The sequence below is a fragment of the Anthropogastromicrobium sp. genome, assembly GCF_037349415.1.
In the GTDB taxonomy this organism is placed as follows: domain Bacteria; phylum Bacillota; class Clostridia; order Lachnospirales; family Lachnospiraceae; genus Anthropogastromicrobium; species Anthropogastromicrobium aceti.
On record NZ_JAXWCK010000038.1, the window covers coordinates 57,672 to 104,425 of the forward strand.

The window sequence follows — 46,754 nt, forward strand, 5'->3', positions numbered from 1 at the left end:
TATCATAAAAATTTGCATGAAATAATAACTTAAACGTGTATTCACGTAACTGTCTGCGGTTCAAATTCTACCTCGTTTCCTGCCTGTTCTTTTTATTTGTTTTAACTATAAGCGCAAAAAGGGTGCCGGTACGACACCCTGATCTTACATATTTACTCCGGCAACAGTAATTTTTACTTCTGTAACTTCAAGTCCAGTCATATTTTCAATTGCGGACTTAACGCGCTCCTGTACCTTTGCTGTTACAACCGGTACGCTGCATCCATACTCGATAATAAGTGAAATCTGTACAGACACATTTTTTCCTTCGACTGTGACCATAACACCCTTGGAAAGATTCTTGCTTGAATGCTTTGCAATGACATCATGTGTCAGTGAGCCAGACAGATATGCAACACCTTTTGTCTCAGTTGCTGCAAGTGCGGCAATAGTTGCCACAACATCGTTTGCAATCTTGATTTCTCCGGTGCTTTCTTCAACAGGAATAGTAACTTCTCCAGATTCTGATTCCAATCCCACAACGGTACCTCCTCTACTTCTATCTATCGTTTTACCTTTTTGTATTATATCAAATCAAAAGACTTTTGTAAAGAAGTTATTCTGTCTTTGCTGTTCCCATCAGTGTAACGCAGATTTGAGATGCACTTACGGAAGTCTTGCGTTTTACAATATCTTCGATCTGAGCAAGCTCTGCATCTGTTAGATTATCCTTGCAGATTACTACATCAACGGCATCCTGTGTGATGCTGACAATTGAATGATCAAACCCTTTCGCGCTAAGAAGTGTCTCTACAGCATTTTCCTTATCACTATAGTCTGTCAGACGAACAACTGCATCAATTGCGGCTTGTTTATCTAACTCTGTCTGCGCATCACTATCAATAATTGCCAAGAGATCTTCCTTATTTTTCCCTCTTGTCTGCTCTCTTGCAAGCTTTGTCTGTGCCATATAATCAGATACTGTTAGCCCGTTTGCCAGCACCATTTTTCCTGGATCATCAATATCCTGATCTAAGCTTTCGATATCAGTGAGTGCAGCATCTGTGGCATCTTCTTTAGCAGTATCGATCGTATCATACTCTGCAATTGCCTCTTTAGCATCACTTGTGTTTTCCATGCTGATATCCCTACTGTCAGCAACTTCCACTCTTCCGGCATATGTAAGATACCCAGCAATCGCAATCATCACTGCAAGTACTGTGATAATTACCTGATTTTTTCTCATGATCCGCTTCACTTTGCTTCCTCCGCCTGAGATTTCTTTTCAATTACCTTAATTTTATGCGCCTCTATACCAAATAATGCCTGCACCGCCTCACTGATCTCACGAATTTTTGTCTGCGTGATATTTCCCCTAGCAGCTACCACCACACCCTGAATTGATGGGCTCATTTCCTTTATGATATATGGCATACTGCCTGAGGTGTTTCCTGTCAGCAAAGCCTCATTTTTTTTGCTAAGACTGCTTGTTACACTTTTTTCTAACGATTCTCCACTTCCTTTTTCTATCTCCTGCTTATTTTCCTCAAGTTGAATTGATTTTTCAAGCACTTTTTCTGACGTTGCAGAAAGAGTGATCATCACATCAACAGATGTGATGCCTTCCATTCCTCCAAGGATTTGTTCCAGACGTTTTTCAAGCTCATGCTCATAAGAAAATAAAGATGTATCACCATCTGTATCTAAACTGCTGCCCATGCTTTGCGCCTGATTAGAATAAGTACCTGCCTGATTTAAGTTTGATAATTGATTTTGTGGAAGGGAACAGATGATAAGAATAATTGCTGCAACTGCTAAAAGACCAAGCCGCAAAAAACCAATCTTTTTTAATTCAGAAAGCCATTTGGATTTCATAACCTTGCTCCTTATTTTATCTGTCTTTAAAAATAACTATGATCTTGCATGTGGATGAAAGCTGCTCTTCCAAATATTTTTTCAATTCATCTTGTCCTATCTGCATATGATCCTTTTCATTCGTTTTTATTTCACTTACTGTCACCTCAATCTGTATGATCGTTCCACTAGAATCAGTCTCTAGCGACAGATCTTCTAAAAAACACTCACGTTTTTTTAGAAGATCTCTTATCTGCTGCTCAAGGATCTTTTTCTGGGCAGACACTTCAAGCGTAGTCTGCTTATCATTTAATTTTTGCAAATCTGCTTCTAAATAAGTTCCTTCTGAGAAAAAAGCTCCAGCCTCTAACCAAGTCTGACCAACCCGCTCAGCTGAAATGGACAAAATCGGAGAAACAAACAGCAATACTAAAAGAAGATTTAAAAACAAGCGAATATATGGACCATATTCTTTTTTTGCAACAAGATTTTCTACTAACACTGATAAAATAAGATAACCCGCGATCTGACGCAGATAATCACGAATTGCGGTCATAATAATCCTCCTCTGATAAGCTTTTCTTACAGCACACGATTCGTAAATGCGCATATTACTGCAATTGTAATCAGGAATAGAAAAATCGCCATACAAAGCGTTTTTAACAGCATACGATTCGTAAATGAGACTGCTTGAAGTGCTGTGATCATACGCTTATCTGAGATAGGACTGGCAACTGCTGCAATCCCATAATAAATCAGAACAATAGCTGCCATCTGCAAAATCGGATATATGCTTACAAGTATTAAAACAATACACCCTGCCATACCAATTCCATTTTTAATCAGCGTACCTGTTCCTATTATTATTTCAGCTGTACTCTTTATACCACTTCCAATTCCAGGTATGGAGCCAATCAGCTTCTGAGCAAATGCCGGTCCTGCACTAGAGGCAAGCGGTACAATCAATCCCTGAATCACCTGCAGACCAACAATTACAGCACAAAGTGTTTTCATTGACCACTCATAGATCATCTTTATCAGCTCCTCCATCCCGGCAAAACGATCTTCCCCTGTAAGCCCGTTTAAAATTGATACGCCAAAATACAGCTTAATAATAGGTATCATTGCATAAACAAGAACTGCATCTATCAGTCCAATCATGCCAAATGTTGCCTGATAATACAAACTTGATGATGCCGCACCTGTTATACAAACCATTGACAAGCAAAAGGCAGGCAAAAGCATTTTCATAAATGTAATCATAAGATTAAGACAATTCGTCACAAGACTACAACTCTGAACAAATCCTGCAAGTGCAGAGGCTGTAATCATCAAAAATACAACAAACCATGCTTGTCCCGCGATCTGATCACTGTCAAAAACAGATGCTATGCTGCTAAGAACTGCAGAGCAAACCACAAGCAGCAAAATAGAAACTGCCTGTTTACGATTTTCCTGCACCTCTCCAATTAAAACTGACGCGATATCTGATAAAAGCTTTGAAAATGATATTGGCCTGTCTGCATGAATCAAATTCCTAACAAGCTCACCAAAACCTATATGTGTCTTTGAAAGATTATCAGATACAAACTGCTCCAAATCAGATAAATCAAGCTCTGACAGTGCCTCATCCATGTCTTCTGCAAAGTCGCTTTCTTCTGATTTCTCCTGCAATAACTCTGCATGCACCAACTTGCAAAAACTGCCTTCTGCTATAATAAACCACAATGTCACAAATAATACGATACAAAGCTGCCTGCATCTTTTTGCCATATGCTCCCTTCTATCCACAACACATTTTTGTTATGTTCACATCAGCTTAGAAACATTTTTTAAAACAGCCAGCACAATCGGCATGCTAAAACCAAGAATTGTAAGTCGTGCCGCCATTGAAATCTGACGTCCAAGTGCCTCTTGTCCGCAGTCTTTACAAAAATCACATGTAAATTCGCCCAAACATGTAATTCCTATCATTTTAAGAATGCTTTCCATATAAATGTTGTCAATTGAAAGATACTGGCGAAGCTGATTCATGCTCTGAATTAAATAGCGAATCTGTTCAAGAAGATAATAGCCAAAAAACAATCCTGCAGCTAACATCAGATAAGTACGATACTCTTCTTTTATCTGTTTCAGGCAAACCGCTAACAATGTAAACGCAATACCTGCTGCCGCAATCTTCCACATGCGCCCTCCTACAGTGCAAATAGATTTCGAATACTGTCAAACAATTCACTGATATAAGGAATCAGCCAAAACAGTACAAGAATCAAACCAGACAAGGATACCAAAAATGCCTGCTCGTCACGGCCGCTTTGCTTTAATACCTGCTGTATGATTGTTACCAGGATTCCGACAGCCGCGATCTTAAAAATCAGATTGACATCCATTCTGGTATCCCCCTTTTACCATAGCAAAATAAGAAGAAAAGCTGCCGCGCAAAAGCTAAGCACGCGGCATAGCTTACACTCATTTCCAAGCTTCGTTATCCGCTTTTCATACAGCTGTGAAAGCTGATTTGCATCAAAGAAAAGCTGCTCTTTTACCATTTTTCTTTCAAATAAGAGAAAATCAGATGCACAATGAAGAATCAATTCCTCTTCCTGCTCATTCCAACCCATTTTCCTATATACTTCGTTTACGGCATGGCTCCACTCCTGCAAAAAATCGCCGCCTTCTGCCATACGTTTCGCCATCCTGCTTACTAGTTCTTTTGTCGCCCCTTGCGTTATTGATGATGCTTTTGTAAAAACATCCTCCAATATGCTGCCTCTTATTTCAATCTCCTGTCCGGCAAAGAGAAGGAAACGAATCAATTCCTGCAGCTGTTTTGCCGTCTCCTTTCGTGATGTTTCCATACAAAATCCAATGGACAACAAAGTTCCAGCTATTATAACAGCTGCTGCAAGTTTCATTCATAACTCCTTTCAATTTCTACAGTCGTCATAAGTTGCCTATTCTGATCATAAATCAAAACATTTCTGGAACAGTCATTGTCTATTTGAATTTCTATGTACCGCGAAAATAATCCAGAAATCTTTTGATCAAAAAGATGCTGCTTTATTGTTCCGTGCGCTGTCGTTAAAAGCGCTGTTCCCCACTTTTTTGCCTGTGCGAATATCTTTATGTCTTCTTCTCCTCCAGCCTCATCTGCAGCTAACACCTGCGGTGCCATTGTACGAAGAAGCATTATCATCGTATCTGTCTTACTTCCGCCATCCATAACATCTGTGTTTTGTCCAACATCATTTTGCGGAATACCGCTTATACAGGCGGCCACTTCTCCTCTCTCATCTGCCAAACTAGTGGTAAGAGGACGATGAATGCCTGTTCCATCTGAAATCAAACGAACAAGGTCGCGAAGAAGAGTTGTCTTTCCAAGCCCTGGCGGTGATACTATCAGCGTATCTAAAAATCGCTCTTTCTCCCACAGCCATGGATAGATTTCTCTGGCACAGCCGCGTACTTCCCTAGCCATTCGAATATTATACGAGCTGATCTTACGTATTCCCTGGAGCTTTCCATCACAAAGTATTACCTCTCCACAAATTCCAATGCGGTGTCCTCCCTGAATAGTCAAATAGCCCTGACGAATCTGCTCTTCTTCTGCATATACAGAAAAACGGCTTGCATTTAATAAAATCTGCTCCATCTCTGCCTTTGACATAATAACGAGTGACATTTCTGGTAACAGCGTTTTTGTAAGGCTCCCGTTTTGATTCAAATAAAAAAGATTCATTTTTCTTCGCACCGATACAGGTCTCTGTGTACGGATGCGTATTTCTTCAAATGAATCAAGTGAAATGCCTCCCTTTTTTAATGCCTCTTTTATAGATTCCGGCAGAATTTGCCAGATGGCATCTGTCTGCATTGACATCACCTCTAACACAACTATATGCAAGTCCATAATCTTTATGCAAAAAGTCGCTAATTTACAAATTATCTCTCTGTGTTCCATTCTCTTTTTTATCTGTTGATTTATAATAACAGTAAATGCATACTTAAAAATCGGGAAGGAGCAATTAAAATGTTGTTTTCTTATGACAAAACTCTTGGAACTGTTGAAACCTCTCAGGGTACCATGACACTTACGAAGGTATTCATTCCGTTTTTTCTTGAAATGTTTTTGATGAATTTCATGCAGACGGTCAATACCTTTATGCTCTCTTATTTTTCGGATAATGCTGTTGCCGCCGTGGGTGCTGCCGGTCAGTTTTCCAGCATGATCTATACTTTTTACTCCGTCATTGGAACGGGTGTCTCCATTGTTTTATGCCATCATCTTGGCGCAGGAAAAAAAGAACAGACCTCAGAAGCTGTATTTTCAGCGCTTGTCTTTGGTGCTGCCCTAAGTGCAGTTATTAGTATTTTAATGTCTATATTTGCTCGTCCATGTATGACACTTCTTAATATAAAGGGAGATGTTTTAGATGATGCTGCAAAATATTTTTCGATCTGCATGCAGTTTTCATTTCTGCCAGCACTTTTTGTAATTATATCCTCAATCTTTAAAAGCTACGGTTTTCCTCAGATTTCCGTTGGCATTTCTCTTGGTATGAATATCTTAAATGCTGCACTGAATTATCTCGTTATTTTCCAACCATTCCCATTCTTTCTTAAAGGCGTATCGGGAATTGCATGGTGCAGCAATATAAGCCGTGGTGTTGCTCTTATCTGCATTATAATTTGTCTGTTTCGTCTTCCGCTGCAGCTTGATTTTCACAAGATGAGGCCAAAGAGCTTGTTAAAGATTAAGGAAATTCTGCGTGTTGGTCTTCCAGGCGGAATCAGCTCACTCTCCTACAATGTATCGCAGACTGTAACTACATCTGTTATTGCACTAGTTGGCGTCTCCGCGATTTCAACTAAAATATATGTCTCCAATCTTGTTTTTTATGTTTATGTGCTTGGCCTTTCCCTTGGAATGTCAACATCACTTTTGATTGGATGGCTATGCGGTGCCAAGAAATACGATCAAGCATATCGGCTGAATCTGCAAAATTTAAAGGTCACGATTTTACTAAATGCTACGCTGTCGATTTTACTGTTTCTATTTGGCCGTCCGCTTCTTTCTCTTTTTACAAAAGACCCTGATATTCTTAAGGTTGGCTGTGCGCTTTTGTTTTGGGATATTTTCGTTGAGATTTTCCGCGGTTTTAACCATATCGAAGAGAACTCTCTGCGCGGTGCCGGTGATGTAGTCTTTCCAATGATTGTCTCTATCTGTTCTTGTTGGACAATGAGCGTACTATTTTCTTACATACTAGGCGTAAAGCTCGGACTTGGACTGACAGGCTGTTGGATCGCCTTTGCAATGGATGAAGCCTTCCGCGGAATTAACTACTTCTTCCGTTGGAAGTCAAAAAAATGGATGAAGAAGACAGTTGTTTAATTGTGTTGTGCTATTTCCTGTGTTTTGGCATAATCTGCAGGTGAAACGCCTGTCTGCTTCTTAAAAACTTTACTGAAATAGCTTTCATCAGCAAAGCCAACACACTCACTGACCTCCATTATCCTCATTGATGTGGTTGTTAGCAGCTGCTTAGCATGCGCGATGCGAATGTCACGCAAATACTGAAATACCGTTTTTTTCATATTCTTTCTAAATAGACGGTTCAGATAATCAAAATTGATATCAAATTTTTCTTCCAGATAATCGCCCGTGAGCGGTTCCTTGTAGGCTTCATGCAAAAAACTTTGCACCTCAAGAACTTTCTTATAGCCACGGGCGGTTATCATTTTATTTTCCTGCAGCGCAAATGTCAAACTGGCACGTGAAAGCTGAATTAAAAATGCTAGAAATTGCGCGCCGCTCAAATCCTTATAATATTCCAGATGGTCTGAATTTGCCGATACCACTTGCTGAATTTGCTGAATCAGCGCTCCCCAAACTGTCTCATCCTGAATATGGCAATACTTAGGAATCATAAGCTGATGGCTCTTTTCATTAGGTGCTTCGCTTGAATCACTCTGCATTGCTGCACAACGAAGCTGAAGCATTTGTTCGTGCATTTTGGACTCGTCTATTTCATTATTTTCGCTTTCTTCCAACATTGGATGAGTCATCAGATGAATCATATCATGCTGAAAATGAATGTAATAATATTCGCAGTAAGTAATCTGCTTTCCCTCATGATATTTATCAGGATCCAAAAGAATAAAATCGCCTGGGTGCAGATGATATGTAATTCCATCCTCTGCCAAATAAAGCTCTCCCTTTTGAATCAAGTACGCTATATATTCATGCGGTACACGCTTTTTATGCGCACACGGCGGTTTTAATATCCAATAATCAGCCAGATGTATCTGCGGTACGATTCTGCTGTCCATCACATAATACATATTTTCACTCCATTCTGAATGATAATTCATTATAATGCCAAAATAGAGGAAATGTCAATATTAGCACAGCTTACTTCCATTTACGACAAGCTTAAAGCGCCAGCCAAGTACCTCTGCCGCACGCCTGCACATCATCATTCGCTCTAAAAATTTTCTTGTAAAAAATGAGTAAAAAAATTTTGAAGAGAAATTTTGCCAATGAAAGAAATCTCCATTTTCTTAACAAAAAATCTCCATTTTCTTAACAAGACAATATGGTATTATATTATCAATCTATACATAGCAACTTTTTTAATGGAGGTAACGATATGTCTGATTTTGATTTATGCAAAGAAACAATTGACATCTCAAGTTTTGTTGAGAAAGCTAAGACTCTTGGTGTTCTTGGTGTAAAGGTTACTCAGCATAATGAGTTAAAAGCAGAGTGGTTAAGTGAAGGTGAATGCCGCAGAAATATTTATTCGGCGACAAAAAGTTTTACGTCTTGTGCGATGGGATTTGCCGTACAGGAAGGACTCATTTCGCTTGATGAAAAGCTTACCGATGCATTCGCAGACGATATTCCGGAAAATCCAGATGAGAATCTGAAAAAAGCAACAGTCCGTGATCTTTTGACGATGTGTCTTGGACAGGAATCTGGTCATTTGATGGGAGAACAGAGGCCGCTCTATAAGGAAGATGATTGGGTTAAGATGGTTCTTTCTATTCCATTTGTATATGAGCCTGGAACACATTTTGTCTACAATAATGTAGGTCCATATCTGGCAGGCATCCTTGTTCAGAGACGCTCTGGAACCGATCTTGTATCTTATCTTATGCCGCGACTTTTTAAACATCTTGAAATTAAACGGCCAACCTGGGAAATTGATCCTCTTGGCAATACATTTGGTGCGGGCGGACTGTTCCTTACTCTTTCTGAGCTTCACAAATTTGGTCTGTTCTATTTGAATAAAGGAAAATGGAATGGAAAACAGCTGTTAAATGCTGCATGGATTGAGGAAAGCACAAAGCCATCAGACACAGAACAGTATGGTTATCTGTTCTGGCGTGGAAAATATAATTCCTACCGTGCCGATGGCAAATATTCTCAGCTTTCCATTGTACTGCCTGACGCAGATGCCGTCGTATCACTTGTCGCAGAATGCCGCAACGGAGAAGAACTGACGCAGGCAATAAATGACCTTATCTGCGCACAGTTATAATTCTGTTACTTGTGATACGGCTCATTTTTCTGAATGCGAAAACAGCGATATATCTGCTCAAGTAAAATCACACGCATCATTTGATGTGGAAATGTCAGTGCCGAGAAGCTTAGCTTCTCATCGGCACGGACAAGTACCTTTTTACTAAGGCCAAGGGAGCCTCCGATCACAAAAACAAGATGTGACCGCCCTGCCACTGTAAGTTTTTCTAAATGCTTTGATAATGCAACTGAATCATACTGTTTTCCATCAATAGCTAACGCGATCACATATCCATCCTTCGGACAGCGGGCAAGCAGACGATCTCCTTCTTTATCTTTGATTTGCTCACAGAGAAGATCGCTTGCCTGATCCAAAGTTTTTTCATCCTCGACCTCAACAAGCTCAAGCTTCGTATACAGTCCGAGTCGCTTTGAATATTCCGCAATGGCCTGCTTCCAGTAGCTTTCCTTTAATTTTCCAACGGTTAATATCGTAATTTTCAACTTCTGTACCTTTCTTTCTGTCATGTTTTAATTGATGACCATGTTTTTGATTTGGTCTACATTCTGCTGTACTCTGCTTCATAGCAATCTTTCTGCGTCACAACAAAATCAAGCCGTCTGTCATGTGCTTCGCTTGGAATTGCATCGAAAAGCTGTTCCTCAAATGCATAGCCAACTGTAACTGCTTCCTTATACATTTGCAGGTAGCGGTCATAGTAACCGCCGCCGTAACCCATGCGCAGCCCATCTCGTGTGAATGCACATCCTGGTACAAGAATCAAGCTATTCTCGTCTGCCCGAACTACCTGGCAGTCTTTTTTTGGCTCTAAAATGCCATATGTCCCTTTTACACAATCATCTAATGACATAATACGACAAAACACCATCTTGCCGCTTCCCTGCTCTCCATCCAAAAGGACTACCCTTGGAACAGCAACACATTTTTGTTCAGCAAGTGCATGCTCAATGACAGGCATTGTATCTGCCTCGCTGCGATATGACATATAGGCAAAGATCATGCTGGCATTTTTGTAAGCTTTTATGTCAAATAAATTTTTCGCAATCTGCGCGGATTTTTCCTGTCTATTCGTAATCTTTGCACGCCTTTTTAACGCCGATTTGCGAAATAAGCGTTTCTCTTCTTCTATCATCATATGAAGCTCCCTTTTCACGGACAGAAACGCGCCGCAATCCACTCTGCTGCACGAATGCCATCCATCGCTGCTGATGTGATGCCGCCTGCATAGCCTGCGCCTTCACCGCACGGATATAGTCCACGCACATTGCTCTCTCCATTTTCATCACGTACCATACGAAGCGGTGATGAGGTACGACTCTCCACACCAAGCAAAAGCGCATCCTCTCTTGCAAAGCCATGAATTTTGCGGTCAAATGCTGGAATAGCTTCGCAAAGTGCCTCAGTAAGCGGCTTTGGAAGCACCTGATTTAAATCGGCATATGCATATGCACCCTTTGTGCATGGCTTGACTTCTCCGAGGCCAGTTGAGATACGTCCTTCTTTAAAATCACCAAACAGCTGAAGCGGAATTTTGCTGTTTCCTGCGCGGTATGCTGCCTGCTCAAGTCTTCGCTGGAAGGCTACGCCGCCCATATAAGACGCATCAGGAAAATCCTGCGGTGTAACAGTGACAATAAGTGCTGAATTTGCATTCTTACTGTCACGCGCATGGTAGCTCATTCCGTTTACGGCAAGACCGCCCTTCTCACTTGATGCATTGACCACAAAGCCTCCTGGACACATGCAAAAACTGTACACACCACGACCGTTTTCTGCCTGATGCGTCAGCTTATAGCTGGCTGCGCCAAGTGACAAAACATGTGCGGCTCCATATTGTGAGAAATTGATCATCTCCTGCGGATGCTCAATACGCACACCGACAGCAAATGATTTAGGTTCCATATGAATATGCTTTCCAAGCATGGCAAATGTATCGCGCGCACTATGTCCTGTTGCAAGGACGAGTGTCTCACATGCAATATACTCAGTCTGATTGACCCATATTCCAGCTAGTGCGCCATCTCTTACATCAAGATCTGTCATACAGCTGTCAAAACGTACTTCTCCGCCATACTCTAGGATACTCTTTCTCATACTTACAATTACATTCTTTAACACATCAGTTCCAATGTGAGGCTTTTGCTGATATAAAATTTCTTCCGGTGCACCATGCTCAACAAAAATTTCTAACACCTTGCGATTTCTCATAAGCTTATCTTTGACAAGTGTGTTTAATTTTCCATCTGAGAATGTACCTGCGCCACCTTCTCCAAATGAAACATTTGTCTTCTCATCAAGCTCTCCTGTTTCCCAGAAATGCTCAACTTTTTTAGAACGATTATCTACATCAGAGCCCCGCTCCAAAAGAATAGGACGATATCCGTGCTGCGCGAGCAGATAGCCACAGAAAAGTCCTGCCGGTCCTGTTCCTATTATTACAGGGCGATGTTTTTGCTGCAGTACTCCTTCCTTTGGAAATGTATAGGTCTGCCCAGAGGCAATCACAATTGACGGATTATGCAGTTTTTTTACAATTGTCCGTTCATTGTCCACCTCTGCCTCGATAAGATAGACAAAGAAAAGCTCTGGCTTTTTTCTTGCATCAATAGACTGGCGCAGAATCTTCCAGCTCTTTAAATGACTGCGTGATATTTTAAGCTGCTTACATATTTTTTCTTCCAGCTCTTCTTTGCTGTGACCGCATGGAAGCTTTAATGAATTGATCTGTATCATCTATTTTTCCTCTGTTTTCCAATTTTATTTGCCGCTGCTTTTCCGGCAAGTGTGCCTGTCGCCCATGCCCAGTGCAAATTGTAACCGCCGCAGATTCCATCCACATCAAGAACTTCTCCTGTCAAATATAACCCCGGCACATTCACACATTCCATTGTTGACGGATCAATTTCTCTAAGGTCAACGCCGCCAGCACATACCTGTGACTGACTTACTGGGTTAGTTTTCGTAATTGTAATGCGATATTCTTTTGCAAGCGCTGCCAGGTTATCGCAGTCTGCCAGCCTCATTGGTCTGTCAATTGCAATTCTTGCCTTTTTGCAAAGTGCATGTACAAGCTTTGAGTTCCATAATCCACAAAGCTGTCCCTGTGCACTTCGCTCTGTAAAGCCTGCACGCACACGAAGCTCCTCTAACAGCTCATTTCTTGTCATGGATGGCATAAAATCAATAACCGCTTCTGTCTTTTTCCTTTTTAACAATGAATATGATGCATAGCGGCTAACCTGAAAGACCGGGATTCCTGAAATACCATAATCCGTCAGTTGTACTTCTCCCTTATCCTTACTCATACACTTTCCATCAGAAATAAGTGACACAGCTGCCTGCACGCGCACACCGCTCCAAATCTTCCCAATCGGATCTTTTTCCTGAACAAGTGCCGTGAGCGCCGGAACTGTCGGCTGTACTTTTAAGCCAAGTGTGCGGCAAAAACCTTGGGGATCGACAAGCTTTCCTTCCTTCATTCCGGCAAGACTTCCTGCCGCAATTATCAATAAACAGCTCTCAAAATGCTCTCCCTGTGACGTAGCGGCTATAAATTCGTTATTTTTATTTTTTACCTGCGTAACAGATGAATCTGTATGTATCACAATACCAAGCCGCTTTGCTTCCATCAAAAGACATTCTGCAACTGATGCTGCCTGTCCAGATGATGGATAATAATAGCCATCGCGTTCACTTGGCCAAATGCCAAGCTCCTTCAAATAGGTAATCGCAGCAGACGGCGGATACTGTGAAAGCACCTCTTCTGCCTGACTGATAAAGGCACTTCTATAACAGGAAAGTGCCATTTTTTCATTTGTATAATTACATTTTCCATTTCCTGTCGCCAAGATTTTTTTTGCCGGGCGATCCTGTGCCTCAAGAATATGCACCTTGCATCCGCCGCGAGCGGCATATATCGCAGCCGTCAATCCTGACGCGCCCGCTCCAATGACAAGCACCTGTGTTTTCATTAAAGTTTTCCTTTCCATGTACAAATGTATTTTGACTAGTTACATATTTCCTAATCCTAAGTGTACACCAGTCCATCTCAATAAGCTCACACCTAATACATCCTCGTATATCATCTTTTTCTTCCATTTGAGACGGATCTGATAAAAAAAGACGAAGTTCCTCTTCATTCATCCCTGCCAAACGTATATCCCAATATGGTTCTACAAAAAGCAGCTGCCCTGTATCGACACTGTACTCTTCCAGAAAAATATCCATCTGTGCATTCACGCGCACCTCACTCTCTGATTTTGGAGGCAAACGCATTAAAATTTCTTTTTGTTCTTTATCTGCCAACATATTTTTTGCTGCATGCCTTGTTATAAAAAAGCTTGTCTGCTCAATCATTAGAAAGAATGCCGCAACAGAAAGAAAACGAATTGCATACTTCACACAAATACTCCTTTTGCCAAGTTTTATTTTTATGTAAAGTATGGATTCGTTTTCATTCATTTATTCCTATAAACTTACATCAGCCTGCATTTTTTTGCAATGCGAATCAACATGCTTCCCTTTGGCAGATCTCTCATGACGCTCTCGGTAAGAAGCTTACATTTAACTGCAACTGCAAAATACACAACGACTGCTACTACTACAGATATCAGCATCGGAATTGCTTTTCCTAAAAACTGATACAGCAGCTGATAACATCCAAAGCATACAATGCCCATAATTCCAGAGGCAGCTGCCGGCTTTACAAATAATGTAATCACATCTGGGCGATATTCCAAAATCTTGCTGATAGAATAGAAATTCAGGATTGTAATCACAAGTGCATAGATCACATAGCTGATAATAACGCCGTAAATACCCATGTTAAAGCCAAGACAAAGAATTAATAATACCACAACATGAACTGCCATCGCAATCAGAGAGTGGCAGACTGGAAGATTCATTCTGTCAATTCCCTGAAGAATTGAGTTTGTGATGGTAGAAAATGAGAATGTGATAACGGCTGGGCAGACAACCTGAAGATAAGTGCTTGCTGCGCTTGTGTCACCAGAAAATAAAGTCTTGATAATTGGATTTGCTAGTACAAGCAAACCAACGGCAGACGGAAATGCCAGTATCGAAATAAACCTAAGAATTGCATGAACTTTTGACTTTGCAGTCTGCTCATCTCCAAGAGCATATGCAGCTGTCAGTGTTGGAACAAGCGATACTGCCATTGCTGAGGAGATAGATACCGGAATATGAACTAAAAGCAAAGCCTTTGCATTATAGGCTCCCCACATGCTGTCCTTTACATCCTCCATGCCCTTTGAAGCCATGATATTGTTAAACAAGCTTCCATCTACCAGCTCAATCAAGTTATAAAGTGCAGTGCTTAAGATAACTGGAAGTGCAATAGAAAGCATAAGACGAAAAATATCGCCATACTCCTGCTGTGTTCCTGTCTTATCACGGCTAATATTAACTGCAAGAATTTTTCTGTATGCCACAAACAAAATAAAGCAAAAGATCAAGCCTGCCAGTGCACCGGCACCAGTTCCTATTGCGCCGCCTGCTGCACCCCATGCGTAGCCTAAATCAGTCGTACCGCTTGCTACATCCATTCCGTGACCAAAATCAAACAGAAAATATGCAAACACAACTGACATGATCGCATTGATCAATCCCTCTACAATCTGTGAAACTGCTGTTGGAAGTGTATTTTGAAGTCCCTGGAAGAAACCACGAAATACACCAAGAAGCGCCATAATCAAAATGGTCGGTGCCATAAAACGAAGCGCAATAGCCGCCAGCTCACTGTGGAAAAATACCCTTGTAAAAAACTGCGCACCAATTAATACAGTCAAACCAAATGTAGTACCAATACCGATTGCAAATGCAATTGCACATATAAATACTCTCTTTACATTGCGCCACTGACCCAATTGTGCCTTTGCAGAAACCATCTTTGACACGGCAAGCGGAAGACTGTATGAGGACAGCAGCAGTAAAATTGTGTAAACGCTGTACGCATACGAATAAAATCCGTTTCCCTTGTCTCCAATAATCGCCGTCATAGGAATACGATAAATCATTCCCATTACACGCACCAATATTGACGCAATCGCCAGAATACTTCCTTGTGCGATAAAATCATTTTTCTTTTTTTCCATTACAAAATCTTCCCTTTCCTGCCGCCAATCTTTCTTTTAGGCTTATCTGAGAATTGATAATCCGTTCAATATTTCTCTTTGGCGAGCCTCCATCTGCTCGCGTTCTTCTTCTTCCATATGGTCATAGCCAAACAGATGAAGCATACTATGTGCCACTAAAAAGCCCAATTCACGCTCTAATGAATGGCCATAGCTTTCAGCCTGCTCATATACCTTGTCCACTGATATGATAATATCACCAAGTACAAGCTCTCCCGTTTCGAAATTAAAATAGTCCTCTGACGCATTTTCCAACGGATCAAAATTCGCCGGCTTATCGTAATCGACCATCGGAAATGATAAGACATCTGTTGGACGGTCAATTCCGCGGTATTCCTTATTGATCTTATGAATTTCCTCATTATTTGTCAATAATACATTGACCTCTGCCTCATACGGGCACTTCTCATAATCCATGCAACCCATAACAACACGTTCAATTAACGCCTTGTAATCAAATGGTAGCTCCTTTGAAGCTTCATTCTCAATTGTAATTGTCATACTCTCTCCATCAGCCTCTTGGCTTTCTCGTTTTTTCTTCATGCTCTTTCGCACGCATTTTGCTGTTTTGCTTATTTTCGTAATCCTCATAAGCTTTTACGATTTTCTGAACAAGCGGATGACGAACAACATCGCGGTTATCAAGATAGACAAATCCGATATCATCCACATTCTTTAAAACCTTAATTGCCACATCAAGACCAGACGGCGTACCTGCCGGAAGGTCTTTTTGCGTCATATCTCCTGTGATAATAACTTTTGACCCAAAACCAATACGTGTCAAAAACATCTTCATCTGAGCAGGTGTCGTATTCTGTGCCTCATCCAGTATAATATAAGAGTTATCTAGTGTACGTCCTCTCATGTAAGCAAGCGGTGCCACTTCTATAAGGCCCTTCTCCTGATTGTTTATAAAGCTTTCTGCACCCATAATCTGATACAATGCGTCATATAATGGACGCAGGTAAGGATCTATTTTACTCTGAAGATCACCAGGCAAAAATCCCAGCTTCTCACCAGCCTCAATTGCCGGACGCGTCAGAATAATACGGCTGACCTCCTGCTTTTTAAATGCATCAATTGCCATCGCCATTGCCAGATATGTTTTTCCAGTTCCTGCTGGACCAACACCAAACACAATCATTTTGCTTCGTATTTCGTCAACATACTTCTTTTGTCCAACGGTCTTTGGCTTTACTGGCTTTCCAGAGATCGTACGGCAGATGATTTCCTTATCAATCTCAAGTACATCACTGCTTTTCTCGGAAAAAGACATTGAAATCGTATAATCAACATTCTGCTCAGTCACAGTGTTTCCTCTTCGTGACAATTCAAGCAGCGTATCCACAACGCTTCGCGCCTTACCAACTGCCTCTTCTGTTCCTGAAAGACGAATCGTTTCACCCCGGTTTACAAACGTTACACCAAAGGCACGTTCAATCTTTTTTATATTACAGTCAAACTGTCCAAATACATTCAGCTGATGGGCAGCCGGTATTTCCATAACTGCTTGCGCAACACTCATACATTAACCTCACTTGTTACTCTTGTTTTTGCAGTTCCTGCACTTGCGATTCCAGAGTACATTTCTCTGATGCGTTTGCTTCAAGAAGAAACTGCACATTCATTCGATAGTCTTTCGGACCACTTTCTATTGTAACATTATTTTCAATTATTTCCACCCCTAATTTTTCCAATTGAATAATAAATTCAAGATATTTTTGGTCTGCCTGTTTTTTAAGGCTCTCATCATCGTAGCAAACCGTCGCGTTTTCGTACTTCATAAGACAATATTCTTCATTATAAAAGGGCAAGTAGAAATGTTCAAAAAGCTTCCATTGATGCTGCTCAATATACAATTCTTCCTGATCTGACGCCATAAGACTTTGCGGCAGACAAAAACGATGACCGAACAAAACAAGCCCCGAATGCACCTGCTTTGATGTATAATGTCTTACAGTCTGACTTCGGGGTATTGTAATTTCAATATTCTCCTCGTATTTAATCCACACATCAGCTGAGGCATTTGTCTTCTCATATCCAACAATTTCCTGTGAATCATTGTAAATAGGAAGCAGTCCAGACACCAAAAGATCTCCTTTTTCGACTTGATCTCCCTTTTTGACAAGCGGCGTTCCCCGCCTTGTGATCATCCTCGCAATAATTCCACTTTTTGATGCCTTAAGACTGCATGGTGTTTGCTCCTTTTCTTTTGCTGAAGCAGTATTATTTTCTTCTATCTCTACAACAAGTCTCGTGCCTTCTAAACGAGCCGATACCCATGTAATATCATCAAACTCATTGCGAAGCTGCTTTTCCAGTCTGTCACAAGCCACACTTGAAATCTTCATACCTGGTTTGTAGCCCTCATTTTTGACAAACTGCAAAAGATAGCTGTCTGTGTAGCGCATATTTCCTGCAAAATCAATATCCCATACAAACAAGGACATAACATATAAAGCGGCAAATGCCAGTATGCCACAGCAAATTCCCACACGGTTTTTTCTTGTTTTCTTCCATAAAAAATATGGGCCTCGCTTTTCAAGAATACGGATAGAAACATCCGCCTTTGTACGCAGACAGCACAGTTTCAAGAAATCTTTCGCCTTCACATCTGCCTCTATACCTGATGGTTTTCTGCGTACCTGATACAAAACTAAACCATGAAACGATACTATATTTAAAAAGCGTTCTGTTTCTGATCCGCTTATGCTGATCAAAACATGATTTGACCATCCATTTCTCAACTTCTCACCGCCATTTCAGCCCTGCTTTTAAATGCTCATTCCTCGTAGCAGATTGATGTAATGCACCCCGTCACCTTAACCTCCTCTGATGCAAAGTAGGCCATTGCCAGGCAGCGCCCTGTTATTCTAATTCGATGTCTTCCTGTCTGGATACATATCTCATTTTCCTGACATGAAATAAGCTTTTTAAAATTTCTCACCTGCATTTCACTATTTCCTGACAACTGCGTCAGTTCTGCCCCCATCACTACATCTTTAGGCAAATGAAGGCAATCCACCACATGCTCCGCTCTTTGTTTTTTCACATCACGTCTTATCTGATACTTTTTCTGCTTTCGCATCCTTTTTTTCGTGTTTCGTTTCATGGCAATGACCTGTTTATTTGTTCTTACGCCAATCTATGCGCCCCACACATAATTTATGCCAGACTTGAACGGACAATATTTCCGAACCAAGCCTGGCATATTCATTATTTTAACTTACAGTTCTCTTATATAATCTGCTAACCAAAAAATCAATTCACCAATACGGTACAGCTCACTCTCACGGCTAATTTTGTGCCACTGTCTGCGATACTCATAGTACCAGATCTCAAAAGCCTCAGCAAGTGCTCTTTTATCTGTACACGGATTTTGCTGTCCATCATGCACATTCTTAATCACGCCAAACATAGTATTGATCAGAATCTGACCTTCTGCCATATGAAGAATTGGAGCTATATACTTGCGTTTTCCTTCCTCAATTCCAACAAGAAGTGCAGATACCTTCGCCATGTCATTTCTAATTGCTTCGTTGCAAAATTCAATCTGCTTCTGTGAATTTTCGGTCTGTTCGTCATATTTCTCCCAAAAAGCAGTTACTTCTCTTTCTGCGACCTGATAACGACAATTTTCCAGAATACGTACAAACTCTCCCCAATTCACAACTGCCTGATTGCTCATATGACTTATCACTTCAACAAGTGACGCAGAACAATCACCATATTCAATTATTGATATATCAGCATTTATCGCTGACTTTTCCATAATATCGCTGTTCCAGCTAAATGCAGCTCCATAAATGATACCTACCATAGAAAGTTCTGGATGCTGGAAATGACCAAAATCACCCCAGTCAGTATTTAAAAGACCTTCACCATCATACTTATGCGCAAATATTGTCATCTGCTTGATATTTTCATAAGCATTATCTAACAGGTGAATTGCCTGATTCCATCCCTGAACACCTGGACACAGATATTGATGCGCACCATTCTCCCAAAGCTTTTTCACATTGATTTCTCGTGGTGTCGGACTATAATCCCAAGTCATGCAGATTACATCCTCTGGCAGTTCTTTAATAGCTTCAGGATGTGCAGCAATGATATCTCCCCAGAACATCGGACGCTTTCCAAGCGCCTTCACATGCTCACATACGCGGTTAACCCACTGAACATACATTACATGAGAGCCAATTTCATCTGCTCTTTCTTTTCCTCTTCCTCTTCCAAGGTCAAAGGTTTCATCGCAGTTGATATTAAAAAGGTTAGAACGAAACAGTGGACTATACTCATCAATTAAACGGCATACTAACTCATATGCTCTGTCATCTGTGCTGTTTAACGTATGATGGCACATGCGCTCATAAAATGAAAATGCTGTACCCTCTGCTTCTTCCACTTCTGAAAGCTCATGGAATGTTTTTGTACGAAGTACCTTATACAAATGACCAAATGTAGCAACAGAAGGAACAAGTTCAATATTTCTCTCTGCACAATATGCATCAAATTCAAGAATATCCTGCGCTGTAAGCGGTGTATCGTCTCTCCAAACCTCACTCAAACCATCAAATAAAAAGGTGTGCTCAATATAAAGATGCAGCTGATTAATCTTATAAAGACTGCATCGATCTGCCAGTTCCTTTAAATAGGTCATCTTTGGAATACGGCCTCTTGTTACATCCATAAACCAGCCACGCACGGAAAGTTCCGGATAATCCTCGATATACAAACATGGCAAAGAACTTCCATATTGAATAATAAGCTGGCGAAGCGTCTGAACACTATTAAAAAGACCTTCTTTTTCTGCTGCGCATACAGTTACACCCTCTGGTGTGATTTCCAGACGATATGCTTCTTTTTCCTTTTTATTTTCTCTTGTAATTCCTGCTTCCTCACTCATGCAAAGCACAATGCCCTTATGCGCACCTGATGTACGTCTGTCAATCAACAGTTCAATACCTGATGATTTTTTAAGCTGCTCTGCAAGCTGTGATGCATAAAAAAATACTTCTGATGGGCAGCTGCTGTCCATTGTAATTCTGCAATGGTAATCAAGAAGCAGTCTTCCCTCTCTTTCTTCGATATGCTGCGGTCTAGGCAGTATGCGTATCATTTCTTCTTCCTCCTTTTATGTCCATTACTATTATGATGACGATTTCCTTTCTGATTTCATTTTCATATACAGAGAATCTACAAACGATAAAAAAATAATAGGCAGGCTGCCCTTGCAGCCCGCCTCTTGTTTTTACTTTCCTGCTCGATTTCTCTCACGAAGCTTGATAATCTCCAAAATTGCATCTACGGTACCCTCTGGTCCAAGTACGCTGCTGTTTAAACAGACATCATAGCTTCTGGCATCGCCCCACTTCTTACTTGTATAATAATTGTAATAGTTGGAACGCTTCTTATCTGTCTTAATAATGATATCCTTTGCCTTTTCTGGTGTTTTATCATACAGCTTAGAAATGTACTTGATCTTCTCATCCATGTTGCCGGAGATAAATACGCTTAACACATTTGGATACTCTGCCAGTGCATAATCTGCACAGCGTCCTACAATTACACAGCTCTCTGTGTCAGCTAAATGCTTGATTGTATCAAACTGTGCCAGAAAAACCTTGTGATTTAACGGCATATCAATGAAGGATGATGTAGAATATCCCATTGAATAGCTGTCCATTACAAGAGAATAAAGAAAACTGCTTGTTGGCTTCTCATCGTGACTCTCAAAAATTTCCTCGCACAGTCCGCTCTTCTTCGCCGCCAGTGTCAGCAATTCCTTATCGTAACACTTAATATTCAATTTTTCTGCAAGACGATTTCCGATCAATCTTCCGCCGCTTCCGCACTCTCTGCCTATTGTGATCACTAAATTACCTGTCATAATGCTCACTCCTTTCAACTTTCAAAATCTTATGATGGTATTATACAATATTTCAGATTAAAATGCAACTTTTTTCGTACAATTCTTTTAAGTGCGTATCACTCTGCAAAAAAGCCATTCAGATAATCAAATGTTTTCTCAAAGCATCTCCATATGTTTGTCTTCTGCGCAATCAAGTAGCAGATTTGAGCAAGTACTACACCTCCAACAACATCCACAATCACATGTTGTCTTGTAGTAAGTGTTGATACAAATACTGCCAGGGCAATCAAAAAAGACATCACCTTATACCATTTTGGAATTTTTATGTCACTTATAATACCTATAAAGCAAAACCAGCTGACAAGGCAGTGAATGGATGGAAAAAGATTTGTTGGCGCATCGATTTTGTAGAGAAAACGAATGGCATCATAAAAAATCCCCTCCCCTTCTACAGCGGGACGTACCAGCGTAGTCGGATAACATAAAAAAAACACAAGACACACAATTCGTGATAAAAAATCTGCAACAAAAAAACGGTAGGCATATTCTCTGCTTCTTCTGTAAATCAAAATATAATTGATAATCCAAAAAATATAGCAGCCAAAGTAAATCACTATCGTCCACGGGATCAATGGAATCTGCTTATCAAGTGGAATTGCAAGACTATGAAGATTCCAGTTTCGTGTAAGCGCATTGCAGCCGCTATATACAACAAAATTGCACAGCAATGCCATAATAAGCGGTACAAGTCCCCACGGTGAAAAGATTTTTGCAATTATTTTCTTCATACTTTTTTATCCTTTTATTTTTATCCTGCGGATGATTGGCGAAGCTTTTTCAGAAGATCTTCAAAATAATCAGGAAGCGGTGCCTGAAACTCCATATATTCCCCTGTAGACGGATGAATAAAACCTAACACATACGCATGCAGTGTCTGACCCTGAAGCTGATATGGGCATTTTGCAGGCCCGTAAAGAGCATCTCCCAACAATGGGTGACCAATAGATGCCATATGGACTCTAATCTGATGTGTACGGCCAGTCTCAAGGCGGCACTCTATCCATGTAAAGCGCCCAAATCTCTCCAGTACCTTATAGTGCGTTACTGCATTTTTTCCATTTTTATGATTGATTGCCATGCGCTTTCTATTATTTGGATCACGGCCAATCGGTGCGTCAATCACTCCCTCGTCTTCTTTTAAATTGCCGTGGACAATGGCATAGTAACGTCTTGTGATTGAATGCTCCTTTAGCTGCGCTGCAATGCAGTTGTGCGATGCATCGTTTTTACAGGCAATTATAACACCTGTCGTATCCATATCAATTCTGTGAACGATTCCAGGACGAATCACTCCATTGATTCCTGAAAGACTGTCTTTACAGTGATACAGAAGTGCATTCACTATTGTACCAGATGTATGACCCGCCGCTGGATGCACCACCATACCCTTCGGCTTATTAATTAAAATGACATCGTCATCTTCATACAAAATATCAAGAGGTATATCCTCTGCAACTACCTCAAGCGGCTGCGGCTCTGGAAGCGTAACTGCAATTTCATCATTCTCCTTCAGCTTTATTCCACTTTTTTTAACAGAAATACCATTTATTGATACATTTCCCTGGTCAATCAGCTTTTGCAGAAAAGAACGTGTATATTCCTCATACTGATCTGCCAGGAAACGATCCAGGCGAGTATTGTCCTGCTCACTTCCTACAATCAGAAGTTCACTCATGTTTTTTTCCTGCCTTTCCTGATGGTTTTAAAAATGAAAAGTCATCATCCTGATAGCAGAAAAAGAGCGCGATTAAGAGAATGACTGTTGACACAGTAATATAGCAGTCTGCCACATTAAATACTGGGAAATTGATTGGCACAAAATAAATCATATCAACTACATAGCCTCTGAATATGCGGTCAATCAGATTTCCAAGTGCTCCTGCCGTGTACGTAACACAAAGCATTCTAAGAATACGATATGACTTTTGATTAAGCAGCCGTACATAGCAGTATGCAAATACAGCAATCATCACAGCTGTGATCAAAAAGAAAAAAATCTTTTTATTTTGGAAAATGCCAAATGCTGCACCTCTGTTCTCTACATAGGTCAATGTAAGCACGCCTGGAATTACCACAATGTCATGTACCTTAAGCACAGACACGGTTAATGCCTTTGTGATCTGATCTAATACAATAAGCAGCGTACATAAAAGGGCTGCAAAACCAGCTCGTTTCTTTTTCATGTACTCACCTCACGCATCCTGACACACAAAGTCAAGTGCCTCGCGCATCTCATCCATTGTAACAGTCTTATCAGCAACGGCCTCTCCAAGAGACTTTAACAAAATAAAACGTATCTGATTGCCCTGCATCTTTTTGTCACTTTTTGTTGCTGCAAGTGCTGCCTCTTTATCCACACCAGTCACTGTTATTGGAAGCTTAAATGATGTGAACGCATCAAGTACAGTCTGAAGATCATCTTTTGTAAGATAACCTCGCTTCATACTAATATAAGCTGCGGCTGCTGCACCAATCGAAACGCACTCACCATGATACAATTCTCCTGCCTTTTGCTTTTCAATTGCATGACCAAGTGTATGACCAAAATTTAAAAGACTGCGGATTCCCTGCTCGGTTGGATCTTTCTCTACTACCTCTCTTTTAATACTACAGTTGTGGTAATCCATTTCAATCAATGTCTCATTATCCTGGCTGCAGATTTTTTCATGGTTTATTTTCAGCCAGTCAAAAAACTTTTTATCGCGAATCAGACCATGCTTTACAACTTCACCCATTCCAGAAAGATAATCTCTTTCATCCATCGTAGATAATGTGGAAACATTCATATATACAAGCTTTGGCATGCAGAATGCACCAACCATATTTTTATAACCATCAAAATCAACGCCTGTCTTTCCTCCGACACTGCTGTCTGACTGAGAAAGAAGTGTTGTTGGAATCTGTATAAATGAGATTCCTCTTAAATATGTTGCCGCTGCAAATCCGGTAATATCACCTACAACACCGCCGCCAAGCGCTGCCAAATAATCCTTACGGTCAAAATGAGCTTCTATCAGCTCTTTATAAATATCGCGAACTACATCAAGTGTCTTATGAAGCTCTCCTGCCGGAAACTGGAAGGAAATCACCTTCGCAGATACAGGCTCTAACACCTTTCGTACCATTTCCCCATATAAATGGCTAGTGTTGGAATCCATTACGATGCAGACCTTTCTCCCCTCAAGACCGATCTGCTTTACCTTTTCTGCCAGTTTTTCAAACGCCGTCTCAAAGACGATCTCGTAAATCGGCTCATGTGCCTGATTATTGATCATTAAACTTTTTGACATTGTACTCCTCTCTTTCTTATACAAAAACTTCTACTGATGCCATAAGTCTTCCTTTTTTGGTAACGGCAGAGGTTCCCTTATAGCGAAACTTTCCAAGACCACGCACAGAGATCAGATCATTTTCCTTTAAATTATAAGCATTTGATGTAATCACTTTTCCGTTTACCTGCACCTTCTCCTCACTTATATAACCAGTCAGCTTACTTCTTGACTGAGAAAATGCCAGTCCAATCACTGCATCGAGACGTACAGATGCGATGCTTCCCATGACCTCCTTCACCTGCGGCTTATAGTCAAACTCCTGCCAGTCAATCTGCCTGCACATAACACTTGTATGACGGATTCTGGTCAAATTTTCACAAATGTAATCTGCAATCGACTCTGATACAATAAGATATGCCTGCTTATCCTGCACGATTATATCGCCTGTTTTTGTTCTTGAAATGCCAAGATTCATAAGTGCACCCAGATAGTCTCTGTGTGTCAGTTCTTCTGAAAACTTCTTCATTAAAGGCTGAACCGATAATAAAGAGATAGGAGCCGGGTATTCCTCCCCAACTCCTACTGGCTTGTAAAATATAATCTTTCGTTCTGCAAGTTCATAGCCACCACACATCTCCATAGAAACAGGCGGAAGCTTATCCTTTGAGAAAGCCAAAAACAGATTCTGCTCATTGAGCGTCAGAAAGTCGCTGCCCATAGGGTATCCTCTTCTGTCGCATGCCTCTGCCAAATCCAGCAGATGACTGCAAATCATCTGTTCTTCTTTGTTCATCTCATCACACCTTCAGACTATAAGAGCTGATATCGGTTGAATCATCGTCACCAAGAAGCTCAGTGAAATCACCAGAAAGCTCTACATTGCTTGGTGTTGCAATGATGATCTTTTTGGAAATCTTCTGCAGATTGCCGCCCATTGTAAAGCATGCACCAGATGTAAAGTCAATTACACGCTGTGCGGTATCAAAGTTCATTGCTTCCATATTAAGCACTACGGTCTTTCCTGAAAGCAGGATCTCAGCGATATCCTTAGTATCGTTGTACTCCTTTGGAATGATCATACATACTTCTGACTGTTTCATAACACCATTCATAGAAACCACCTTGCTTGAGGTATTTTTTGCTGACTTCTTGCGGAAGGTTGCTGTAGAAGAAGCTGGTGCAGACTCTGTCTTTGGAGTCTCCTGATCAGCCTTCTTTTCCTCAGCTGCGCTAGCTGCGGTTTCTTCCTCCTCTTCTTCGTTTTCTTCTGTCATATCCATATCGTCATAATCTCCATCGTACTCGTCGGTGGTAGAAAAATTCATCTTATTTAAAAAACCGTCTAAAAAACCCATTACTGTTCTCCTTCTTGTGTTATCGTGAACCAAATATGCCAGTTCCTACCCGGACAATCGTTGCACCCTCTTCAACAGCTACAACATAATCTCCAGTCATACCCATAGATAGCTCTCTCATTGATATATTATCAATGTTTTTACTCTGAATGTCAACTGCTAATTCATATAATTTTTTAAAATATTTACGATTATCCTCCGCGTTCTCTACAAAAGGAGCACTTGTCATTAAACCTTTCACACGGATTCCAGGCATCTTGGAAATTTCTCTGCAGGCATCCTCTGTTTCTTCTGTAAAAAAGCCAAACTTGCTTTCCTCTCTTGCTACATTAACCTCTAAAAGCACTGGAATCTCAATTGATTGTTTTTGTGCCTCATCTGAGATTTGCTTTGCCAGACGAATACTGTCCACAGAATGAATCAATTCAACCTTTCCTGCGATATATTTTACCTTGTTTCGCTGCAGATGACCAATCATATGCCATTTTATATTGTCTGGAAGCACTTCCATTTTATCACACATTTCCTGAACCTTGTTTTCCCCGAAGGTATCCTGACCAGCTTCGATTGCCTCCTCAATTAAAGAAATCGGCTTTGTCTTGCTGACAGCAACAAGACGCACATCTTTGGGATCTCTTCCAACTCTTTTACATGCTGCTTCTATATTAGCTTTTACCTGCTCTAGGTTTTCACTTACCATTTTCAATTTCTCCTTTTAATAGATGATCTGATTTTCGGTTACAAGACCTGCATTTAAAATAATGCGATCGTAGGCGGACAATCCGTAGTAGGTACCCGTATTAATAATATAGTAGTTATGATCGCTCGTCTCACTTAAAATATCAATCTGGCGGAAAATACAATATCCTCTGTTTACACTGTACACACCAGTAAGCGGTGCTGACACAGCAATCAAATGGCGATTTGTTGGATCAGTTGTAATTGTTTCAGATGTGCCATCCTCACTTTTTTCTACACTAGCACCAATCAGATAATCCTCTGTCGTAAGTCCAGATGCAGAAATATAATAGCTGTTTCCCTGCTTTGCATAAATAGAAACTTTTGTAAATACAGCCTTTGCACTGCCGTCAGACTGAATTACTTCCTTATATACACCTACACCTTTTTCTTCTGAATTGATAACATATTGTTCTGGCACAACAAGAAAATCCTTGCTAAGCACTGCTGACTTTGGAATCTTGTAGCCTTTAATATCATCCTCTGCAATCTTAAAATCAAGATAACGCTCCGTCAGATAGCTTGAACCATATTTATTTAATGAAACTGTTGCCATTGAAGTGCCATCAGATGCAGTGTGAAGATAAAAGCTTCCATTTACTGTTACACCAATTGATGTTAATTTAATAGAAAGATATTTTTTATTTCTATAACGTGCAGCATCAGTGTCGCTTATTGGAAATGTAATACAAAAAGAATCATCTGAAACAAGCTTATAGGCAAAATCGCCTTTCTTTCGCTGTTCTCCATTTGCGTACACCTTCATAGAATATGACTCTTCATCGAAACATGAACGCGTCACATCTTCTGGTGTATATCCATCATATGTATCTGTTCTAAATAACACATAACCACTTTGATCGCTCTTGACACAGTATGCATCTTCTGATGAAAAGCTGTCAAGTGCATCAGATGCTACCATCAAATACGCATCCAGAACGGAAACTTCCAAATCATTTTTGTCCTGATAAGCTAGTGAAAAATTAGAATCAAGATCATGCCGCGCTGCCTTTTCAAGCTTTGTTTTTAACGTACTGATACTTGAGGTGCTTAGTATCTGCGCACTGCTGTATTCCTTTAAAAGTGCATCAGTAATTGCACTGATATCCTGAGTCGTGTAAATTGTGCTTCCAAGCGCTGTCTTTAGTCCTTCGCGAACAGAATAGTTTACATAAGCATCATTTTTCAGTGTAACAATCTGCTCATCTCTTGTGATAAAGCCTTTGTAGTCAGTTGCTATTGAGTAGAGTGCTTTTTCCTGAACCTCAAAAATACTTATTTTTTCTTTTGTAAAGAAAAAATAAAGCTGAACTGCCAAATAGATGAAAATAAAAAGGAAAAGGAATCCTATTACACTGCCATGCCACCGGTTTTTGTAATGGATCACCTTATTGTTTTTGTCTGCCATCCAGTTTCCTGCCTTTCTCTTCCGGTACACCTGTGCCGGACATAGCTATTATTATAGCATTTTTCTTAAAAAAAGAAATAGTTTTTTTAAAGATGTATAAAATACTTCTGCTATGAAAAAATAATAGCGTATAACAAAGCCATTTTTGGCAGAATGAGAGGTTGCTATGAGCTCAAAAGTATGGGATTATATTGTACTGACTGTTGTCGTAATCGGTGCTATAAACTGGGGATTGATTGGCTTTTTTAAGTTTGATCTGGTTTCGTGGCTTTTTGGCAGTATGTCACTGTTAACTCGGATCATTTATGCCATCGTAGGTCTTGGCGGACTTTATCTTCTTTCCTTTTATGGCCGCATCCGCGACTTTTCCCAAGAATAAAAAAGTTTGTAAAAAGGAGTCGGGTCAACCGGCTCCTTTTAATCTGTACTATGTACTTTTTGTTAAAAACTGATACACTCTGGCAAGAATATCATCTTTACAGAGATACGATGATGTGAGATTTTACTTCATCGGACAACTCTGTAGCATCTGCTGAAACACTCAAAACAAAATCAACTCCAAATTTTGCAGAAATCGCTTCAAGCGCCTTGATTGCCTCTGTAATATCACTTCCCTCAAGACAGGAAATCTTTAAGAAGCTATCAAAATACATTTTCTCAAGATCATGATCCTGAGAAATGATTCCGCTGACAAATCCGATAAATGCATCATAGGAATTGATTCCATAATCAGAAACATTAATCAAACGAACTTTATTGCTCAGTTCGTACATGTGCTTTGCTGTCTTATCCAAATATACTACACTTCCCTGTGCAGACGCAACAGCACCGTTTACACTGTCTAACAGATACTTTGTTTTTCCTTTGCCCTTCTTGCCTGAAATAATCTGAACCATATGCTCGATCCTCCTTATATGAATTAGTCTTTTACACTTAAGACCAATGGTAGTTCTTGCGTATAGTATAGTATATTTTACCGAATAAAGCAAGTCATAAATAGAAATTTTTATAAAATTATCAAATTTTCGACAGTAATGTATTCATCTGGTTGTATAGTTCGTCTTTTGTTGCTGCACCAAGAATAACAGCCACATACTCCTTGTGATGGCTGTCCTGGACGAGCACTACCAGGTTATATCCGGCTGTATTTGTATGACCTGTTTTTCCGCCAATGACAGTAATGCCGTCTGGCGGCGTATAAGCACCTACCAGATACTGATTAGTACTGTTAAAGTTCTTCGTCACATTCTCTCCTGCTGCATTCGTGTAATAGCACAGAAAAGATCCACGCGCTATAATATCGCGAAACGTCGGATACTTTAAGCATTCCTGAAACATCAAATAAACATCATATACTGAAGAATAATGTTTAGACTGTGTCAGTCCTGTCGGATTGGCAAAATGTGTATGACTAGTCATCAGTTCCTTGCTTTCCTGATTCATCATATCTACAAATGCTTCCTGTGATCCTGCAACAGCAATAGCAATATCAATAGCAGCATCGTTTCCAGAATAGATAAGTGCTGCACTCAGCAAACTTGAAAGCATCATCTTATCGCCTTGCTCAAAACCACAAAGAACAGCACTGCTCTCAAGTCCCTCCGGAGTATACGAAATAGTTACTTCCTGACTTAAATCAGCATATTTCATGGCAAGAAGAGCCGTCATAATTTTTGTGATACTTGCAATTTCGCGCTCATCATTTGCATTTTTGCTGTACAATGTTTTCTGATCTGTAATATTAAATAATGCACCAGCCGGCGCTTCTATGTCATTTTCAGAAAATTCATCTTCATTTTCTATTACACACAAATCTGCTGCAGCTCCATCCATTTTCGACAGCTTATCTTTTGATGTCATAAGAGTATCTAAATGAGTACCAAAGCTATCAAGAAGGGCTGGAGAGGATTTGCCGCAGCCTGCTCCCACACCAGCGGCACTGCACATTAAAAGCACTGCCGCCAGCGTGTAAATGAACCGTTTTTTTCTCATGAACGGTATGCCTCTCTCCACTCTAAGTCACCAGAGTCAAGTGAACGAATCAAAAGCTCTGCCGTTGCCAAATTAGTTGCCAGCGGAATGCTGTAAATATCACAAAGATGAAGCACTGTCTGTACTCTCCTTGTATTGGTTGGGCTCACTTCGTTTGGATCACGGAAGTAAAATACCAGATCCATGCTATTATTTTCTATCTGAGATGCAAACTGCTGTGCACCGCCTAACGATCCCTCAAGAAACTTATTGACAGTCAGTGTCGTTGCCTCCTCTATCAGTCTTCCTGTTGTTCCTGTTGCATAAAGGCTGTGCTTATTCAGAATGCCTCTGTATGCGATGCAGAAATTCTGCATCAGTTTCTTTTTGGAATCATCTGCTATAAAACCGATATTCATTTTGATACCTCCACTATAATAGTTACTTTGTAAAACTTATCAGAACACTTTCATTTTTCTGTGCATACTTATGTTCAGCATAATTCCCATCATAATATACGTGCTTATCAGTGAACTCATTCCTGCGCTGATAAATGGAAGCGGTGTTCCCGTATTCGGAAGAAGCAGCATGGCTACTCCCATATTGATAAAACACTGGATTAACAAAATTGTGACAAATCCGCTTGCAAGAAGTTTTCCTTCAAGATCAGGACTTCGTCCTGCAACCCTTAGGCCTTCAATAAATAAAAGCAGATATATCAATATAATAAATGCACTTCCTGCAAAACCCAGTTCTTCTCCTACAACAGCAAAAATGAAGTCACACTGTTCCTCTGAAAGAAAATTTCCATTCTTAACAGATTCATAAGTAGAATTATTTAATCCTTTTCCCAAAAGCTGACCGCCGCCAATAGCCATAACTGAGTTTAACTGCTGACGCGTCTGATCAGGGTAATCCTCTGGAAAGAAATATGAGTTAATACGGTTTACCTGATATTGTTGAAGGATATCCTTCTCGATAAACCAGTTGAGTGTCTTTTGCTCAGGCTCATAAATACAAAACAAAAGTGCGCCCACAAAAACAGCTACTACACCAAGAACACCGCCTACCCACTTCCAACTTATTCCCGTCACAAAAACCATTGCAACAAGCGCAAAAACGATAATCATTGACGTAGATAAATCTGGCTCTACATAAATCAGATACACTGTTATGCCCGTCAAGGCAAAATATCCAATAAGATACAGCACATTGTTTATATGTTTTTGGATACGTATAAGCACAAAGACTGCCATCAAAACGACTGCAACCTTCGAAAACTCAGACGGCTGAATCGTACCAAACCCCGGTAGATGCATCCATCGGTTTGCATTACTGATATTTAACGGATTGATGTATTTTACATAGATTAAAAGTGCCATGCTGATCACGTAAAATACAATTGAATATTTAATCAGCTTATGGTAATCAATACATGTCAGAATCATCATAAGAACAAGTCCTATGACCATTCCAAGGATCTGCTTTTGTGTTGTTGTAATCATACCTGTCACAGCTTCATTCTGTGTTGCACTGTGCACCATAAAAATACCAATGATACTCAGTATCAGCGCATATATGATGATTTTAAAATTAAGATTGCTCAGATGCAGGTTTTGTCCTGTTTTTCTCTTGCGCATGCTGACAGACCATTCCTTTCTTTATCTCTATCTGCTTTTTTTGACTGCTGAAAGCTCCGTCACGGTAAATAAAAGAATTTTACCGGCATTTCGCTTCAGATACAGACAGATGTTTTTTTCAGATACCGGCAGATATTTTGAAATAGTTTTTGTAATATCATGCTCCATACAGCTTAATGTCTCTGGAGTGCACTGCGTATGCTCCTCAAGCATCATTTGTATCAGCCGCTCCTTCGCTGTCTTTCCAGAGCGAACTGCCTGACTTGGTAATGAATGCCTGACCATATTACTTTATTTTCCTTTCTTTTCCAAAATACTTTTCAGCCTTTTTATCAATCCCTTCGATACAGACGGCTGTGCAACCGGAATATCTTCACCCATAATTCTTCGACAGATATCAACAAATATCTGCCCTAACGGTGAATCCTTTCCGGCAACCGGCTCTCCGTTATTACTGGAAATGACAATCTCTTCCTCATCCGTCACCGCACCAATAATAGGAACGGTCAATATTTCCTGAATGTCTGAAAGTGACATCATGTCGCCTCTTGCTACCAGATCTGGACGAATGCGGTTAATAATCATCTCAATCTTTTCCATCCCATCCGCTTCAAGAAGTCCCATTACGCGATCTGCATCGCGAATCGCAGATACTTCTGGCGTTGTGACAACAATAGCTCTTAATGCTCCTGCCACGGCATTTTTAAAGCCTTGCTCAATGCCAGCCGGACAGTCCAGAATCACATAATCAAACTCCTCTGTCAATTCCTGCGTCAGCTTTTTCATCTGCTGCGGCGTCACACTCGATTTGTCTCTCGTCTGTGCCGACGGCATCAGATACAGGCCCTGATGATTTTTATCTTTGATCAGCGCCTGCTTTATCCGACAGCCTCCCTCTACTACATCCACAAGATTATATACAATGCGGTTTTCCAGTCCCATCACAACATCAAGATTTCGAAGACCAATATCGGTATCAATCAAAACAACTTTATTTCCAAGAAGGGCAAGGCCACAGCCAAGATTTGCAGCCACTGTCGTTTTTCCTACACCGCCTTTTCCTGATGTCACAACAATCACTTCACTCATGATATTCCCAAACCTTTCTGATCCTCTCTCTTATCCCTGTCTTCTGTAGCTTACATCAGTCACTGTACGTAGCTGACTCTCCAAGTGTATTGTAGGATTTATCCAGAATGTCTTCCATATCAATGTAGCCAAAGTAATACTGATAAATGTAACGACAAACTACTGCGGCATTGTATGCCATGTAACCATGCGGGATAGCAACCGTTACGGAAATCTTTGGATCGTTGTACGGACCATATGAAATGAAGGTTGCGTGGTTCGCACGTGAAAGATTCTCCTGTACGGAACCAGATTTTCCAGCAATGTCGATCTGCAAACCGGTAAACGCACCTGCCGCTGTACCAGCCGCATGGACAACTCGGTACATACCTTCCCTCATGACATCGTAGGTTGACTGTGAGATGCCCTCGATCTGCTCTCCCTCTGGGGTGAGTTCTTCAATCACATTTCCGTTTGCGTCACAGATTTTGCTTAACAGACGGAATGTATAAAGTTTACCGTCCGTTGCAAGTGCGGTCACATAGCGCGCCAGACTGATCGCAGTCATGTTGTTTGTACCCTGTCCAATTGCAGATGTCGCCGGGTATTCCGTTGAAATCTGTGACAGATTTTCTGCGACTTCCACACCGCTCTTCTCACCAAAACCGTACTTTTCGGCGTATTTGCGAAGCATTGCAAGACCACGCTCCGCGTCATATTCTCCGTTTTCATTTAAGCTTAAACGGTAGCCAACTTCATAAAAATAGAAGTTGCACGACTGCTCAATAGCCCCCGCTGTGTTTAACGGACCATGCTCACCGCCAGTCTCTCGAGCGATCCAGCATCGCGGATGATCCAACTTGTCGAAAGTACCAATACAGTTAATATACTCTGAGCTGTCAATTACGCCCTCCTCGAGTCCTGCACTTGTCGTAACAAGCTTGTAAACAGAACCTGGCGCAATTCGTACCTGCGTCGCCTTATCATACAGCGGCTCTGACTGATCATTAATAAGCTTATTCCAATATTCAGCATCAACTGTTCCAGAAAGCTTGTTCAAATCATAGCCTGGGTAAGATACCATTGCTAACAGCTCTCCTGTCGTCGTATCAGTTACAATCGCAGAACCACTGCATGGATCAAGCGCGATCTGCGCCGGTGTCAGCTCAGTATTTCCAATTTTCTCACGAATAAAGGTAAATGCAGTCTGCGCATCTCCATTTTGAAGTTCTTCATAGGATGAATTGTCGACATCTAAGATGCCCTGATCAATCAACGCCAGGCAAACCAGATTACCAGAAAGCTGCTCATTATGAATCAGCTTTTTATATACAAGTTTACGAAAACCACTGTCAGCTGAAAGATTTTCTTCACAGAAGGATAGGATCTGGCTCATAACCTGGCTGGAATCCGAGTATGCAGACTCCGCACCAAGCTTTGAGGAATCAATCCATCCCTTTGAAATCACATATGACAGGAAATCATAAAATGAAATCTCTGTATTTTTCCATGCGAGGAAGGTCTCATCTGAGGTATCAATCTCACTTGCGGTAATAACCCCCTTTTCTCGTAAAAAGGTATAGACATATTCCATGTAGTCCTGCATATCTTCTGTCAACTCAGACTGTATCGTTGCACCCGGTACCATTTCCTCCAAAATATGACGAATAGCAAGTGTGGACTCTCCCTCATACAAGGAAAGAATCTGTTTTTCGGCCTCGGAAGCACCATCATCTGAAAAATGCTTTTCATCTAAAATATTGTTGTTAAACATCTGATAGTAAACATCTTTTACCGAAATCTGGAACTCGCTTGCAAGTGTTGAATCATCTGCCTCGAAATCCTCGATTGTAAGCTTTCCGACAAGGACATCCGCAAGACGCTGCTCCACAATATTATACACAGCAACCTGCAGATCATGGTCAATAGTCAGGTATACATCATTTCCGCGAACCGATGGCTCACTGTCGATTGTATCAAGAATCTGACCAACATTGTTTAAATATACAGTATCGTTGCCCTTTGTTCCTGCAAGTTCACTCTCGTAATACTGCTCGAGTCCATCCTTTCCGACCATATCCGTTGCCTCATAGGTGGAATCGCTCTCCTGAAGTGTCTCAAGCTCCTGCGTACTCGGCTTTCCTGTATAACCAAGAATATTTGAAAAATACACGCCATCCGGATAAACACGGCGCTCTGACTGCTCCACCTCGACGCCAAGCAGCTGATCCTGATTCTCAAGAATCGCCGACTGAAGCTCTGGTGAAATATCCGAGCAGATCGTCGTGGACTTGTACTTTGCATAAGCTGTCAGACGCATAGCATATCGTATATTGCAGATTGCCAGTGCATCTTCCTTGCTGATCGTTTCGGCATTCTCCCATCTTGTTGTAAAATTATAGGAAACCTTCATAAGACGCTTCATCACAGTCTCTGCGTCATAAGTATAGACATCCTCACCTTCCTTACTTTTTTCTTCAATGTAGGAAGTTCCATATACATCGCGAATAAGCTGACGGATCGCACTATCCTTTCCACTGTAAGCAAACTGCCCGTCATCATCAATAATCACAGGAAGTTCTGTCACAATGGTTCCATCATATTTTTTCACAATTTCAATCAGGCGAAGAAGCATCTCATTGAAATCACCGTTTGCCTTTGTATATTCGCTAGTATCTTTTACAGTCAGGTTATAGACTGCCTCATTTCCGGCAAGGACGACTCCATTTCTGTCGTAGATAGTACCTCTTGTAGCAGTTGTCGTAATCTCCTTTTTGGTGCGGGAAACGTATGAATCATAATAAGCTGCTCCATCCAGAATCTGGAGCTGGAACAGCCTCACCACCAGGACTGCCAGAAAAAGCGTACACACAATACCAAGCCAGAAAATTCTGGATCTTAATGTATTTTTTACCCATTCCCTGAATAAATCCCAATATTCCTTAAGCAAATCTCTTTTCTCCTTTTTTCTCTGCCTCTGTCAGATGTCTGTCAACCGTCATGATCACACCATATACTATAATCGTAGCGATTGCTGTCATCAACAGCTCCGGAAGTGCCAGATTTTTAATATAGTCTGCAATATTTACCCGTCCGAATAATAGGAAGCTGAATACATAAATATAAACACTGTAAATCAGCTCATTGGCACTGCATAACAAAACAGGCATCACAACCATATCATGCGCCAGCACCCTTGTAAAAATGCCATTGAAATAGCCAATATAAATAAAGATAAGCGTATAATACCCCAGTACACCTCCGCTGAATGAATCCAGCAAAAGACCGCACCCAAGTCCTGTAAGCATTCCCCACATCCTGCCCTTTAAAAAGCCAACTGAAAATGTGACAATTAACAACAGATTGGGCGCTGCAGTCAAAATTGGAATAATCCTTGTAAAATTTGACTGCAGCATAAAACAACTGACGGCAAGTACTATACATAAAACAACTCTGAGTATCTTAATCTTCATCTGTTTTTTTCTCCATCCTTTGTTTACTCTGCAGACTGCTTCTGTGTCGTAACTACAAGCACGTTGCGTATGTGTTTGAAATCCGCTGCCGGCTTCAAATAACCAGATGCAGCCAGCCCATTTTCATCCACAGTAACATCCTGCGCATAGCCAATAACAAGTCCTGGAAGATAGCGGTCTGAAATATTGGATGTAACAATTACATTGTCTCTGCTGATATTAAAATCGGTATCCATATACTGAAGCTTCAAAAGACCATGCTCCTTCATATAAGGAAGATCACCGGTAACAACACAGGCATCTCCTGTTGTAGACTGCATTGCACTGACATTTACATTATCATTGATAATCGAAGTCACAACTGCATGACCCTTTGCTATATCCGATATGTAACCGACAAGTCCGCCGCCTGAAAGTACATTCATGCCTACTTCAAGGCCATCATCTGTACCTTTGTCTATCGTAAAGGTAGAGAACCAGTTTCCTGTCATATCAGAAAAGATCACAGTTGCCCCAACAGTATCATAATCGGCATACTCACTTTTGAGTTCAAGAAGTTCTCTCATATCCTGATATTCCTGAATCTTCTGATCATAAGAAACCATCTGCTCTTTGAGTTCTTTATTTTCATCTTCAAGCGACTCAATCTTTGCCATCGCCTCCTCTTTGCTCAGTCGTTCCTGATCAAAATTAAAGAAAATACTGCCAAGCTTGTTAACACCCTTCTGCACCGGAACAGTGATTGCCCCTGCTACCTGTCCGACTGACACGATGTTTTCTTTTTTGATGTAATAATACCCCATAGAAATCACACAGCACGCCGTCAATATAAAAAGGATCAGCTGCGGTCTTCTTGTAAAAGGCATTTTTACATTGCTGTTTTGATTGCTGCTTTTCATGAAATATATCCTCGTTCTTTTAAACTGATAAATCTGCCGTCACCAATGATGATATGATCAAGCAAAGGGATGGCGGTAAGCTCTCCCGCCTTTTGAATCTGCCGCGTCACCGCAACATCTTCCGCGCTCGGGGTTGGATCTCCGCTGGGATGATTGTGAATCAATATAATTTTGACTGCCTGATAACGAAAGGCCTCAATAAAAACCTCTCTCGGTGACAAAATTGTCTGATTCACTGTACCTTTAGTCAGCACCAGATCGCGAATCAGTGCTCCCTTATTATTTAAGAACACAAGAAGTACCTGTTCCTGACGCTCATCTTTGAGACGGTTCATATAATAGTTTCCGACTGCCTGAGGACTGTCCAACACAATCCCCTGCTGTCTTGACGCACTAAGACGCCTTGACAGCTCACCAATACACTGAAGCTGTATTGCCTTTACCTTTCCGATTCCGCGTATCTTAGTCAACTGAGCTACAGTCATAGACACAAGCCCTGAAAGACTTTCTATCGCAAGAAGCCTTGAGGCAAGCTCAAGAGAATTTTCGCCAACGCTTCCTGTTCTTAAAATCACGGCAAGCAGTTCGGCATTGTTCAATGCACCAGCGCCCTGCTCCATACACCTTTCGTACGGTTGGATATCTTTGGGCAGCTGCTTTGAAATATCATGTTTCATAATCGTTCCTTACTTCCAGGTATCGAAACCATTATGAATTTATTTTATCACAATTCTTTTTTAAAGTATAGAAGAAATTTTCGAATATTAACAAATCCGTATGTCAAAAGCCGACAGTTCCTGCTCTGACATACGGAAATTTCTTATAAAGTGACAATACCTGCCTGAACCAGTTTTTCAAGTGCCATCATAATTCCATACTTTGCATGATACCAGGTAAGACCTCCCTGGAAATAAACTGCATATGGCTCCTTTAGAGGACCATCTGCACTCAGCTCAATCGAAGAACCCTGGATAAATGCACCGGCTGCCATAATAACCTGTGAATCATAGCCCGGCATATCCCATGGTTCTGGTGTTACATAGCTGTCAACCGGAGCTGCTGCCTGAATACCCTGACAAAATGCGATCAACGCCTCAGGCTTTTTAAGTGTAACAGCCTGAATAATATCGTATCTAGGCTCTGTACCGTTTGGAATTACATCATAACCTAATTTTTCAAATACGTTTGCTGCAAAAACTGCTCCCTTAAGCGCACCTGCCGCTACTGTCGGTGCCAGGAAAAATCCCTGATAGAATGACGGAAGAACGCCCAAAGATGCACCAACCTCCTGACCAAGTCCCGGAGCACTAAGACGATATGCACACTGCTCAATACATGCTGCTGTTCCGCAGATATAACCGCCAATCGGTGCTAATCCGCCGCCTGGATTTTTAATAAGAGAACCAACTGTCATATCTGCCCCAACATCAGATGGCTCAATTTCTTCGATAAATTCACCATAACAATTATCTACCATACAGATCACGTCTGGCTTAATTGACTTGATGAATGAAATCAGCTCACCGATACGCTCAACTGAAAGTGTCGGTCTTGTCTGATATCCCTTAGAACGCTGAATAGTTGCTACTTTTGTCTTCTCATTGATTGCAGCGCGAATACCTTCCCAGTCAAAGCTGCCATCACTAAGCAGATCTACCTGGCGATATGAAATATTATATTCTCTAAGAGAACCAACAGACTGACGGATTCCAATTACCTCTTCAAGCGTATCATATGGCTTTCCCACAGGTGAAAGCAGCTCATCACCTGGACGAAGATTTGCAGATAGTGCAAGCGCAAGCGCATGTGTTCCGCATGTGATCTGTGGACGCACCAATGCAGCCTCTGTATGGAATGTATCAGCATATACCTGCTCTAACGTTTCTCTTCCCATATCATTGTATCCATATCCAGTTGTTGCTGCAAAGCAAGCTTCACTTACATGATTTTTTTGCATTGCACCAAGCACCTTCATCTGATTCTGCTCTGCAACTTTATCAATCTCGCAGAAACGTTCTTTAAGATCCTGCTCGATTTTCTCACAAAATTCATACGTCTTTTCACCAATCCCCATGGACAGGTAAGTTTCTTTCATTGTCATTTTTCTTTCTCTCTTTTCTATTTTTGCTGTATTTTTACTGCGGCATGTAAGTTTTTTACACACTGCTCTGTCAATATGCTTATAACATCTTCGTTTTTTGCTCCGTCAATATCAAGCCATGTTACATCGCGTTCTCTGCGAAACCAGGTAAGCTGACGTTTTGCAAAATGTCTCGTTGACTGCTTAATCTGACTTACCGCATCATCTAATGTACACTCGCCGTCAAGATATGATAAAAGCTCCTTATAGCCAAGTCCCTGCATTGAGACATAACTTCTGTCATAGCCCATCGCCTTTAATGCTTCCACTTCCTTAAGCAGTCCCTGCTCCATCATCTGATCCACGCGCAGATCAATGCGACGATACAACTCTGCGCGATCTCTGTTCAGGACAAAATAGCAGAAATTGTATGGTGATTCTTTCTGGCGCTGTTTCTCATTATGTTCTGAGATTGGACGACCTGTCAATTTAAAATATTCCAATGCGCGAATTAGACGCTTCGTATTATTTGCATGAATTGCCTCTGCCGATGCAGGATCAACGCTTCGCACTTGCTCTAACAGCCATTCATTTCCAAGCTTTTTTGTCTTATCTTCAAGCTGTGTACGGTACGCAGTATCCTCGCATGTATCTTCAAAATCAATATCATACAAAAGTGCCTGAATATAAAATCCAGTTCCGCCTACCACAAGCGGAATATGACCATTAGCATAAATTTTTTCCATTGCCGCCTTTGCCATCTGCTGAAAGCGCACTACGGAAAATTCATCACCTGGCAACAGCTCATCCACAAGATAATGAGGAACGCCCTGCATCTCATCAGGCATAATTTTTGCAGAACCAATGTCCATATATTTATAAACCTGCATAGAATCTGCACTGATTATCTCACAGCCAAGCGATTTTGCCAGTCCAATTGAAGCGCTTGTTTTTCCCACAGCTGTTGGACCGGTCAATATAATAAGTGGTTTCTTATTTTCTATCATATTTATTCCTACCTATTGCTCGTTACAGTTCATTGTTTTCCATTTAAAACTGTGTAATCACACAATTCTCTTAAACTTCTTTTCAAGCTCATATTTAGTCATCGTGATAATTGTTGGTCTTCCATGAGGACACGCATACGGATTTTCAAGTGTAAGTAGCTGTGACACAAGTGCATCTGCCTCCTGAAACGAAATCTTCTGACCACCCTTAATGGCTGCCTTACACGACATCGACGCAAGCTTTGATGCAATCAGCTCAGATGGCTGCATGCTTCCTCTGTCCTCAAGATCAGACAGCATCTCCAAAAACAGCTCCTTTTCATTGATTCCATAAAGATTTGCCGGAATCTCACTGATTGCATACTCGCGCCCACCATATGGTTCAATCGTAAAGCCAATGCGTTCAAATTCACTTTTAAATTCTTCTAAAATCGCTTCCTCTGCCCTTGTCAGTGAAATAACCATCGGCGGACTCACAAACTGAGTAATACGCTCCTTTTTGCGGTATGCCTCCATAAGCCGCTCATAATTTACCTTTTCATGTGCAGCATGCTGATCCATTATATAAAGCTGATTTCCATACTGAATCAGCCAGTACGTATCAAACAGCTGTCCTATCAGACGATGATGGATTCTTGCCTTCTCTGACAATAACGGCTCCGTGAACAACGTTTGCTGTTCTGGTTTTTCTAATTTTTGTTCTGGCTGAGGAGGCATCTGATTAACAGTTTGAGATACATCCTGTCCAATACGTTTGTGTATTCCAGAGGCAAGCTCCCACTTCGAATCAGAATCCTTTATTGTCTGCTTTTTTTCTATCTTATATTCACCAGAAGGATCAGAAAGCTTTGACGGCACTTTCGGCTGTTCTTCGTTTTTTGGCAGCTTTTGTTCACTCTGAATTTTATTCTCTGTGAAGATCTTTTGTTCACTCTGAGTTTTATGTTCTGCTGATGGCTTTTGTTCATTTTGAATTTTATGTTCTGCAGGCGGCGGTGGAATAATCTCCTTCATCGCCTGAAGACGTCTCTGCTCAAAAGGTTCTGGCAGCTTTTGCTTTTCCTGCACCTTCTTTTCGGCCTTGCCATCATCACTTACATCTGGAATAAATTCTTTGCCGCGAAGTGTATTTTCAATTGCGCCAGCTAACAGCTCATAAATTTCATTTTCCTGCTGAAAACGCACTTCCATCTTCGCCGGATGAACATTTACATCAATAAGCTCTGGCTTAATTTTAATATGAAGCACCGTAAACGGATAACGATGCTGCATCATGAATGGCTTATACGCCTGCTCAATTGCAGCAGCAATCAAACGGCTTTTTACAAAACGTCCATTTATATAATAATTTTCAAAAGTTCTATTTCCTCTTGAAATAATAGGCTTGCCAATATAGCCTGTCACTGCAAACAGAGGGCACTCATAGTTGATCTCTAACACATTGGATGAAATTTCTCTTCCATAAATTGTATAGATCAAATCCTTCAAGCGGCCATTTCCACTCGTATAAAGCTTATTCTGTCCGCCATTTATAAAGCGCATAGATATATCTGGGCGAAGCATAGCCATGTTTTCCATCAGCTGATTTATATAATTTCCCTCTGTAGCTGCTGTCTTTAAAAACTTCTTTCTGGCAGGCACATGGTAAAATAAATTGCGCACGAGAATTGTTGTGCCGTCTGGTGCACCTATCTGTGTTAAGCTTTTTTCCTCGCCGTCTTCAATCTGGTAGGAAATACCAAGCATAGCTTCAGGCGGCTTTGAAATGAGCTCCACCTGTGCAATGGCTGCAATACTCGAAAGTGCCTCACCACGAAAGCCAAGCGAACCAATATCTAACAAATCATCAATTGTATGAAGCTTACTCGTTGCATGACGCAAAAAAGCTTTACGCACCTGATCTTTTTCAATTCCGCAGCCATTATCGGTAATGCGAATAAAACTGATTCCACCATCTTTGATTTCTACAGTAATTGCCGTTGCTTTCGCATCAATAGCATTTTCCAACAGCTCCTTTACAACAGAAGATGGTCTGTCAATAACCTCTCCTGCTGCAATCTGATTAATCGTTGCCTGATCAAGCAATTGTATTTCGGGCATTGCAGACCTCCTTTGCGTGTTTTTTTAATTTTTATATTTTTGATACTTCCTACGGATTGCTCCGCAGCTTCGCCGCTCTCGCAATCCGAATGAGAGTGCAGGTTCCAAGCTCAGATATGATTTCCTGCAAGCAGGAAACATCACTCAGTTTTTCACCTTGGAAGCATCAAATGCGATTTTTTAGTGTTGCCTGCATACGATACAGCGTATTAAGTGCATCAAGCGGTGTCATATTTGCAATTTCTAGTTTTTTGATTTCTTCTATTATAGAATCATCTTTTACTGTATCAAAAAGTGTCAGCTGATTTGCATCTACTTCATCTGGGCGTGATACGCGCTTTTTAGATGGTGTTGACTGCATCTGGGCAATCTCTCTTGCACGAGCTGCAATGTCAGCATCAGTCAGTTCCTCAACCAGTTCCTTTGCACGGTTTATAACACGGTCTGGAACACCTGCCAGTTTTGCAACCTGGATTCCATAGCTTCTATCTGCACCACCTTTAACAATTTTTCGCAAAAAGACAATATCGTCCCCCTGCTCCTTCACGGCAATGCAATAATTATTTACACCATTTAATGCGCCTTCAAGCTCTGTCAGCTCATGGTAATGCGTTGCAAAGAGCGTTTTTGCACCAAGCTGTCTGGCATCCGCGATATATTCAACAACGGCCCACGCAATACTCATACCATCATATGTACTAGTTCCGCGTCCTATTTCATCAAGAATAATCAGACTCTTTTTTGTCGCATGACGAAGAATGTTCGCCACCTCATTCATCTCTACCATAAAGGTACTCTGACCAGATGCCAAATCATCAGAAGCACCTACTCTTGTAAAAATGCGATCACTTATACAGATATTAGCCGATTTTGCAGGAACAAAGCTTCCAATCTGTGCCATAAGCGCAATCAATGCGACCTGACGCATATAAGTCGACTTTCCAGCCATATTCGGACCTGTAATAATCGAAATGCGGTTCTTTCCATTATCAAGCAGCACATCATTTGCTACAAACATATCATTTGGAATCATCTGCTCAACAACAGGATGACGGCCATTTTTAATATCAAGAATTCCTCTTTCATTGATCTGTGGTTTAACATAATTCTGACGTTCCGCAACAAAAGAAAGAGATGCGATAACGTCAAGAAGCGCAACTGCACGCGCTGTTTTCTGAATACGCTCTACCTGCGATGCCACACGATCTCTCACATCACAGAACAATTCATATTCAAGCGCTGCCAGCTTATCCTCAGCACCAAGAATTAAATCCTCAAGCTCTTTTAACTCCTGCGTGATAAAGCGTTCTGCATTTGTAAGTGTCTGCTTTCTTGTATAATCATCAGGAACCATATCCTTAAAGGAATTGGTTACTTCAATATAATAACCAAACACCTTATTGTAACGCACGCGCAATGTCTTAATTCCTGTGCGTTCACGCTCCTTTGCCTCTAGCTCTGCCAGCCAGTTCTTTCCCTCTGTCTTTGAGCGGCGAAGCTTATCTACATCCTCATTATAGCCATCCTTAATGATTCCTCCCTCCCTGATAACAAGCGGCGGATCCTCTATAATGGCACTGCTGATTAATGCTTCCAAATCGTCCAGAGTATCTAGTTCATCATACAATTCTTTCAGCAGTGATCCTTTAAAATCAGCTAACTGCTGTTTAATCGGCGGCAGCATGCGAAGTGATGCCGCAAATGCCAAAAGATCTCTTGGATTTGCTGTCTTATAACTGATACGACCTGCCAAACGCTCCAGATCATAAACTGGCTGCAAATACTCGCGAATTTCTTCTCTTGTCACATATTCGTTTAGCAGTTCTTCAATCGCTTCCTGTCTTTTTAAAATTCTCGCACGATCAATAAGTGGCTGCTCAATAAAGCTTCGAAGAAGCCTTGCTCCCATCGCTGTCTTTGTCTTATCAAGCACCCAAAGCAAACTTCCGCGTTTTTCTTTTTCTCTAAGTGTCTCTGTCAGTTCCAAATTGCGGCGTGTCGATGTATCCACAATCATATAACAGCCTGTAGTATATGGCTGAATATTTGTAATATGTGGCATTGTACTTTTCTGAGTATCATACAAATACTGCATCAAAGCACCTGCCGATATCATTCCTGAATCATAATCCTCCAGACCAATTCCAAGAAGTGAAGTTGTATGAAAATGCTCCATTAAAATCTTCTTTGCATTGTCTTCCTTATAATACCAGGAATCTGGTGTTGATACAGTAAAATGCAGCCTGTCTTTTAATTCATCCAGATTTTCTCCACTTAATTCAAACAAATCATTGCATATTACCTCTGCCGGTGTAAACTTAAACAGCTCATCCTCTAACTGTTCTTTTGTCTTTAATTCTGTCAGATAAAATTCACCTGTTGATACATCACATGTACTTACTCCGTAAATGCCACCCACATAGGCAATTGACATAAGGTAATTGTTCTTTGTTTCATCAAGTGCCTTATTATCACAAATTGTTCCTGGTGTCACCACACGGATAACCTCACGCTTTACAAGACCCTTTGCAAGCTTCGGATCTTCCATCTGCTCTGCAATAGCGACACGATAGCCTTTTTTTACCAAACGATCTATGTAATTGTCGGCTGCATGAAAAGGAACTCCGCACATAGGTGCCCGTTCCTCTAGTCCGCATTCTTTTCCTGTTAACGTAATCTCCAGTGCCTTTGACGCAGTAATCGCATCATCAAAAAACATTTCATAAAAATCACCCAATCTGTAAAATAAAATACAGCCAGGATACTGATCCTTTGTCTCAAAGTACTTCTGCATCATCGGCGACAGTTTCGCCCTGTTGATTTCCATTTACTTATGCCTCTCTTACTGTAAATTGTTGCTGTCCATTTGCAAAACTGCACACAGTCTGATAGCGGCTATCGTAACCGTCAGCCGCTATCTCCTCTTATCTTATGCGTTATTCCACAAGCTCTCCCAAATAGTAAAAGCCTTTGGACTCTATCATTTTTACTTTGCAGATCGTTCCGATCAATGAACTATCTCCCTTAAAATGAACCACTGTGTTATTGCTGAGACGTCCTGATACCATAGATGGATCTTTCTCATTAACCTCTTCTACCAACACCTCAAGTGTTTTCCCAGTATCGCGGCTGCACTGAGTTGTCGCAATAGACTGAACAAGCTTTAACAGGCGGTCAAAACGATCCTTTACCACTTCCTCTGGTATCTGATCATCCATTGCAGCAGCTGGTGTTCCTGTACGCTTTGAATAAATAAAAGTAAATGCACTGTCATACTGCACCTTGCGTACTACATCCATTGTATCTTCAAAATCTTCCTCAGTCTCACCTGGGAAGCCAACAATAATATCCGTAGTCAAAGAAAGATCAGGAATTTCGCGGCGAAGCTTTGCTGCTAACTCCAAATATTGCTCCTTGTCATACTTTCTGTTCATGAGCTTTAAAATACGACTGCTTCCAGACTGAAGCGGCAAATGTAAGTGACGACAAATCTTTTTGGAATTTTTCATCACTTCAATTAATTCATCTGACAGATCCTTCGGATGTGAGGTCATAAAACGAATCCAACGAAGTCCTTCGATCTGCTCTACCTGCTGTAAAAGCTGTGCAAATGTAATCGGATTATCAAGTGTCTTTCCATATGAATTTACATTCTGACCAAGAAGCATAACCTCTACTACACCATCAGCTACTAACTGCTTAATCTCCTTTATGATATCCTCTGGCTGTCTGCTTCTCTCTCTTCCGCGCACATATGGAACGATACAGTAGCTGCAGAAATTGTTGCAGCCATACATGATGTTGACACCACACTTAAAGGAATATTTACGGACAGCAGGAAGATCCTCTACGATTTGATCAGTTCCTTCCCATACATCAATTACCTGTTCTTTTTTAGTAAATGCCTGATATAACAACTCTGCAAGCTTAAATATGTTATGAGTTCCAAATACAATATCAACAAAACGGTAGCTGCTACGAATCTTTGCAACCTCATCTGGCTCCTGCATCATACAGCCGCAGATAGCAATCATACGGTGAGGTGCTTTCTTCTTTCTGCTCTGGTACATTCCTAAATGACCGTATACCTTCTGGTTTGCATTCTCACGCACAGTGCAGGTATTCATGATCAAAAAATCAGCAGCCTTTTCATCATCAGTTTCCTCATATCCGATTTTTTCAAGAATACCAAGCAGTTTTTCAGAATCTTTCGCATTCATCTGGCAGCCAAAGGTAGTAATATGAACTGTTAAGTTTCTTCCTAACTCTTCTGACTTTC

General features: G+C 40.9%; 49 protein-coding genes (1 of these 49 only partly in view). 3 read left to right on the forward strand and 46 right to left on the reverse strand.

The features are described from left to right. The 10 genes from nusB to WJP93_RS09250 form a co-directional block, all read right to left on the reverse strand. Positions 1 to 64 carry the beginning of a transcription antitermination factor NusB gene (nusB, locus tag WJP93_RS09205; RefSeq protein WP_066558897.1) on the reverse strand. 374 nt of this gene lie to the left of the window's left edge, so 64 of the gene's 438 nt are visible here — the first part of the coding sequence; its start codon is at positions 62 to 64; the stop codon falls past the left edge of the window. A gap of 80 nt (positions 65 to 144) precedes the next feature. After that, entirely contained in the window at positions 145 to 519 is a 375-nt protein-coding gene (locus WJP93_RS09210; protein WP_227099842.1) for an Asp23/Gls24 family envelope stress response protein, read from the reverse strand. Between the two features lie 76 nt (positions 520 to 595). Further along, positions 596 to 1,225, reverse strand: a complete 630-nt coding sequence (locus WJP93_RS09215; protein ID WP_118612957.1) for a SpoIIIAH-like family protein — start codon at positions 1,223 to 1,225, stop codon at positions 596 to 598. 8 nt (positions 1,226 to 1,233) lie between these two features. After that, complete coding sequence (locus tag WJP93_RS09220; RefSeq protein WP_308731416.1) at positions 1,234 to 1,854, reverse strand: hypothetical protein; 621 nt, start codon at positions 1,852 to 1,854, stop codon at positions 1,234 to 1,236. 16 nt (positions 1,855 to 1,870) lie between these two features. Further along, on the reverse strand, positions 1,871 to 2,389 hold the full coding sequence (locus tag WJP93_RS09225; RefSeq protein ID WP_337547893.1) for a stage III sporulation protein AF: 519 nt from the start codon (positions 2,387 to 2,389) through the stop codon (positions 1,871 to 1,873). Between the two features lie 26 nt (positions 2,390 to 2,415). Next, entirely contained in the window at positions 2,416 to 3,606 is a 1,191-nt protein-coding gene (locus WJP93_RS09230) for a stage III sporulation protein AE (protein ID WP_337547895.1), read from the reverse strand. A 36-nt stretch (positions 3,607 to 3,642) separates the two neighbouring features. Then, a complete protein-coding gene (locus WJP93_RS09235; protein WP_118612913.1) occupies positions 3,643 to 4,020 on the reverse strand; it encodes a SpoIIIAC/SpoIIIAD family protein in 378 nt (125 codons plus the stop codon). 8 nt (positions 4,021 to 4,028) lie between these two features. Continuing rightward, positions 4,029 to 4,223 (reverse strand): stage III sporulation protein AC, encoded by a 195-nt coding sequence (gene spoIIIAC, locus WJP93_RS09240; protein ID WP_066558867.1) that lies wholly within the window; start codon positions 4,221 to 4,223, stop codon positions 4,029 to 4,031. Between the two features lie 15 nt (positions 4,224 to 4,238). Further along, the gene (locus tag WJP93_RS09245; RefSeq protein WP_308731414.1) at positions 4,239 to 4,748 is read right to left on the reverse strand and encodes a stage III sporulation protein AB; all 510 of its coding nucleotides are present in this window, start codon (positions 4,746 to 4,748) and stop codon (positions 4,239 to 4,241) included. Next, on the reverse strand, positions 4,745 to 5,704 hold the full coding sequence (locus tag WJP93_RS09250) for a stage III sporulation protein AA (protein WP_337547898.1): 960 nt from the start codon (positions 5,702 to 5,704) through the stop codon (positions 4,745 to 4,747). The genes WJP93_RS09245 and WJP93_RS09250 overlap by 4 nt, the downstream gene beginning before the upstream one ends. Before the next feature lie 156 nt (positions 5,705 to 5,860). Here WJP93_RS09250 and WJP93_RS09255 point away from each other — a divergent pair, with 156 nt between their 5' ends. Further along, on the forward strand, positions 5,861 to 7,225 hold the full coding sequence (locus WJP93_RS09255) for an MATE family efflux transporter (protein ID WP_227099848.1): 1,365 nt from the start codon (positions 5,861 to 5,863) through the stop codon (positions 7,223 to 7,225). Here WJP93_RS09255 and WJP93_RS09260 read toward each other — a convergent pair. Beyond that, on the reverse strand, positions 7,222 to 8,175 hold the full coding sequence (locus WJP93_RS09260) for a helix-turn-helix domain-containing protein (protein WP_227099849.1): 954 nt from the start codon (positions 8,173 to 8,175) through the stop codon (positions 7,222 to 7,224). The two genes, WJP93_RS09255 and WJP93_RS09260, sit on opposite strands and share 4 nt — an antisense overlap. Before the next feature lie 308 nt (positions 8,176 to 8,483). On the opposite strand from WJP93_RS09260, the gene WJP93_RS09265 reads away from it, so the two are divergent. Beyond that, on the forward strand, positions 8,484 to 9,377 hold the full coding sequence (locus tag WJP93_RS09265; protein WP_337547900.1) for a serine hydrolase: 894 nt from the start codon (positions 8,484 to 8,486) through the stop codon (positions 9,375 to 9,377). A 5-nt stretch (positions 9,378 to 9,382) separates the two neighbouring features. Here the strand turns inward: WJP93_RS09265 and rlmH are convergent, their stop codons facing one another. The 20 genes from rlmH to WJP93_RS09365 all read right to left on the reverse strand — a co-directional run bounded on the left by rlmH (position 9,383) and on the right by WJP93_RS09365 (position 28,237). Continuing rightward, positions 9,383 to 9,862, reverse strand: coding sequence for a 23S rRNA (pseudouridine(1915)-N(3))-methyltransferase RlmH (gene rlmH / locus WJP93_RS09270; RefSeq protein WP_337547902.1), 480 nt, complete (start codon positions 9,860 to 9,862; stop codon positions 9,383 to 9,385). A 56-nt stretch (positions 9,863 to 9,918) separates the two neighbouring features. Beyond that, the gene (locus WJP93_RS09275) at positions 9,919 to 10,515 is read right to left on the reverse strand and encodes a 5-formyltetrahydrofolate cyclo-ligase (protein ID WP_337547904.1); all 597 of its coding nucleotides are present in this window, start codon (positions 10,513 to 10,515) and stop codon (positions 9,919 to 9,921) included. 14 nt (positions 10,516 to 10,529) lie between these two features. Further along, positions 10,530 to 12,113 carry an FAD-dependent protein gene (locus WJP93_RS09280; RefSeq protein ID WP_337547905.1) on the reverse strand — a complete coding sequence of 528 codons (1,584 nt, stop codon included), beginning with the start codon at positions 12,111 to 12,113 and terminating at the stop codon, positions 10,530 to 10,532. Next, positions 12,110 to 13,351, reverse strand: a complete 1,242-nt coding sequence (locus tag WJP93_RS09285) for an aminoacetone oxidase family FAD-binding enzyme (RefSeq protein WP_337547907.1) — start codon at positions 13,349 to 13,351, stop codon at positions 12,110 to 12,112. Before WJP93_RS09285 ends, WJP93_RS09280 begins: the two co-directional genes overlap by 4 nt. Continuing rightward, entirely contained in the window at positions 13,257 to 13,781 is a 525-nt protein-coding gene (locus WJP93_RS09290; RefSeq protein ID WP_262535728.1) for a hypothetical protein, read from the reverse strand. Before WJP93_RS09290 ends, WJP93_RS09285 begins: the two co-directional genes overlap by 95 nt. 74 nt (positions 13,782 to 13,855) lie before the next feature. Further along, complete coding sequence (locus WJP93_RS09295; protein ID WP_337547909.1) at positions 13,856 to 15,493, reverse strand: polysaccharide biosynthesis protein; 1,638 nt, start codon at positions 15,491 to 15,493, stop codon at positions 13,856 to 13,858. A 42-nt stretch (positions 15,494 to 15,535) separates the two neighbouring features. Next, positions 15,536 to 16,033, reverse strand: coding sequence for an rRNA maturation RNase YbeY (gene ybeY, locus WJP93_RS09300; RefSeq protein WP_118612955.1), 498 nt, complete (start codon positions 16,031 to 16,033; stop codon positions 15,536 to 15,538). A 10-nt stretch (positions 16,034 to 16,043) separates the two neighbouring features. After that, a complete protein-coding gene (locus WJP93_RS09305; RefSeq protein ID WP_118612902.1) occupies positions 16,044 to 17,057 on the reverse strand; it encodes a PhoH family protein in 1,014 nt (337 codons plus the stop codon). A gap of 16 nt (positions 17,058 to 17,073) precedes the next feature. Further along, complete coding sequence (locus WJP93_RS09310; protein WP_337547911.1) at positions 17,074 to 18,279, reverse strand: sporulation protein YqfD; 1,206 nt, start codon at positions 18,277 to 18,279, stop codon at positions 17,074 to 17,076. A 35-nt stretch (positions 18,280 to 18,314) separates the two neighbouring features. Next, entirely contained in the window at positions 18,315 to 18,644 is a 330-nt protein-coding gene (locus WJP93_RS09315) for a YabP/YqfC family sporulation protein (RefSeq protein ID WP_118612899.1), read from the reverse strand. Between the two features lie 114 nt (positions 18,645 to 18,758). After that, a complete protein-coding gene (locus tag WJP93_RS09320) occupies positions 18,759 to 20,651 on the reverse strand; it encodes a glycoside hydrolase family 20 zincin-like fold domain-containing protein (protein WP_337547913.1) in 1,893 nt (630 codons plus the stop codon). Positions 20,652 to 20,783: 132 nt separating this feature from the next. Further along, a complete protein-coding gene (locus WJP93_RS09325) occupies positions 20,784 to 21,422 on the reverse strand; it encodes a cytidylate kinase-like family protein (protein WP_337547914.1) in 639 nt (212 codons plus the stop codon). 98 nt (positions 21,423 to 21,520) lie between these two features. After that, positions 21,521 to 22,192: a phosphatase PAP2 family protein gene (locus tag WJP93_RS09330; RefSeq protein WP_337547915.1), complete on the reverse strand. Its 672-nt coding sequence runs from the start codon at positions 22,190 to 22,192 to the stop codon at positions 21,521 to 21,523. 20 nt (positions 22,193 to 22,212) lie between these two features. Next, on the reverse strand, positions 22,213 to 23,139 hold the full coding sequence (locus WJP93_RS09335; RefSeq protein ID WP_337547916.1) for an RluA family pseudouridine synthase: 927 nt from the start codon (positions 23,137 to 23,139) through the stop codon (positions 22,213 to 22,215). Continuing rightward, positions 23,132 to 23,647, reverse strand: a complete 516-nt coding sequence (gene lspA / locus WJP93_RS09340; protein ID WP_227099871.1) for a signal peptidase II — start codon at positions 23,645 to 23,647, stop codon at positions 23,132 to 23,134. Before lspA ends, WJP93_RS09335 begins: the two co-directional genes overlap by 8 nt. Before the next feature lie 9 nt (positions 23,648 to 23,656). Continuing rightward, positions 23,657 to 24,754 carry a 3-dehydroquinate synthase gene (gene aroB, locus WJP93_RS09345; RefSeq protein ID WP_337547917.1) on the reverse strand — a complete coding sequence of 366 codons (1,098 nt, stop codon included), beginning with the start codon at positions 24,752 to 24,754 and terminating at the stop codon, positions 23,657 to 23,659. A gap of 16 nt (positions 24,755 to 24,770) precedes the next feature. Continuing rightward, positions 24,771 to 25,529, reverse strand: a complete 759-nt coding sequence (locus WJP93_RS09350) for a YlmH/Sll1252 family protein (RefSeq protein ID WP_118612887.1) — start codon at positions 25,527 to 25,529, stop codon at positions 24,771 to 24,773. 4 nt (positions 25,530 to 25,533) lie between these two features. Next, entirely contained in the window at positions 25,534 to 26,091 is a 558-nt protein-coding gene (gene sepF, locus WJP93_RS09355; protein WP_118612886.1) for a cell division protein SepF, read from the reverse strand. Between the two features lie 19 nt (positions 26,092 to 26,110). Continuing rightward, entirely contained in the window at positions 26,111 to 26,791 is a 681-nt protein-coding gene (locus tag WJP93_RS09360; protein WP_118612885.1) for a YggS family pyridoxal phosphate-dependent enzyme, read from the reverse strand. A 15-nt stretch (positions 26,792 to 26,806) separates the two neighbouring features. Further along, the gene (locus WJP93_RS09365; RefSeq protein WP_337547919.1) at positions 26,807 to 28,237 is read right to left on the reverse strand and encodes an HlyD family efflux transporter periplasmic adaptor subunit; all 1,431 of its coding nucleotides are present in this window, start codon (positions 28,235 to 28,237) and stop codon (positions 26,807 to 26,809) included. Positions 28,238 to 28,403: 166 nt separating this feature from the next. On the opposite strand from WJP93_RS09365, the gene WJP93_RS09370 reads away from it, so the two are divergent. After that, positions 28,404 to 28,616, forward strand: a complete 213-nt coding sequence (locus tag WJP93_RS09370) for a DUF378 domain-containing protein (protein ID WP_118612883.1) — start codon at positions 28,404 to 28,406, stop codon at positions 28,614 to 28,616. Between the two features lie 97 nt (positions 28,617 to 28,713). Here WJP93_RS09370 and WJP93_RS09375 read toward each other — a convergent pair whose 3' ends face one another. From WJP93_RS09375 to miaB, 15 genes are all read right to left on the reverse strand, one after another. Beyond that, complete coding sequence (locus WJP93_RS09375; protein WP_118612882.1) at positions 28,714 to 29,133, reverse strand: twitching motility protein PilT; 420 nt, start codon at positions 29,131 to 29,133, stop codon at positions 28,714 to 28,716. Positions 29,134 to 29,254: 121 nt separating this feature from the next. Continuing rightward, positions 29,255 to 30,229, reverse strand: coding sequence for a serine hydrolase (locus WJP93_RS09380; protein ID WP_262535719.1), 975 nt, complete (start codon positions 30,227 to 30,229; stop codon positions 29,255 to 29,257). Continuing rightward, positions 30,226 to 30,627, reverse strand: a complete 402-nt coding sequence (locus WJP93_RS09385) for a methylglyoxal synthase (RefSeq protein ID WP_066564330.1) — start codon at positions 30,625 to 30,627, stop codon at positions 30,226 to 30,228. The genes WJP93_RS09380 and WJP93_RS09385 overlap by 4 nt, the downstream gene beginning before the upstream one ends. A gap of 39 nt (positions 30,628 to 30,666) precedes the next feature. Then, a complete protein-coding gene (locus tag WJP93_RS09390; protein ID WP_337547924.1) occupies positions 30,667 to 31,848 on the reverse strand; it encodes an FtsW/RodA/SpoVE family cell cycle protein in 1,182 nt (393 codons plus the stop codon). A 27-nt stretch (positions 31,849 to 31,875) separates the two neighbouring features. Next, positions 31,876 to 32,133: a cell division topological specificity factor MinE gene (locus tag WJP93_RS09395; RefSeq protein WP_066564340.1), complete on the reverse strand. Its 258-nt coding sequence runs from the start codon at positions 32,131 to 32,133 to the stop codon at positions 31,876 to 31,878. Between the two features lie 6 nt (positions 32,134 to 32,139). After that, on the reverse strand, positions 32,140 to 32,937 hold the full coding sequence (gene minD, locus WJP93_RS09400) for a septum site-determining protein MinD (protein ID WP_337547925.1): 798 nt from the start codon (positions 32,935 to 32,937) through the stop codon (positions 32,140 to 32,142). 55 nt (positions 32,938 to 32,992) lie between these two features. Next, positions 32,993 to 35,866, reverse strand: coding sequence for a penicillin-binding transpeptidase domain-containing protein (locus WJP93_RS09405; protein ID WP_337547927.1), 2,874 nt, complete (start codon positions 35,864 to 35,866; stop codon positions 32,993 to 32,995). Then, positions 35,859 to 36,389 (reverse strand): rod shape-determining protein MreD, encoded by a 531-nt coding sequence (mreD, locus tag WJP93_RS09410; RefSeq protein ID WP_118612873.1) that lies wholly within the window; start codon positions 36,387 to 36,389, stop codon positions 35,859 to 35,861. The genes WJP93_RS09405 and mreD overlap by 8 nt, the downstream gene beginning before the upstream one ends. Positions 36,390 to 36,412: 23 nt before the next feature. Next, positions 36,413 to 37,288 carry a rod shape-determining protein MreC gene (gene mreC, locus WJP93_RS09415; RefSeq protein WP_118612872.1) on the reverse strand — a complete coding sequence of 292 codons (876 nt, stop codon included), beginning with the start codon at positions 37,286 to 37,288 and terminating at the stop codon, positions 36,413 to 36,415. Then, complete coding sequence (gene radC, locus WJP93_RS09420) at positions 37,285 to 37,965, reverse strand: DNA repair protein RadC (RefSeq protein ID WP_118612871.1); 681 nt, start codon at positions 37,963 to 37,965, stop codon at positions 37,285 to 37,287. Before radC ends, mreC begins: the two co-directional genes overlap by 4 nt. 143 nt (positions 37,966 to 38,108) lie before the next feature. Continuing rightward, positions 38,109 to 39,383, reverse strand: a complete 1,275-nt coding sequence (locus WJP93_RS09425; protein ID WP_227099929.1) for a methionine gamma-lyase family protein — start codon at positions 39,381 to 39,383, stop codon at positions 38,109 to 38,111. Positions 39,384 to 39,406: 23 nt separating this feature from the next. After that, the gene (gene miaA / locus WJP93_RS09430; protein WP_337547931.1) at positions 39,407 to 40,375 is read right to left on the reverse strand and encodes a tRNA (adenosine(37)-N6)-dimethylallyltransferase MiaA; all 969 of its coding nucleotides are present in this window, start codon (positions 40,373 to 40,375) and stop codon (positions 39,407 to 39,409) included. A 57-nt stretch (positions 40,376 to 40,432) separates the two neighbouring features. Further along, positions 40,433 to 42,475 (reverse strand): DNA mismatch repair endonuclease MutL, encoded by a 2,043-nt coding sequence (gene mutL / locus WJP93_RS09435; RefSeq protein WP_337547932.1) that lies wholly within the window; start codon positions 42,473 to 42,475, stop codon positions 40,433 to 40,435. Between the two features lie 166 nt (positions 42,476 to 42,641). Further along, positions 42,642 to 45,302 carry a DNA mismatch repair protein MutS gene (gene mutS, locus WJP93_RS09440; RefSeq protein ID WP_227099880.1) on the reverse strand — a complete coding sequence of 887 codons (2,661 nt, stop codon included), beginning with the start codon at positions 45,300 to 45,302 and terminating at the stop codon, positions 42,642 to 42,644. A gap of 109 nt (positions 45,303 to 45,411) precedes the next feature. Continuing rightward, on the reverse strand, positions 45,412 to 46,754 hold a 1,343-nt coding region (gene miaB, locus WJP93_RS09445; protein WP_337547933.1), incomplete at its 5' end, for a tRNA (N6-isopentenyl adenosine(37)-C2)-methylthiotransferase MiaB.

Excerpts from the sequence above, each read along its gene's own strand:
- WJP93_RS09215 (WP_118612957.1), bottom strand. The coding sequence starts at position 1,225 with ATGAGAAAAAATCAGGTAATTATCACAGTACTTGCAGTGATGATTGCG.
- WJP93_RS09220 (WP_308731416.1), bottom strand. The coding sequence starts at position 1,854 with ATGAAATCCAAATGGCTTTCTGAATTAAAAAAGATTGGTTTTTTGCGG.
- WJP93_RS09225 (WP_337547893.1), bottom strand. The coding sequence starts at position 2,389 with ATGACCGCAATTCGTGATTATCTGCGTCAGATCGCGGGTTATCTTATT.
- WJP93_RS09230 (WP_337547895.1), bottom strand. The coding sequence starts at position 3,606 with ATGGCAAAAAGATGCAGGCAGCTTTGTATCGTATTATTTGTGACATTG.
- WJP93_RS09235 (WP_118612913.1), bottom strand. The coding sequence starts at position 4,020 with ATGTGGAAGATTGCGGCAGCAGGTATTGCGTTTACATTGTTAGCGGTT.
- spoIIIAC (WP_066558867.1), bottom strand. The coding sequence starts at position 4,223 with ATGGATGTCAATCTGATTTTTAAGATCGCGGCTGTCGGAATCCTGGTA.
- WJP93_RS09245 (WP_308731414.1), bottom strand. The coding sequence starts at position 4,748 with ATGAAACTTGCAGCAGCTGTTATAATAGCTGGAACTTTGTTGTCCATT.
- WJP93_RS09250 (WP_337547898.1), bottom strand. The coding sequence starts at position 5,704 with ATGCAGACAGATGCCATCTGGCAAATTCTGCCGGAATCTATAAAAGAG.
- WJP93_RS09255 (WP_227099848.1), top strand. The coding sequence starts at position 5,861 with ATGTTGTTTTCTTATGACAAAACTCTTGGAACTGTTGAAACCTCTCAG.
- WJP93_RS09260 (WP_227099849.1), bottom strand. The coding sequence starts at position 8,175 with ATGTATTATGTGATGGACAGCAGAATCGTACCGCAGATACATCTGGCT.
- WJP93_RS09265 (WP_337547900.1), top strand. The coding sequence starts at position 8,484 with ATGTCTGATTTTGATTTATGCAAAGAAACAATTGACATCTCAAGTTTT.
- WJP93_RS09275 (WP_337547904.1), bottom strand. The coding sequence starts at position 10,515 with ATGATGATAGAAGAAGAGAAACGCTTATTTCGCAAATCGGCGTTAAAA.
- WJP93_RS09280 (WP_337547905.1), bottom strand. The coding sequence starts at position 12,113 with ATGATACAGATCAATTCATTAAAGCTTCCATGCGGTCACAGCAAAGAA.
- WJP93_RS09285 (WP_337547907.1), bottom strand. The coding sequence starts at position 13,351 with ATGAAAACACAGGTGCTTGTCATTGGAGCGGGCGCGTCAGGATTGACG.
- WJP93_RS09295 (WP_337547909.1), bottom strand. The coding sequence starts at position 15,493 with ATGGAAAAAAAGAAAAATGATTTTATCGCACAAGGAAGTATTCTGGCG.
- ybeY (WP_118612955.1), bottom strand. The coding sequence starts at position 16,033 with ATGACAATTACAATTGAGAATGAAGCTTCAAAGGAGCTACCATTTGAT.
- WJP93_RS09305 (WP_118612902.1), bottom strand. The coding sequence starts at position 17,057 with ATGAGTGTTGCGCAAGCAGTTATGGAAATACCGGCTGCCCATCAGCTG.
- WJP93_RS09315 (WP_118612899.1), bottom strand. The coding sequence starts at position 18,644 with ATGAAACGAAACACGAAAAAAAGGATGCGAAAGCAGAAAAAGTATCAG.
- WJP93_RS09320 (WP_337547913.1), bottom strand. The coding sequence starts at position 20,651 with ATGATACGCATACTGCCTAGACCGCAGCATATCGAAGAAAGAGAGGGA.
- WJP93_RS09325 (WP_337547914.1), bottom strand. The coding sequence starts at position 21,422 with ATGACAGGTAATTTAGTGATCACAATAGGCAGAGAGTGCGGAAGCGGC.
- WJP93_RS09330 (WP_337547915.1), bottom strand. The coding sequence starts at position 22,192 with ATGAAGAAAATAATTGCAAAAATCTTTTCACCGTGGGGACTTGTACCG.
- WJP93_RS09335 (WP_337547916.1), bottom strand. The coding sequence starts at position 23,139 with ATGAGTGAACTTCTGATTGTAGGAAGTGAGCAGGACAATACTCGCCTG.
- lspA (WP_227099871.1), bottom strand. The coding sequence starts at position 23,647 with ATGAAAAAGAAACGAGCTGGTTTTGCAGCCCTTTTATGTACGCTGCTT.
- aroB (WP_337547917.1), bottom strand. The coding sequence starts at position 24,754 with ATGTCAAAAAGTTTAATGATCAATAATCAGGCACATGAGCCGATTTAC.
- WJP93_RS09350 (WP_118612887.1), bottom strand. The coding sequence starts at position 25,529 with ATGAACAAAGAAGAACAGATGATTTGCAGTCATCTGCTGGATTTGGCA.
- sepF (WP_118612886.1), bottom strand. The coding sequence starts at position 26,091 with ATGGGTTTTTTAGACGGTTTTTTAAATAAGATGAATTTTTCTACCACC.
- WJP93_RS09360 (WP_118612885.1), bottom strand. The coding sequence starts at position 26,791 with ATGGTAAGTGAAAACCTAGAGCAGGTAAAAGCTAATATAGAAGCAGCA.
- WJP93_RS09365 (WP_337547919.1), bottom strand. The coding sequence starts at position 28,237 with ATGGCAGACAAAAACAATAAGGTGATCCATTACAAAAACCGGTGGCAT.
- WJP93_RS09370 (WP_118612883.1), top strand. The coding sequence starts at position 28,404 with ATGAGCTCAAAAGTATGGGATTATATTGTACTGACTGTTGTCGTAATC.
- WJP93_RS09375 (WP_118612882.1), bottom strand. The coding sequence starts at position 29,133 with ATGGTTCAGATTATTTCAGGCAAGAAGGGCAAAGGAAAAACAAAGTAT.
- WJP93_RS09380 (WP_262535719.1), bottom strand. The coding sequence starts at position 30,229 with ATGAGAAAAAAACGGTTCATTTACACGCTGGCGGCAGTGCTTTTAATG.
- WJP93_RS09385 (WP_066564330.1), bottom strand. The coding sequence starts at position 30,627 with ATGAATATCGGTTTTATAGCAGATGATTCCAAAAAGAAACTGATGCAG.
- WJP93_RS09390 (WP_337547924.1), bottom strand. The coding sequence starts at position 31,848 with ATGCGCAAGAGAAAAACAGGACAAAACCTGCATCTGAGCAATCTTAAT.
- WJP93_RS09395 (WP_066564340.1), bottom strand. The coding sequence starts at position 32,133 with ATGGTCAGGCATTCATTACCAAGTCAGGCAGTTCGCTCTGGAAAGACA.
- minD (WP_337547925.1), bottom strand. The coding sequence starts at position 32,937 with ATGAGTGAAGTGATTGTTGTGACATCAGGAAAAGGCGGTGTAGGAAAA.
- mreD (WP_118612873.1), bottom strand. The coding sequence starts at position 36,389 with ATGAAGATTAAGATACTCAGAGTTGTTTTATGTATAGTACTTGCCGTC.
- mreC (WP_118612872.1), bottom strand. The coding sequence starts at position 37,288 with ATGAAAAGCAGCAATCAAAACAGCAATGTAAAAATGCCTTTTACAAGA.
- radC (WP_118612871.1), bottom strand. The coding sequence starts at position 37,965 with ATGAAACATGATATTTCAAAGCAGCTGCCCAAAGATATCCAACCGTAC.
- WJP93_RS09425 (WP_227099929.1), bottom strand. The coding sequence starts at position 39,383 with ATGAAAGAAACTTACCTGTCCATGGGGATTGGTGAAAAGACGTATGAA.
- miaA (WP_337547931.1), bottom strand. The coding sequence starts at position 40,375 with ATGATAGAAAATAAGAAACCACTTATTATATTGACCGGTCCAACAGCT.
- mutL (WP_337547932.1), bottom strand. The coding sequence starts at position 42,475 with ATGCCCGAAATACAATTGCTTGATCAGGCAACGATTAATCAGATTGCA.
- mutS (WP_227099880.1), bottom strand. The coding sequence starts at position 45,302 with ATGGAAATCAACAGGGCGAAACTGTCGCCGATGATGCAGAAGTACTTT.